This is a genomic window from Massilia sp. ZL223 (assembly GCF_018119395.1).
Taxonomy (GTDB): Bacteria; Pseudomonadota; Gammaproteobacteria; order Burkholderiales; family Burkholderiaceae_D; genus Telluria.
The window spans coordinates 1-40820 of the sequence record NZ_JAGPWD010000047.1; the positions used below are offsets into that span (position 1 = coordinate 1).

Annotated in this window: 41 protein-coding genes; 23 read left to right on the forward strand and 18 right to left on the reverse strand. The window is 66.2% G+C overall.

Translation table 11 applies throughout. The features are described from left to right. Positions 1–158: 158 nt before the first annotated feature. On the reverse strand, positions 159–665 hold the full coding sequence (locus KBW95_RS21915; RefSeq protein WP_211526273.1) for a Dps family protein: 507 nt from the start codon (positions 663–665) through the stop codon (positions 159–161). Between the two features lie 160 nt (positions 666–825). Here KBW95_RS21915 and KBW95_RS24770 point away from each other — a divergent pair, with 160 nt between their 5' ends. Continuing rightward, positions 826–948, forward strand: a complete 123-nt coding sequence (locus KBW95_RS24770; RefSeq protein ID WP_267875491.1) for a hypothetical protein — start codon at positions 826–828, stop codon at positions 946–948. Next, a complete protein-coding gene (locus tag KBW95_RS21920; RefSeq protein WP_211526275.1) occupies positions 945–1730 on the forward strand; it encodes a hypothetical protein in 786 nt (261 codons plus the stop codon). Before KBW95_RS24770 ends, KBW95_RS21920 begins: the two co-directional genes overlap by 4 nt. Here KBW95_RS21920 and KBW95_RS21925 read toward each other — a convergent pair. The 3 genes from KBW95_RS21925 to KBW95_RS21935 are packed head-to-tail and all read right to left on the reverse strand — an operon-like array spanning position 1727 to position 3649. Then, positions 1727–2152 carry a thioesterase family protein gene (locus KBW95_RS21925; RefSeq protein WP_211529340.1) on the reverse strand — a complete coding sequence of 142 codons (426 nt, stop codon included), beginning with the start codon at positions 2150–2152 and terminating at the stop codon, positions 1727–1729. The two genes, KBW95_RS21920 and KBW95_RS21925, sit on opposite strands and share 4 nt — an antisense overlap. A gap of 12 nt (positions 2153–2164) precedes the next feature. After that, positions 2165–3121 carry an Hsp33 family molecular chaperone HslO gene (gene hslO, locus KBW95_RS21930; protein ID WP_211526277.1) on the reverse strand — a complete coding sequence of 319 codons (957 nt, stop codon included), beginning with the start codon at positions 3119–3121 and terminating at the stop codon, positions 2165–2167. Between the two features lie 3 nt (positions 3122–3124). Beyond that, entirely contained in the window at positions 3125–3649 is a 525-nt protein-coding gene (locus KBW95_RS21935; protein ID WP_211518816.1) for a gamma carbonic anhydrase family protein, read from the reverse strand. A 146-nt stretch (positions 3650–3795) separates the two neighbouring features. Between KBW95_RS21935 and KBW95_RS21940 the strand changes: the two genes are divergently transcribed. After that, positions 3796–4734 carry an alpha/beta fold hydrolase gene (locus KBW95_RS21940; protein ID WP_211529341.1) on the forward strand — a complete coding sequence of 313 codons (939 nt, stop codon included), beginning with the start codon at positions 3796–3798 and terminating at the stop codon, positions 4732–4734. Here KBW95_RS21940 and KBW95_RS21945 read toward each other — a convergent pair. After that, positions 4715–5839, reverse strand: coding sequence for a sensor histidine kinase KdpD (locus KBW95_RS21945; protein WP_211529342.1), 1125 nt, complete (start codon positions 5837–5839; stop codon positions 4715–4717). The two genes, KBW95_RS21940 and KBW95_RS21945, sit on opposite strands and share 20 nt — an antisense overlap. Before the next feature lie 248 nt (positions 5840–6087). Between KBW95_RS21945 and KBW95_RS21950 the strand changes: the two genes are divergently transcribed. Both KBW95_RS21950 and KBW95_RS21955 read left to right on the forward strand, forming a co-directional pair. After that, positions 6088–6921: a 3',5'-nucleoside bisphosphate phosphatase gene (locus tag KBW95_RS21950; protein ID WP_211529343.1), complete on the forward strand. Its 834-nt coding sequence runs from the start codon at positions 6088–6090 to the stop codon at positions 6919–6921. Positions 6922–7145: 224 nt separating this feature from the next. After that, positions 7146–7355 (forward strand): cold-shock protein, encoded by a 210-nt coding sequence (locus tag KBW95_RS21955; RefSeq protein ID WP_211526280.1) that lies wholly within the window; start codon positions 7146–7148, stop codon positions 7353–7355. A gap of 78 nt (positions 7356–7433) precedes the next feature. Here the strand turns inward: KBW95_RS21955 and KBW95_RS21960 are convergent, their stop codons facing one another. Together KBW95_RS21960 and KBW95_RS21965 are read right to left on the reverse strand one after the other, a co-directional pair. After that, complete coding sequence (locus KBW95_RS21960; protein ID WP_211529344.1) at positions 7434–8687, reverse strand: sodium:proton antiporter; 1254 nt, start codon at positions 8685–8687, stop codon at positions 7434–7436. A gap of 18 nt (positions 8688–8705) precedes the next feature. Continuing rightward, positions 8706–8996, reverse strand: coding sequence for a hypothetical protein (locus KBW95_RS21965; protein ID WP_211526282.1), 291 nt, complete (start codon positions 8994–8996; stop codon positions 8706–8708). Between the two features lie 172 nt (positions 8997–9168). Here KBW95_RS21965 and KBW95_RS21970 point away from each other — a divergent pair, with 172 nt between their 5' ends. The 9 genes from KBW95_RS21970 (at position 9169) to bamC (ending at position 16983) form a co-directional block, all read left to right on the forward strand. Continuing rightward, entirely contained in the window at positions 9169–9585 is a 417-nt protein-coding gene (locus KBW95_RS21970; RefSeq protein ID WP_211526283.1) for a CopG family transcriptional regulator, read from the forward strand. Positions 9586–9595: 10 nt separating this feature from the next. Continuing rightward, positions 9596–10699: a PHB depolymerase family esterase gene (locus KBW95_RS21975; protein ID WP_229429943.1), complete on the forward strand. Its 1104-nt coding sequence runs from the start codon at positions 9596–9598 to the stop codon at positions 10697–10699. A gap of 88 nt (positions 10700–10787) precedes the next feature. Further along, positions 10788–11663 (forward strand): protease HtpX, encoded by an 876-nt coding sequence (htpX, locus tag KBW95_RS21980; protein WP_211526284.1) that lies wholly within the window; start codon positions 10788–10790, stop codon positions 11661–11663. 27 nt (positions 11664–11690) lie between these two features. After that, a complete protein-coding gene (locus tag KBW95_RS21985; protein ID WP_211526285.1) occupies positions 11691–12314 on the forward strand; it encodes an L-threonylcarbamoyladenylate synthase in 624 nt (207 codons plus the stop codon). Between the two features lie 64 nt (positions 12315–12378). After that, complete coding sequence (locus tag KBW95_RS21990; RefSeq protein WP_211526286.1) at positions 12379–13035, forward strand: site-2 protease family protein; 657 nt, start codon at positions 12379–12381, stop codon at positions 13033–13035. Between the two features lies 1 nt (position 13036). Then, the gene (locus KBW95_RS21995) at positions 13037–14251 is read left to right on the forward strand and encodes a tryptophan--tRNA ligase (RefSeq protein ID WP_211529345.1); all 1215 of its coding nucleotides are present in this window, start codon (positions 13037–13039) and stop codon (positions 14249–14251) included. An 8-nt stretch (positions 14252–14259) separates the two neighbouring features. Continuing rightward, positions 14260–14847: a bifunctional 2-polyprenyl-6-hydroxyphenol methylase/3-demethylubiquinol 3-O-methyltransferase UbiG gene (locus KBW95_RS22000; RefSeq protein WP_229429944.1), complete on the forward strand. Its 588-nt coding sequence runs from the start codon at positions 14260–14262 to the stop codon at positions 14845–14847. A gap of 54 nt (positions 14848–14901) precedes the next feature. Continuing rightward, complete coding sequence (gene dapA / locus KBW95_RS22005) at positions 14902–15786, forward strand: 4-hydroxy-tetrahydrodipicolinate synthase (protein ID WP_211526288.1); 885 nt, start codon at positions 14902–14904, stop codon at positions 15784–15786. A 42-nt stretch (positions 15787–15828) separates the two neighbouring features. Next, a complete protein-coding gene (gene bamC / locus KBW95_RS22010) occupies positions 15829–16983 on the forward strand; it encodes an outer membrane protein assembly factor BamC (protein WP_211526289.1) in 1155 nt (384 codons plus the stop codon). Positions 16984–17247: 264 nt separating this feature from the next. On the opposite strand, the gene KBW95_RS22015 is transcribed toward bamC, so the two are convergent. The 3 genes from KBW95_RS22015 to KBW95_RS22025 all read right to left on the reverse strand — a co-directional run bounded on the left by KBW95_RS22015 (position 17248) and on the right by KBW95_RS22025 (position 19413). Further along, positions 17248–17526 (reverse strand): hypothetical protein, encoded by a 279-nt coding sequence (locus KBW95_RS22015; protein ID WP_373888841.1) that lies wholly within the window; start codon positions 17524–17526, stop codon positions 17248–17250. A 268-nt stretch (positions 17527–17794) separates the two neighbouring features. Continuing rightward, the gene (locus KBW95_RS22020; protein ID WP_211526291.1) at positions 17795–18274 is read right to left on the reverse strand and encodes a hypothetical protein; all 480 of its coding nucleotides are present in this window, start codon (positions 18272–18274) and stop codon (positions 17795–17797) included. A gap of 17 nt (positions 18275–18291) precedes the next feature. After that, positions 18292–19413, reverse strand: coding sequence for a cupin domain-containing protein (locus KBW95_RS22025; RefSeq protein WP_211526292.1), 1122 nt, complete (start codon positions 19411–19413; stop codon positions 18292–18294). Positions 19414–19490: 77 nt separating this feature from the next. Between KBW95_RS22025 and KBW95_RS22030 the strand changes: the two genes are divergently transcribed. After that, positions 19491–20030, forward strand: coding sequence for a peptidylprolyl isomerase (locus KBW95_RS22030; protein WP_211529347.1), 540 nt, complete (start codon positions 19491–19493; stop codon positions 20028–20030). Positions 20031–20149: 119 nt separating this feature from the next. Here the strand turns inward: KBW95_RS22030 and KBW95_RS22035 are convergent, their stop codons facing one another. Then, positions 20150–21097 (reverse strand): hypothetical protein, encoded by a 948-nt coding sequence (locus KBW95_RS22035; RefSeq protein ID WP_211529348.1) that lies wholly within the window; start codon positions 21095–21097, stop codon positions 20150–20152. Next, a complete protein-coding gene (gene mutS, locus KBW95_RS22040) occupies positions 21097–23751 on the reverse strand; it encodes a DNA mismatch repair protein MutS (protein ID WP_211526295.1) in 2655 nt (884 codons plus the stop codon). Before mutS ends, KBW95_RS22035 begins: the two co-directional genes overlap by 1 nt. 245 nt (positions 23752–23996) lie before the next feature. On the opposite strand from mutS, the gene KBW95_RS22045 reads away from it, so the two are divergent. Next, the gene (locus tag KBW95_RS22045) at positions 23997–24638 is read left to right on the forward strand and encodes a PEP-CTERM sorting domain-containing protein (protein WP_211526296.1); all 642 of its coding nucleotides are present in this window, start codon (positions 23997–23999) and stop codon (positions 24636–24638) included. On the opposite strand, the gene KBW95_RS22050 is transcribed toward KBW95_RS22045, so the two are convergent. From KBW95_RS22050 to cphA (KBW95_RS22075), 6 genes are all read right to left on the reverse strand, one after another. Then, positions 24635–25213, reverse strand: a complete 579-nt coding sequence (locus tag KBW95_RS22050) for an OmpA family protein (protein ID WP_211529349.1) — start codon at positions 25211–25213, stop codon at positions 24635–24637. The two genes, KBW95_RS22045 and KBW95_RS22050, sit on opposite strands and share 4 nt — an antisense overlap. Positions 25214–25250: 37 nt before the next feature. Next, positions 25251–25655: a hypothetical protein gene (locus KBW95_RS22055; RefSeq protein ID WP_211529350.1), complete on the reverse strand. Its 405-nt coding sequence runs from the start codon at positions 25653–25655 to the stop codon at positions 25251–25253. A gap of 9 nt (positions 25656–25664) precedes the next feature. After that, positions 25665–25922 carry a hypothetical protein gene (locus KBW95_RS22060; RefSeq protein ID WP_211526299.1) on the reverse strand — a complete coding sequence of 86 codons (258 nt, stop codon included), beginning with the start codon at positions 25920–25922 and terminating at the stop codon, positions 25665–25667. Between the two features lie 60 nt (positions 25923–25982). Next, positions 25983–26765 carry a MaoC family dehydratase gene (locus KBW95_RS22065; protein WP_229429945.1) on the reverse strand — a complete coding sequence of 261 codons (783 nt, stop codon included), beginning with the start codon at positions 26763–26765 and terminating at the stop codon, positions 25983–25985. A gap of 86 nt (positions 26766–26851) precedes the next feature. Beyond that, positions 26852–29434 carry a cyanophycin synthetase gene (gene cphA / locus KBW95_RS22070; protein ID WP_211526301.1) on the reverse strand — a complete coding sequence of 861 codons (2583 nt, stop codon included), beginning with the start codon at positions 29432–29434 and terminating at the stop codon, positions 26852–26854. Between the two features lie 82 nt (positions 29435–29516). Continuing rightward, positions 29517–31694 carry a cyanophycin synthetase gene (gene cphA / locus KBW95_RS22075; RefSeq protein WP_211526302.1) on the reverse strand — a complete coding sequence of 726 codons (2178 nt, stop codon included), beginning with the start codon at positions 31692–31694 and terminating at the stop codon, positions 29517–29519. A gap of 296 nt (positions 31695–31990) precedes the next feature. On the opposite strand from cphA (KBW95_RS22075), the gene KBW95_RS22080 reads away from it, so the two are divergent. The 7 genes from KBW95_RS22080 (at position 31991) to uvrA (ending at position 40705) form a co-directional block, all read left to right on the forward strand. Further along, positions 31991–34270 carry an ABC transporter ATP-binding protein gene (locus KBW95_RS22080; protein WP_211526303.1) on the forward strand — a complete coding sequence of 760 codons (2280 nt, stop codon included), beginning with the start codon at positions 31991–31993 and terminating at the stop codon, positions 34268–34270. After that, positions 34270–34737, forward strand: coding sequence for a DUF1854 domain-containing protein (locus KBW95_RS22085; RefSeq protein ID WP_211526304.1), 468 nt, complete (start codon positions 34270–34272; stop codon positions 34735–34737). Before KBW95_RS22080 ends, KBW95_RS22085 begins: the two co-directional genes overlap by 1 nt. A 165-nt stretch (positions 34738–34902) precedes the next feature. Continuing rightward, positions 34903–35784: an alpha/beta fold hydrolase gene (locus tag KBW95_RS22090; RefSeq protein ID WP_211529352.1), complete on the forward strand. Its 882-nt coding sequence runs from the start codon at positions 34903–34905 to the stop codon at positions 35782–35784. Then, on the forward strand, positions 35777–36199 hold the full coding sequence (locus tag KBW95_RS22095; protein WP_211526306.1) for a MarR family winged helix-turn-helix transcriptional regulator: 423 nt from the start codon (positions 35777–35779) through the stop codon (positions 36197–36199). The genes KBW95_RS22090 and KBW95_RS22095 overlap by 8 nt, the downstream gene beginning before the upstream one ends. 96 nt (positions 36200–36295) lie before the next feature. Continuing rightward, a complete protein-coding gene (locus KBW95_RS22100) occupies positions 36296–36835 on the forward strand; it encodes a pyridoxamine 5'-phosphate oxidase family protein (RefSeq protein WP_211526307.1) in 540 nt (179 codons plus the stop codon). Between the two features lie 6 nt (positions 36836–36841). After that, positions 36842–38086 carry a glycosyltransferase gene (locus KBW95_RS22105; RefSeq protein ID WP_211529353.1) on the forward strand — a complete coding sequence of 415 codons (1245 nt, stop codon included), beginning with the start codon at positions 36842–36844 and terminating at the stop codon, positions 38084–38086. Between the two features lie 78 nt (positions 38087–38164). Beyond that, on the forward strand, positions 38165–40705 hold the full coding sequence (gene uvrA, locus KBW95_RS22110; protein WP_211529354.1) for an excinuclease ABC subunit UvrA: 2541 nt from the start codon (positions 38165–38167) through the stop codon (positions 40703–40705). The last annotated feature ends 115 nt before the right edge of the window (positions 40706–40820 follow it).

Sequence of the window (40820 nt, forward strand, 5' to 3'; positions counted from 1 at the left end):
CGGGGGGGGGGGGGGGTGGGGCCGCCGGGGGGCGGGGGGGGGGGCCCCCCCCCCACCCCCAAAACCCCCCCCCCCCCCCCCCGGGGGGGGGGGGGGGCCGGCCCCCCCCCCCCCCCCCCCGACGCGTCCAGGCCGCTCGTGACGATCCCGATGCCCTGTCAGGGCGAGGACGCATCCCCCTGCATATGCCCCTTGCCGTGCTCCAGGAAGGCGCGCAGCATCCACGCATTCTTTTCATGGATCTCCATGCGGGTGGTCAGCATGTCCGCCGTCGGGTAATCGTCGATCTCGTCCGCGATGCGCACGCTGGCGCGCAGGGTACGGATCAGGATTTCCTGGCCTTCGACCAGCTGGCGGATCATCTCGCGCGGATCCGGCACGCTCGGTTCTTCCGTAATGCTCGACAGCTCCGCATAGCGCTTGTACGTCCCCGGCGCGTAGTGGCCCAGGGCGCGGATGCGCTCGGCGATGTCGTCCAGCGCATTCCACAGCTCGGTGTACTGCTCCTGGAACATCACGTGCAAGGTCTGGAACATGGGGCCGGTCACGTTCCAGTGAAAGTTATGGGTCTTCAGGTAGAGCATGTAACTGTCCGCCAGCACTGTCGACAGCGACTCCACGATCTTCGCGCGGTCGTCGGTGCTGATGCCAATATCGATGTCCATCGTGCTTCCTCCTTGATGTCGAAGAACTAACAGCTTAGCACCGGCGCGGCCATGCTGCCGGACCGCATCCCGGTTCATTCCCGGGCCGTGAAAATTGGTGGATTTATTCCGCCGCGCAGCCGCTACACTTCCGCACTTGTCAATACAACAAAGGAAGTGCATGAAACTGCAGTTGCGTGAGAGGGGGATGAGCTACCTGACGCCGCTCAAGGACAAGGGCTGGGACGACGACAGCCTGGTCGTGTATGAATTCCAGCATGAGAAGGAAGGCGCGACGCCATGATCAATTTGCTGTTGAAGGAAACCGCAGCGAGCAGCCGATTCAAGCGATCGCTTCCCATTTTCATTGCCATTGCCTCACTCATCGGCGCACAGATCGCATGCGCCCAGGAGACCCCGGAGCCCGAACGCGTCATCAACGTCAAGGCGCGCAAGAATCCGGGCGACCTCGACTATCGCTTCTTCTTCAAGGGCCAGCAGGAGGCCTTGTCCTATATGGCGCCGGAACCGCGCCTGCTCGATTTCCTGTTCCGCATCTCCTTCGTGGAATTATCCGAGAACGCGCGCGACAGCTATGTCCCGCCGCCGCATGCGGTGACGGTCGTGAGCGAGTCAGTCGAGGAAGAGGTGCCGGTGCGGCGAGGCGGGTACTTCGTACTGCCCGACCTGCCGAAGGCCTACGAAGAAGACGGCACGATCATGTTCAAGGAGCAGAGCAAGCGGCGCAGCATCAACGTCCTCTACCAGTTGCGCCTGGGACCGGAGCAGCGCCTTTCCTACGCCGATTTCGGCAAGGCGCTCGCGGAATTCAAGGCGATGCAGAAGCGCATCCCGATCTATAAGCTGAAGTTCGTCCACGTCAAGTTCGCCAAGGCCGAGGGCCTCCGGGCCTGCTTCCGCGAGCCGGGCGGGACGGTAACTGTCGATGGCGGGCCCATTGCGGCGACCACAGGCTTGTGCACCGAACTCACATTCGATCCGGCGAGGGCGAGCGGCGGCGAGATCGTCTTCGACGGCCCACTGGATATCGTGCTGGTGGGCGAAGTGGGCAAGGAGGGACGCTAGCCGGCGAGCGTGGCCAGCACTTCCCTGACCGCGGCCGGAATCGGCGCCGAGGTATTGCTGCGCCGGTCGACATACACGTGCACGAAATGGCCGGCCGCCGAGGGCAGGGGCTCGTCGTTGCGGTACAGGCCGATCTCGTAGCGCACGCTGGAATTGCCCAGCTTGGCGACACGCACGCCGACGTGGACCGTGTCGGGGAAGGAAATGGAGCTGAAGTAGGAGCAGCTGGTCTCCACCACGAAGCCGACGATCTCGTCCTTGTGGATGTCGAGCACGCCGCGGTCGATCAGGAAGCGATTGACCGCGGTGTCGAAGAAGCTGTAGTAGTTGACGTTGTTGACATGCCCGTAGCTGTCGTTGTCCATCCAGCGCGTCGGCAGGGCGAGGAAATGGGCGAAGGCGCTGCGGGGCGTGTCACGCATCGTCGAGCTTTCTTAGTGGGTGCTGCCGCTCGGCGGCATCAGGGTCTGCACCGGGCTTTCGGTGCTGAACAGCTGGGCGCAATCCACCTTGTCGAAGGAGTAGTGCTTGCCGCAGAAGTCGCAGTTGATGCCCAGTTCGCCCAGTTCGGACAGCGCGGAATTCACTTCTTCCTCGCCCAGCATCTTGAGCATGTTGCCGACCTTGTCGCGGGTGCAGCTGCAGTGGAACTGCGGGTGCGCCGGATCGAACACGCGGATGGTCTCTTCCCAGAACAGGCGGTTGAGCAGGGTCTGGATATCGGTGCTCAGCATCTCTTCGCGCTTCAGGGTCTGGCCCAGCATCACGGCGCGGTTCCAGGTCTCCAGGTCTTCCTCTTCGGTCGCCTGCTTGGTCTGGCCTTCCACGCCGCTGTGGCGCGGCAGCTTTTGCAGCAGCAGGCCGCGCGCGATCTTGTCGTCGGCGGCCAGCCACAGGCGGGTGTCCATCTGCTCCGAGCGCAGCATGTAGTTCTCGATCACGGTCGCCATGTCGTCGCCGACCAGCGGCACCACGCCCTGGTAGGGCTGCTGGCCCGGCACTTTATCGGCCGGGTCGAGCGTGATCACGAAACGGCCCTTGCCGTGCACGTTGAACAGGTCGCGCAGGCTCGCGGCATCAGGGATCTCGGCTTCCGGCGCCAGCTTGGCCGTGGCGCGGATGCGCAGCTGGGCGTCGCACTCGACCACCAGCAGGCGCACCGGGCCGTCGCCGTGGATCTGCATGATGATGGAACCGTTGAACTTCAGGTTCGCCGACAGCAGGGCGCCAGCCGCGACCATTTCGCCCAGCACCGCGCGCACGGCCTTGGGATAGGCATGGCGCGCCTGGATCTCGCGCCAGGTGTCCGAAATCTCGACCAGCTCGCCGCGCACGGCGGCGTTGTCGAAGATGAATTTTTGCAGGGTGTCCCTGGTGTCTTGAGTCGTCATTTCTTATCCGATTTTCTTGAGCTGCGCCTTGAACAGCTGGCCGCGCGCCACATAGCTGGCGGCGCTGCCCTGCAGGCGCGTTACGTCTTCTTCCGTGAGGGTGCGCACCACCTTGGCGGGCGAACCGAGGATCAGCGAGTGGTCCGGGAACTCCTTGCCTTCGGTAACCAGGGCGCCGGCGCCGACCAGGCAACCCTTGCCGATCTTCGCGCCGTTGAGCACCACGGCCTGGATGCCGATCAGCGAACCGTCGCCCACCGTGCAGCCATGCAGCATGGCCTGGTGGCCGATGGTCACGTTCTTCCCGATCGTGAGCGGGTAGCCCATGTCCGTATGCATCACCGTGCCTTCCTGGACGTTGCTGTTCTCGCCGATGGTGATGCGCTCGTTGTCGCCGCGGATCGTGGCGCCGAACCAGACCGAGGCATTCGCCTCGAGGGTCACCTTGCCGACCAGGGTGGCCGAATCGGCCACGAAGGCCGACGCATCGATCTCGGGGGCATGCTCGCCCAGCTGGTAAATCGCCATGGATGTGCTCGCGGAAGGGTTGATATACCGCTATTTTACCCCCTGCGCTTTCGCATCGTCCGACTGGCGGCAGATGGGGACGGGGCGAGCGAAATCAACCGTTCCTCTATATAATCATGCGAACGACCGTACTATTTTGAAATGACATGAAACCGTCCCGTTCCGAATTCCTCACCGTGCGCGGCCTGCGCACCCACGTCCGCCACTGGGGCAGGGAGGGCGCGCCCAAGCTCTTCATGCTGCATGGCTGGATGGATGTCTCGGCCTCCTTCCAGTTCGTGGTCGATTGCCTGCAGGGCGACTGGCACGTGATCGCGCCGGATTGGCGCGGTTTCGGGCTGACCGAGAATACGCGCTCGGACACCTACTGGTTCCCTGATTACGTGGCCGACCTCGACCGGATCCTCGACCATTACGCGCCCGGTGAAGCCGTGAACCTGCTGGGACACAGCATGGGCGGGAATATCGCGGGCATCTATGCCGGCGTGCGGCCGCAGCGGGTCGGCAAGCTGATCAACCTGGAAGGCTTCGGCCTGCCGGCCACCCGGCCGTCCCAGTATCCAGGGCGCGTGGCGAAGTGGCTGGACGAGCTGCGCGAACCGCCTGAAATGCGCGGCTACGCCAGCCTGGCTGAGGTCGCGGGGCGGCTGCGCAAGACCAATCCGCGTTTGTCGGAGGAGCGCGCGGCCTTCCTGGCCGGGCACTGGTCGGCCCAGGGCACGGATGGGCAGTGGCGCATCCTGGGCGATCCGGCGCACAAGATGCACGGGCCGCTGCTGTACCACGTGGAAGAGATCATGGCCTGCTGGAGCGCGATCACGGCGCCGGTGCTGTGGGTAGAGGCCGAGGACACCGACATGTGGCGCTGGATGGGGCCGAAGGAGCAGGCGAGGGCGGAGATCGACCGGCGCATGGGGCATTTGCGCGAGGTGACGGCGCGCATGGTGCCGGCGGCGGGGCATATGCTGCACCATGACCAGCCGGAGATGCTGGCGGGGATGGTGGAGGACTTCCTGGCGGCCGAAGGCCTTGCACAGGCCGGGTCCGGGCCTCGGCGCGATGGTGTTACTGCCGGGGAATCCTGACGGTAAACGCCGTGCCGTTCACCTCATCGGAGTCCACGACGATATCGCCGCCGTGCGCCACTGCGATCTGTTTCGCAATGAACAGGCCCAAGCCGAGGCTGCTCGCTGGCCTTGCATTGCCTTCCTTCGCGGGAAGCTGGACCAATGATGTGAACAGATGAGGCAAGGCCTCCTTCGGAATGGCGGGCCCCCGGTTCTCCACTCGTAGCAGCACGTCGTCGTTCTGGCCAACGATCTTGATATCGATCGGTTTTCCGGGCGTCCCATATTGCGCGGCATTGTTTGCAAGGTTGGTCAAGAGTTGCTGGAGACGGGCCCGGTCGAAGGTCCCCATCAACTCACCGGTCGCATGCAGGTCGAACCGGGCATCCGGATGCGCGGCCTGGGCGTCTTCGACAGCCCATTGGCACATTTCCAGGAGGTCGCATTCTTTAGGTTCGATGGGAATCCCCTCGCCTAACTGGGTACGTGCAAGTCCCAGCAGGTTGTCGACCATGCCGCTCATCGTGGCTGCGCCGCGTTTGACGCGGACGCCGATCTGCCGGACGCGGTCGTCGAAGGCGCCGGGCCTTGCCAGGTAAGTGCCCGCCGTCGCGGTCGCCGCCAGCGGACCGCGCAGGTCGTGCCCCAGAATGGCCAGGAAGGTGTCCCGCGTCTCGTGGAGTTTATCCGAGTAGGCAACGGCGGCGTCGGCGAGCGATTGATCGATCGCCTCGTTAAAACGCATCATGTCCTCGGCATGCCGGGCTGAAAATACACCGCAGTCTTGCTGCCACAACTTGAGCACGCTCGCTCGCAGGGCGCGGTATTCGGCGATCAGTTGCAGCAGCGTAAAGCCGCTGGCGAAACGGAGCTTGCCGTGAATGACGGAGGCGCTATCGTCCGTCCCCGGCGCGGACGTTCTTCCATGCGATTTTCGCTCCGTCTGTTCCGCGGACTCCTCACGCTGGATGTCCCGTGCAACGAATTCAAGGATTTGCTTCGCGTGATCGCGCAGTTCGAGACTGGACATGTTGTCCGCGACTGCGCCGAAACTCGTGGCGAACGCCTCCCATTCCACCAGGAGCTGCTCCATATGGTCGGTGATGAATGCTGAAATCGTCATGGTGTGCCACCTCGGGGCTGGATGGGCGGAGGGGCAGAGCAGGCGCCCTCATCGAAGCATGCAGCTTACCCTACATTTCCTGCCGATCCGTTTCTGGGGCATGTGGAAGAAGCGGCCGCAGCGGTCGCCACTCGCCCGGGGCCCCATGCGGCAGCCTCGCCGACGCGGATCGAGGCGCGTCGGGCGCCGCAAAGCGCGTACAATGCTTCGTTTCAGAACGCGTTATTGCATATGTGCTTTTCGGGACCATGTTGAAAGTCGACCTCCACTGCCATTCCAACGTCTCCGACGGCGTGCTCGCACCGGCCGCGGTGGCCGCCTACGCCCGCAAGGGCGGCGTGGACGTCTGGGCACTGACCGACCACGACGAGGTCGGCGGCATCAAGGCGGCGCGCACGGCCGCGAACGAGCTGGGCATGCGCTTCGTGGCCGGTGTCGAGATCTCGGTAACGTGGGCCAGCGAGACCGTGCACATCGTCGGCCTGCGCATCGACGAAGACAACCGCGCCCTGATCGACGGCCTGGCCGCCACCCGCAACGGCCGCGAAGCACGTGCCCGCGAAATTTCCGCCCAGCTCGAGCAGGCCGGCATCCCCGGCGCCTACGAGGGCGCGCTCAACTACGTAGGCAATCCGGACCTGATGTCGCGCACCCACTTCGCCCGCTACCTGGTCGAGATCGGCGTTTGCGGTTCGACCTCGGAAGTGTTCCGCCGCTACCTTACCGAAGGCAAGCCGGGCTATGTGCCGCACCGCTGGGCCTCGCTGGAGGATGCGGTGGGCTGGATCCGCGGCGCCGGCGGCATTCCCGTGATCGCCCATCCGGGCCGCTACAAGTTCAGCGAGACGGCGCAAGGCGCGCTGTTCGACGCGTTCCGCCAGCTGGGCGGCAACGCGATCGAGGTCGTGACCGGCAGCCATACGCCCGACCAGTACGCCACCTATGCCGAACTGGCGCGCCGCTACGGCTTCCTGGCTTCGCGCGGCACCGATTTCCACGCCCCCGGCGAGGCGCGCGTCGAATTCGCCGAGCTGCCGCCGCTGCCGGCCGGCCTCACGCCCGTCTGGCACGATTGGTTCTGAACAAGTGTGCGGACGGCAAGTTCTGCACTCAGCAGTAAAAAATCTGCGAAATGATTAGGCGAACCGGGTGCTGTCCTGTATCTTTGATCGGGCACTACATCAAGTCGTCTCGTTGGTCTCTCTCCCGTCTTGCCTTTGGGCAGTCCTGTTTGATTCCCTACTTTGTACCCGCTTGCTTGCATGTGCGTTTCGGCATTTTGCCCAATTCACTCAAGGTTCTTAACATGACTACTCAAACCGGCACCGTCAAATGGTTCAATGACTCCAAGGGCTTCGGCTTCATCACCCCTGACGCAGGCGGCGGCGACCTGTTCGCGCACTTCAAGGACATCCAGTCGGACGGCTTCAAGAGCCTGGCCGAAAACCAGCGCGTCTCTTTCGAGCGCGCCAATAGCCCGAAGGGCGAGAAGGCCAGCAACATTCGCGCGATCTGAGCGCAGCCGGATGCCCGCGGGCATCTGGAATAGACAAGCCCGCCTCGGCGGGCTTTTTTCTTCCATGGACCGCCAGGCTCAGTCCCAATAGCGGTCCAGCAAGGCCTTGACGCTGGCGCCGTGCACCACGATCGACAGGATGATCGTGGCCAGCGTGATCGTGACCAGCTCGCGGGCGAGCGCAGCCGGCACGCCGTGGTTGATGGCATACATCAGGTAATAGATCGAACCGATGCCGCGCACGCCGAACCAGGCGGCGATGGCGGCTTCGCGGGTACCGGTGCCCGAACCGGCCAGGCTCAGCACGACGCTGAGCGGGCGCGCCACGAAAATCAGGAAGACAGCCACCAGCCAGGCCCGCGGCGAGAACAGGTCCGCGGTCATCGCGCCGCCCAGCAACAGCACCAGTCCCAGCTCGGACAGGCGTTCCAGATGCTCCTTGAAGACCAGGCTGCCATGGCTGACCGTGGCCTGCCCGCTGGCGCCGGCGTCGCCATGGACCAGCCCGTGCCCGTCCGGCGGCGCCTCGGTCAGGCGCCATTCGGTCTGGCGCAGGGCCACGCCGGCGAAGAACACCGCCAGGAATCCCCATCCGCCCAGCAGCAGGGCAATGCCGTAGGCCAGGGCGATCAGGCCAAGGCCGAGCAGGTCGTCGAGCAGCTGGTGGCCGGGATGGTGGCGCCGGATGACGTAGCTGCAGCCCGCCATCGCCGCGCCGCACACCAGGCCGGTGCCGACGCCGACCAGGGTGGCGAGCAGGGCGTCTTCCCAGAACCAGTGGGCCAGGTCGGGCCCTTCCAGCCCCAGCAGCAGGCCCAGCACCACGAAAGGAAAGGCGGTGCCGTCGTTCATGCCGGCTTCGCAGGTCAGGGCGAAGCGCAGGGAGTCCTTGTCGCCCGCATGGCGCAGCTGCACGTCGGTGGCAAGGACGGGATCCGTGGGGGCCAGCATGGCGCCCAGCAGGATGGCCGCTCCGGCCGGCAAGCCGAGCACCGCCGCGGCGAACACGGCGCACAGCGCCACGGACAGGCTCATCGCCACCACCGCCAGGCGCAGCGACACCGCCCAGCGCCGCAGGTTGAAGGGTACCGGCAGCTTGACGCCGGCGGAGAACAGCGAGACCAGGATCGCGACTTCGGTCAGGGTCTCGAGCAGGGGCGCTTCGCGCACGGGATCGAAGGAGAATACCCCCAGCACGGCCGGGCCCAGGACGATCCCGATCAGGAGGTAGATACTGGCCGAGGTGAAGGGCAGGCGCGCGATGGTCGAGCCCCACAGGCCTCGCGCTAGCATCAGGCTGCCGACCAGCACGAACCAGTGTGCGATCTCCATGGGCGGAAGGCCGGCGCCTCAATGCAGCACGGGACTGGACAGCCAGTCCAGGCGTCCGAGCCGGGCCAGCAACTCCCGGGTGCCGTTGCCGCCGTTGGCATCGGTATCGAATTCGTGAAGGTAATACACGCTGGATTCGTAAGTGGCGACCAGCACGCACGGACTGTCGAGCAGGTAGGTGCGTCCCTGCAAGTCCAGGATGGCGTTCTCGGCGCTGCGCGGATCGGTGGTCAGGGTGTCGGTCCATGCGAGGATCGCGCCTTCTCCATCGCGCACATAAATGCGGAAGGTGCCGGATTGCCGTTTCATGCTCGCTTTCCGAAGTCGCCGACGAGGAGGAGAACCCATGGTACACCCCATTTCCACGCCGCGCCGGACGGCAGGCGCGCCGTGCCGGGGGCCAGGAAAGAATCCGGTCCCGCCCCTTGAAATACTCCGGCTATACTCCATATGGAGTATAGAAAACGAAAAGGGGATGGTCATGAAGCTCGTAGCATCGCAACACAAGCTGCCCGACAGCGACAAGGTCACGGTCAATGTCGGCCTGGTCGACCTGGCCCAGCTGGACCTGCTGGTCGAGGAAGGCTTTTATTCCAACCGCACCGATTTCGTGCGCACCGCAATTCGCAACCTGCTGCAGGTCCACGCCGAGACGATCCGGCAAACCGTGGTGCGCAAGCGCTACGTGATGGGCATGCACCGCTACTCGCGCCGCGAACTCGAGCAGGTCGCGGCCGGCGGGCAGCAGCTGGACATCCAGGTGCTCGGCCTGGCCGTCATCGAGGACGACGTCGCTCCCGAGCTGGCCCGCACGGCCATTTCATCGGTCCAGGTCCTTGGCGCATTCGTCGCCCCCCCAGCCGTCAGGGAAGCCCTGGCGGACCGCATTCACATTTAGAAGGACAGGCATGAAACCTATCGATCGCTTTATCTCCCAGATGGTGGAGTCGGCCAGGCTCGCGCAGACGCAGGACGCGTCGGCGGCCACGGCATTGATCCAGAAGGCGCTGGCCGAATCCGGCCTGCTGCCGCATGGCGTCCAGGCGCCCCAGGCGCCTTTCGCCAACCCGGGCCAGGCGCCCTTCGTCGATCTCAACCCGGCGCCCCGATGGAGCGCACGGATGGGCCGCCGACACGCGCCGGGCGCACGCCAGGCCAAAGCGGACCCGCGCGCTCCCGGCCGCTTCATCGATGGCAGCTTCAGCTGCGGCGCCGGCACCCGTCACTACAAGCTCTACATCCCGGCGCAGCCCGCGAAGCAGCCGCGCGCCCTGGTCGTGATGCTGCACGGCTGCACCCAGAACCCGGACGATTTCGCGACCGGCACCGCCATGAACGCGCTGGCCGAGGAGCACGGCTGCCTGGTGCTCTATCCGGCGCAGGACAAGGGCGCCAACCACAACGGCTGCTGGAACTGGTTCGAGACCGCGCACCAGGCGCGCGAGCAGGGCGAACCCGCCATCCTGGCCGGCATGACCCGCCAGGTAATGGCCGAGCATGAGGCCGACCCGGCGCGTGTGTTCGTCGCCGGCCTTTCGGCGGGCGGCGCGATGGCGGCCATCCTGGGCGCCGAATATCCGGACCTGTATGCGGCGGTCGGCGTCCATTCCGGCCTGCCCGCCGGCAGCGCCAGGGACATGATGTCCGGGCTGAAGGCGATGCGGGAGCCGGGCAAGGCGAAGAAGCTGCGCAAGGGCGTAGCGGCGATCGTGATCCACGGCGACGCCGACCACCTGGTCAACGCCGGCAACGGCGAAGCGGTGCTGGGCCAGTTCCTGAAGGCCCAGGCGGCGCCGCTGCACAAGCACAGCGAGGCGCACGACCACGCCGGCCGGCGCTGTACCCGCAGCACCTGGCGCGACGAGGGCGGACGCACCGTACTCGAGCACTGGCAGCTGCACGGCGCCGGCCACGCCTGGTCCGGCGGCAACCCGGCCGGGTCGCATACCGATGCCTCGGGACCGTCCGCCTCTGCCGAAATGCTGCGTTTCTTCCTGGCCCAGGGCGCCTGAGTCCCGCTCTGCCGCGGCGCCCTTGAATTTTCCGCATTGCAGCCCAATCTTGGCATCCTGTCATCGATAGCTGTCAGGAGGCCTTCTCATGAAGCGCATTGTCCTCTTCCTTGCCACCAACCTGGCCGTGGTGCTGGTGGTGTCGCTCGTGCTGAACCTGCTCGGCGTGGGCCGGGCCGTCACGGGGCAGGGGATCGATGTCGGCGCGCTGGCGGTGTTCTCGCTGGTGGTCGGCTTTACCGGCTCCTTCATTTCCCTCCTGCTGAGCAAACCCATGGCCAAGTGGTCGACCGGCGCGCGCGTCATCGACCAGCCGGCCAACTCCACCGAGATGTGGCTGGTCGATACCGTGCGCCGCCTGTCGGAGCGCGCCGGCATCGGCATGCCGGAAGTCGCCGTGTACGAGGGCGAGCCGAACGCCTTCGCCACCGGCGCCTTCAAGAATTCCGCCCTGGTGGCAGTCTCCACCGGCCTGCTGCAGGGCATGAACCGCGACGAGGTCGAAGCGGTGCTCGGCCACGAAGTGGCCCACATCGCCAATGGCGACATGGTCACCTTGACCCTGATCCAGGGCGTGGTCAACACCTTCGTCGTGTTCCTGGCGCGCGTGGTCGGCTACTTCGTCGACAAGGTTCTGCTGCGCAGCGAAGGCGACCGTCCGGGCATCGGCTACATGGTCACCGTCTTCGTGTGCGAGATCGCCTTCGGCATCCTGGCCTCGATCATCGTGGCCTGGTTCTCGCGCAAGCGCGAGTTCCGCGCCGACGCCGGCTCGGCCAGGCTGCTGGGCAGCCCGGTGCCGATGCAGCACGCGCTGGCCCGCCTCGGCGGCCTGGCCCCGGGCGCGCTGCCGCAGTCGATGGCCGCTTCCGGCATTTCCGGCAGCGGCGGCGGCTGGGGCGCCCTGTTCTCGACCCACCCGCCGATGGAGCAGCGCATCGCCGCGCTCCAGTCGCTGCGCTGACCCTGATTCAATAAGAACCGCTGCCTGATGAGCCAATACTTCGAGATCCATCACGAGAACCCGCAACCGCGCCTGATCAAGCAGGCAGCGCAGATCGTCGGTGCGGGCGGGATCGTCGCCATTCCCACCGATTCAGCCTATGCGCTGGTCTGCCGCCTGGACGACAAGGCGGCCGTGGAAAAGCTGCGCCGCATCCGCGGCGTCGACGACAAGCACCACCTGACCCTCCTGGTGCGCGACCTGTCCGAGATCGCTCTCTACGCGCGCGTCGACAATGCCCAGTACCGTCTGCTCAAGGCCACCATGCCGGGACCCTATACGGTGATCCTCGAAGCCACGCGCGAACTGCCGCGCCGCCTGTCCCACCCGTCGCGCAAGACCATCGGCCTGCGCGTGCCGGAAAACCGCATCACCCTGGCGCTGCTGGAAGAACTGGGCGAGCCGCTGATCGGCACCACCCTGCAGCTGCCCGGCGACGACCACATGCTGTCCGATCCGGAAGAGGTGCAGGAACGCCTCGGCAAGCAGATCGAGCTGGTGATCGACGGCGGCGCCGGCACCCTGGAACCCACCACCGTGGTCGACCTGACCGGGCCTGCGCCGGAGCTGGTGCGCGAGGGCAGGGGAGACCCGTCCGCGTTCGGCCTCTGAGGCCGCATTCCCCCACCTTTTCGCCTGCCGGCCTGCCCGGCGGGCGCTCTGTTAGAATTCCCTTATGGATCCAGAAATTGTACGCAACATCGCAGTCTACGCACTGCCCGTTCTTTTTGCGATTACCCTGCACGAAGCCGCCCACGCCTATGCCGCCAAGTACTTCGGCGATAACACCGCCTATTCACAGGGGCGCATGAGCCTCAATCCCCTGGTGCACATCGACGTGCTGGGCACCATCGTCATTCCCATCGCGCTCTACCTGACCAGCGGTTTCGTGTTCGGCTACGCCAAGCCGGTGCCGGTGGACTTTTCCCGCCTGCGCAATCCCAAGAAGCAGATGGCCTGGGTGGCGCTCGCCGGTCCCGGCGCGAACTTCCTGATGGCCTTCCTGTGGCTGGTGATGGCGGCGCTGCTGGTCGCCTTCCAGGTGAACGAAGCCTTCCCGCACAAGGTGGCCCAGGCCGGTGTGTTCACCAACCTGCTGATGTTCGCCTTCAACCTGTTCCCGATTCCGCCGCTGGATGGCGGCCGCGTCGTCACCAGCCTGCTGCCGCACCGCCTGGCCTACAAGTTCGCGGCGATCGAGCCGTACGGCTTCTTCATCGTGCTGGCGCTGATCTTCTTCAAGCTGCTGGGCTTCTGGGTGATCCCGGTGATGGCGCTCGGCGAGATCATGCTCAAACTGATCGCTTCGCCCTTGTATTTACTTTTGAGCTGACATGTATCCCGACCGCGTCGTCTCCGGCATGCGCCCGACGGGCGCCCTGCACCTGGGGCACTACCATGGCGCGCTGAAGAACTGGATCACCCTGCAGGCCGAGCATCCCTGCCTGTTCTTCGTCGCCGACTGGCACGCGCTGACCACGCACTACGACGACCCTGGCATCGTCGAGCGCAGCACCTGGGACATGGTGATCGACTGGCTCGCCGCCGGCATCGACCCGTCCCAGGCGACCATCTTCATCCAGTCGAAAGTCCCGGAGCACGCGGAACTGCACCTGCTGCTGTCGATGGCCACGCCGCTCGGCTGGCTCGAACGGGTGCCGACCTACAAGGACCAGATCGAGAACCTGGCCAGGAATCGGGCAAATACGGACCTCGCCACCTACGGCTTCCTCGGCTACCCGCTGCTGCAGGCCGCCGATGTCCTGATCTACCGCGCCAGCATGGTGCCGGTGGGCGAGGACCAGCTGCCGCACGTCGAGATGATGCGCGAGATCGCACGCCGCTTCAATCACATCTACGGCAAGGAAAAGGGCTTCGAAGAGAAGGCCATGGCGGCCGTGAAGAAGCTGGGCAGCAAGCGCGCCAGGCTGTACCTGGAGCTGCGCACCGCCTACCACCAGGAAGGCGAGACCGACGCCCTGGAGCAGGCGAAGGCCATGCTGGACGACGCCGGCAGCCTGTCGAACATCGACCGCGAGCGCCTGTTCGGCTACCTGGAAGGCAGCCGCAGGATCATCCTGGCCGAACCGCAGGCCTTGCTCACCGAGTCGTCGCGCCTGCCGGGACTGGACGGCCGCAAGATGTCCAAGAGCTACGGCAACGCGATCGGGCTGCGCGAGGAGCGCGGCAGCGTGGAAAAGAAGATCCGCACCATGCCGACCGACCCGGCGCGCGTGCGCCGCCTTGATGCGGGCGATCCGAAGCGCTGCCCGGTGTGGCAGCTGCACGAGGCGTATTCGGATGCGCCGACGCGCGAATGGGTGGTGAAGGGCTGCACCAGCGCCGGCATCGGCTGCATCGAGTGCAAGCAGCCGGTCATCGACGGCGTGCTGGCCGAGCAGGAACCGATGCGCGAACGCGCCCAGCCCTACCTGGACGATCCGACGCTGGTGCGCGCGATCGTGGCCGACGGCTGCGACAAGGCGCGCAAACTGGCGCAGGAAACGATGCGCGATGTGCGCGAAGCGATGGGGATTTCCTACACCTGAAGATGAGCATGACAAATTCGCCGATCAACATGATGAACCTGCCGGCGTCGAACTGGGTCCAGCGCTTCGCGCCCTTGGTCCCGGAGGGCGAGGTGCTGGACCTGGCCTGCGGCACCGGCCGCCATACGCGCCTGCTGGCCGCCCTCGGCCACCCGGTGCTGGCCCTGGACCGCAAGCCGGAGGTGCTGGCCACCAGCGCCGGTCCCGGCGTCACCACCATGGAATACGACCTCGAGGACGGTTCGCCCTGGCCCTTCGAGGAGGGGCGCTTCGCCGCCATCGTCGTCACCAATTATCTGTATCGCCCGCTGTTCCCGCACCTGGCCGCGAGCCTCCGCCCGGACGGCATCCTGATCTACGAAACCTTCGCGCAGGGGAACCAGATCTACGGCAAGCCCTCGAATCCGGAATTCCTGCTGGCGCCGGGCGAATTGCTGGCGCTGGCCCAGGCCGGCGGCCTGCAGGTGCTGGCCTACGAGGACGGCCACGTCGACCGGCCTAATGCCGCCCAGGTGCAGCGCCTGTGCGCGGCGGGCCCGGCATTCGGCAAAACCGAAGCCAAGCTCGACCATATTGTGGTCAGGAATGAACCATAGCGGCGGGCGATCCGCTACAATCAGACTTTTATTTACTGGCACGGTCCAAAGATTATGATTAAGGGCAGCATCGTAGCAATCGTCACCCCGATGTTCGAAGACGGCAGTCTTGACCGCGACTCCCTGCGCAAACTGCTCGACTGGCACATCGCGGAAGGCACCGACGCGGTCGTCATCGTCGGCACGACGGGCGAATCGGCCACCGTTTCCCCGGAAGAGCACTGCGAACTGGTGAAGCTGGCGGTCGACCACGTCGCCAAGCGCATTCCCGTGATCGCCGGCACCGGCGGCAATTCGACCGTCGAGGCGATCGCGCTGACGCGCCACGCCAAGGAAGTGGGCGCCGACGCCTCGCTCCAGGTGGTGCCGTACTACAACCGTCCGACGCAAGAAGGCATGTACCGCCACTTCCGCACCATCGCGGAAGCCGTCGACCTGCCGATCATCCTGTACAACGTGCCGGGCCGCACCGTGGCCGACATGAGCAACGAGACCATCGCGCGCCTGGCCCCGATCGACAACATCGTCGGCGTCAAGGACGCCACCGGCAACCTCGCCCGCGGCATCGACCTGCTGCGCATGGTCGACAAGTCCTTCGGCGTCTATTCCGGCGACGACGCGACCGCGATGGCGCTGATGTTCTGCGGCGGCGCCGGCAATATTTCGGTCACCGCCAACGTCGCTCCGCGCGCCATGCACGAACTGTGCGTGGCCGCCATGGCCGGCGACATCGCGCGCGCGATCGAGATCAACAACCGCGTGCTGGACCTGCACGGCAAGCTGTTCATCGAACCGAACCCGGTGCCGGTGAAGTGGGCGCTGGCCGAGATGGGCAAGATGCCGGCCGGGCTGCGCCTGCCGCTCGCGCCGCTGTCCGCGCAGTACCACGACACCGTGCGCGCCGCCCTGGTGGCCGCTGGCGTCCACCAACAGTCCTGAATCCGCAAGGATTCGGGTTCCTAGTACCTGACATCGAACGACATGACTATTCGCAAGAAAACGACCCTGGTTTCCGCTTCCGCCGCCGGCCGTGCGCTGACGCTCACCGCGCTCGCGCTCAGCCTGGCTGCCTGCACCACCGTGTTCGAATCGGACAGGGTGGACTACCGGGGCGCCAAGAAAGCGGCGCCGCTGGACGTGCCGCCGGACCTGACCCAGCTGCAGCGTGACAACCGCTACGCCGTCCCGGACGGCAAGGGTGTCGCCACCGCCTCCAGCTTCCAGCAATCGCGCGGCCAGCAAGGTGCGGCGCCGGTGGCCGGCGCGGCGGAAGCAGTGGGCCCGATCTCGAGCGAGTCCGTGCGCATCGAGCGCGCCGGCGACCAGCGCTGGCTGGTGGTCAAGCAGACTCCGGAACAGCTGTGGCCGCAGCTGCGCCAGTTCTGGGAGGACAACGGCTTCGCCCTCGAGGCCGAATCGGCCGCGACCGGCACCATGGAAACCAATTATGTCGAAGACCGGTCGAAGATCCCCCAGGACTTCCTGCGCAACACGCTGGGCCGGGTGTTCGACAAAGCCTGGTCGACCGGCATGAAAGACAAGTTCCGCACCCGCCTGGAACGCCTGCCTGACGGCTCGACCGAGATCTACGTGAGCCATCGCGGCGTCGAGGAAGTGCTGACCGGCCCGGCGAAGGAAACCACCACCTGGACCGCGCGTCCGAACGACCCGGGCCTGGAAGCGCAGTTCCTGGCGCGCATGGTGGCGCACCTGACCGGCAGCAAGGACGTCAAGACCGCCCAGGCGACCGTCACCAACGCGCCGCTGCAGCCGCAGCACGCCAAGCTGGCGGGCGACAAGGTGGAAGTCGACGAAGGCTTCGACCGCGCATGGCGCCGTGTCGGCCTGGCGCTGGACCGCGTCGGCTTCACCGTCGAGGACCGCGACCGCGTGCAGGGCATCTACTTCGTGCGCTACGTCGATCCGGACGCGTCGAAGACGGAAGGCTTCTTCAAGCGCCTGTTCACCTTCGGCGAGGACGAGAAGGCCAAGGAAGCGCAGCGCTACCGCGTGCTGGTCAAGTCGCAGCAGGGCGCCAGCGTGAGCGAAGTGACGGTGCAGACCAATGACGGCCAGGTGGCGAATTCGCCGACGGCGGCCAAGATCCTGAAGCTGCTGACTGACGAGCTGAAGTGATCTGATCTTCGCCTGCAACTGAAAACCGGCCCTTGTGGGCCGGTTTTTTTATGCGCTGGCGCTATGCGGGCAAACTTGGCCGGAACAATGCCGGTGGCATTGTTCCGGCCTTCGCCGGGACGACGGATCGAGCGCTAGTGGCAAGCCCAAAGGCCGTCGTCCCGGCGCAGGCCGGGATCCAAGTTCAACGCACGCGTGCAATATCTACGGACGAAAAAAAAACCGGCCCGCAGGCCGGTTTCTTCGGAATCAGAAAAATTCTGATTACTGCTTAGCAGCTTCAGCAGCGGTCGAAGCAGCTTGCGAAGCAGCAGCAGCTGCGTCAGCAGCGGTCGAAGCAGCAGCCGAAGCGGCAGCAGCAGCGTCAGCAGCCGGAGCAGCGACGGTAGCGTCAGCAGCCGGAGCAACGGTAGCGTCAGCAGCCGGAGCAGCAGCCGGAGCTTCGGTAGCAGCCGGGGTAGCCGGTGCGGTTTCTTCAGCTTTCTTGCTGCAAGCAGCCAGAGCAACAGCCATCAGGGAAACGATCAGCAGGGATTTTTTCATGATTTTCCTTAATATTTCAAAAGTAGTACTGCTTGTTGCGAATAATAATTACCGGTAATTATTGCTCGGCGGAATTCTCGTGCTTCAAAAATAGCAATACTGCCATATAGGCAACGGAACCTTCCTGACCTGATATTATAGCCAAATTTACTGAATCGCAATAGCGAACACATGCCACAGTGAAAGTATTTTGTGAAGAGTTAAGCTTCATATTGTTACAAGATGCAACCGGCAGCCAAAATGCTGTCATCTAGGCAATTTTTTGTACTTACAGCCCGGTTGTCGTCGGCTGCAAGACGATCCGGGACTCTTCCCAGATCGCCGCGAAACGGTGCTCCGGCACATCGCATGCCTCCGCCGAATGGAAGACCGCCTCGCCGCGCAGGTGGTCGCTGTGAAAGCGCCGCACCACATGTTCCCCGTCCCCGATACAGAAGGAATCGGTCAGGTTGCGCAGGCCGCGCCCGGTCTGGCGGCACTCGCACAGGTGGCCATAGTCGCGCAGCAGGCGCAGGAAGCGCGGGTAATGGCGCTCGATATGGGAAGGATCGTGCAGCGCCAGGCGCAGGATGCCGCCGCCCGCCAGGAAGGCGCGCAGGGCGGCGTCCACGTCCGGCGACCCGAGCGGGAAGACGGCGAAGTCCGGGTCGAACAACTCCAGCCTGGCCTTGGACGCCGCCACGCAGGCGCGGAACTGCGCCTCGCATTCGCGGCGCGTATCGAAGCGGATGGTGAGCGGCTCGGCCATGGCTGGGTTTGCTTCCCTTAGCCCAGTTCGATCCAGCCGTCCTGGTACCAGGTGTACAGCGCTTCCAGCACGTCGTCGGTGGCGCTTTCCAGCTGCGCGCCCGCGAGGCGGCGTTCGTTGGCCAGCGCGTCCAGCACGGCCTTGTCGGCACGGCTGACGGCGAAGGATTCGCCGTTGATGAACACGTGCTTGCCGCGGTAGAGCATCAGGGTCTTGCTGGAGAGCTTCAGGCCGCGCTTGGCCGCCGTTTCCATGAAGCGGCCCACGGTGAGCGGCTTGGCCGGGCCGGTGAAGAACACGTTGTGCTTCGGTTCGGACATGTGCTCGCCCAGGAACACGGTCACGTCTTCTTCGTCCCAGCGCACCTTGTTCAGTTCTTCGGTGATGGTGGCCAGCATCTCGCGCGGGATCTCGGCCGGGTTCTTGGCCGGCTGCAGGCCCGGGTCGGCATAGCGGCCGGGCAGGTCGATCGAGTCGGCCATGAACTGCAGGAAGGCTTCGCCCAGTTCCTGGAAGGAGGGGGAGCGGAAGCCGATCGAATAGGTCATGCATTCGCCCTCGGCCACGCCGTCGTGGGCGTAGTGCGGCGGCAGGTAGAGCATGTCGCCCGGCTCCAGCACGAATTCCTCTTCCGGCTCGAAGTTGGCCAGGATCTTCAGCGGCAGGCCTTCGACCAGGCTCAGGTCCTGCTGGGCGCCGATGCGCCAGCGGCGCTTGCCCTGCGCCTGCAGCAGGAACACGTCATACGAATCGAAGTGGGGACCGACGCCGCCGCCGTCGCTGGCGTAGCTGATCATCAGGTCGTCCAGGCGCGCGTCCGGCACGAAGCGGAACTGGCGCAGCAAGTCGTCGGCGCGCTCGTCGTAGAGATTGGCGCCCTGGACCAGCATGGTCCAGCCCGGTTCAGTGCGGGCCGGCAGTTCCGGCAGCGGACCGTGCTGCATGTCCCATTGGCCATCGCGCTGGGTCACGAGGCGCGATTCGACGTGGTTCTGCTGGGCCAGTTCGGCCAGCTTCTCGAACTTGAGCAGGGGCTTGAATCCAGGAATGGCTTGGCGGATCAGAAGGGGTTTCTTGTGCCAGTAATCGCGCAAGAACTGAGCGGGAGTAATATCCCCAAGAAGCTGTAATTTTTTCATGCGCCATTATAACCACCGGAGCGGGGCGGTATCCTGTTCGAGGGTATAATCCGCACCTTACAACGAAAGGATGTGCGATGAAGATTGCCAAAGATACGGTCGTGACGGTGAACTACAAACTGTCGGACGCGCAAAACAACCTGATCGAAGAAGGTTCGCAGCCGATGGTCTACCTGCACGGTGGCTACGAGAACACCCTGCCGAAGATTGAGGAAGAGCTCGATGGCAAGGAGCCGGGCTATTCGTCGACCATCCAGGTGGAACCGGAAGATGCGTTCGGCGATTACGATCCTGCACTGGTGAAAGTCGAAGACCGCAACCGCCTGCCTGAGCCGATCGAAGTCGGCATGCAGTTCGAAGGCATGGCCGAGGGCGGCGACGAAGAGCCGACCATCTTCACCGTGACCGACATCGCCGATGACAAGGTCGTCCTGGACGGCAACCACCCGCTGGCCGGCATGGCGCTGCGTTTCGACCTGTCGGTGATCGACGTGCGCGCGGCGACCGCCGAGGAAGTGCAGCACGGCCACGTGCATGGTCCGCATGGCCATCACCATAGCCATGAGATGGAAGACAGCGAAGAGGGCGATCAGTTCCGCAGCCAGCCGCTGCAGTGATGCCTGAGTGAGCCGCAGTGCTTGTCCCTTTTGGAGGGGCGGGCTGCGGTTTGCGCTGAACTTGGGTCCCCGCGCAGGCGGGGACCCAAGTTTGTTTGATCAGCCAAGAACGCCAGCGTTCACCGCTTCGCATCCCCCACCTCAAACACCGCTCCCTTCTCCGAAGACACCTTCACCTCCACGGCCTTCTCCCCAACGGAAAGCTGCCCCAGGTTCCCCTTCCAGGTAATCACCGGCCGCTTGCCCTTGAGCGCGCCACTATCCACCAGCAGCACCTTCCCCTTGAACCTGGCCGCCCGCGCCTGGATCTGCTTGCGCATCTCCTCGAATCCGTCCTGCACCGCCGGCTCCCTGCGCAGCAGCCCGCGCAGGCCCTTGGCTTCTTCCTGCTGCAGCGGCTTGACGTCGCCTTCGGCGAACAGTACCAGCGCCTCGGCCTTCTCGTTGCGCGCGATCGCGAACAGGCGGTTCAGCCAGAAACGGTTGGCCACCGTGCGGTCTTCATACTCGCTGTTGCGGCCCGCCGCAGGAAGATAGTGGTTGTTCTCGGCCGGCAGGTTGACCGTCGCGTACAGCACCTTCCCGACCTGCCAGTGCGCATTCTCCGCATAGCTCCGGAAGCGCGGGCTGCTGGACAGGCGCGATACCGGCAGCTTGTCTTCGCCCAGCGATGCGGGCTCGCCATACAGCAGTTCGCGCAGGCGGTTCAGGCGTTCGATGGCATTGGTGCGGCCGGCCGAATTGCGGCAGCCGGTCCAGTCGCTGCCTGCGAGCGAGACGATCACCGGCCGCCGCGCGCCGTCGATCAGGTCGCGCCGCTTCTGGTACAGCCGGTCGCCGCAGTTCTCCTTGTCGCCCTTGATGCCGGTGAGGACCACGAAGGCCAGCGACTTTTCCGACGTCTCCTTCAGCACGCGCTTGAGGCGCGCTTCGCCGTCGTCGTCCGCGCTGTTCCCGACAAACGCGAATTCGTGGCTCGACGCGTCCTTGTTCCTGTCCTTGCCGTGAGCCGGTACCGTTGCCAGCAGCGCGGCCGCAAGGAGGAGGGACGTGCGTACTATCCGCATCAGGCGGCGAGGCGCTTGAGCTCGTAGAGACGTTCGAGCGCTTCGCGTGGGGTGAGCGCATCCGGATCGATGGCGGCCAGCGCATCGCGCAGGCCGTCGTCCGCCGGTGCATACGCCTCCGGCGCCGCTTCTTCGACTTCCTCGGCCGGCGCGGCGAACAGGTCGAGCTGCGGCGTGGTGTCGAGCGCCTGCGCTTCGAGGCGCGCCAGGTGCTTGCGCGCGGCCTTGATCACGGCCGGCGGCACGCCCGCCAGCTGGGCCACCTGCAAGCCGTAGCTTTGCGAGGCCGGGCCCTCTTGCACCGCGTGCAGGAACACGATGCTGTCCTTGTGCTCGACCGCCGACAGGTGCACGTTGACCGCGCTCGGATGGGTCTCGGGCAGCTGGGTCAGCTCGAAGTAGTGGGTCGCGAACAGGGTGAAGCTGCGGCTCGACTCGATCAGGTGGCGCGCGATGGCCCAGGCCAGGGCCAGACCATCAAACGTAGAGGTGCCGCGGCCGACTTCGTCCATCAGCACCAGCGAATGCTCGGTGGCGCCGTTCAGGATGGCCGCCGATTCGGTCATCTCGACCATGAAGGTAGAGCGGCCGTTGGCCAGGTCGTCGCTGGCGCCGATGCGGGTGAAGATGCGGTCGATCGGGCCGATGGTGGCCTGGGTGGCCGGCACATAGCTGCCGATGTAGGCGAGCAGGGTGATCAGGGCCACCTGGCGCATGAAGGTCGATTTACCGCCCATGTTCGGGCCGGTGATCAGGAGCAGGCGGCGGTCGTTCGACAGGCGGCAGTCGTTGGCGATGAAGCGTTCGATCTGGTTTTCCACCACCGGATGGCGGCCCTCGACGATGGTCAGGCAAGGCTCGCTCACCAGCTGCGGCGCGCACCAGTTGTTCTTGAGCGCGTGGCTGGCGAGGGCGACCAGGGTGTCGATCTGCGCCAGGCCGCGCGCGATGGTCTGCAGGCAGCCGATGTGCGGCGCCAGCTCGGCGAGCAGCTGGTCGTACAGCATCTTCTCGCGCGCCAGCGCGCGGTCCTGGGCCGACAAGGCCTTGTCTTCGAAGGCCTTGAGTTCCGGCGTGATGTAGCGTTCGCAGTTCTTCAGGGTCTGGCGGCGGCGGTAGTCGTCCGGCACCTTGTCGGCCTGGCCGTTGGTGACCTCGATGTAGAAGCCGTGCACCTTGTTGTACTCGACGCGCAGGTTGGCGATGCCGGTACGCGCGCGCTCGCGCGTTTCCAGGTCGACCAGGAACTGGCCGGCGTTCTCGGACAGGGCGCGCAGCTCGTCCAGCTCGGCGTCGAAGCCGCGTGCGAACACGCCGCCGTCGCGCACCATCGCGCTTGGCTCTTCCATGATCGCGCGCGTCACCAGGTCCAGGCAGGCTTCCGGCGTGGCGAGGTCGTCGTGGATCTCGTGCAGCAGGCAGGAGTCGCCCGGGATGAAGCAGCGCGCCACCTGCTGGCGCAGCGCCGGCAGCTGCTTCAGGCCGTCGCGCAGGCTGGCCAGGTCGCGCGGGCGCGCCGACAGCAGCGCGATGCGCGTGGTGATGCGTTCGATGTCCGGCACCTGGGCCAGCGTGGCGGACAGGCCGCCGCAGGCGTCCGCCTGGGCCAGCGCCTCGATGGCTTCGTGGCGCGAGCGGGCCACGGCCTGGTCGCGGCGCGCGTGGTGCAGCCAGTGGCGCAGCAGGCGCGAGCCCATCGCGGTGCGGCAGCCGTCCAGCAGCGAGAACAGGGTCGGCGACTCCTGGCCGCGGATGGTCTCGGTCAGCTCCAGGTTGCGGCGCGTGGCGGCATCCAGACCGATGAATTCGTTTTCGAGCTCGCAGGTCAGGCTGCGCACGTGCTGCAGGCCACGGCCCTGGGTCGACTGCGCATAGCGCAGCAGCGCGCCGGCCGCGCCGAAGGCGGCGCCGAGGCCGTCCGCGCCGAAGCCGGTGAGGGTGGCGACGCTCAGCTGCTCGAGCAGGGCCTGGTGGCCCTTGATGACGTCGAAGTGCCACTCCGGCACGCGTTGGGTGTGCGCGATCGGGGACGCCTCGAACAGGTCGGCGCCGTCGGCGCGCAGGATCTCGGCCGGGGCGATGCGCTCCAGCTCGTGCGACAGGCGCAGCTCCACCGCGCGCTGCTCGCCCGAGAATTCCATCAGGCGCAGGGCGCCGCTGGCGAGCGACAGCCAGGCCAGGCCGGCGGTGACGGTCTTGCGCTGGTTGATCAGGTAGAGGGCCAGCAGCGGACGCTCGGCCTTTTCGGGCAGCAGGTCGGAATCGGTCAGGGTGCCTGGCGTGACCACGCGCACCACCTTGCGCTCCACCGGGCCCTTGCTCAGGGCCGGGTCGCCGATCTGCTCGCAGATCGCGCAGGATTCGCCCAGCTTGACCAGCTTGGCCAGGTAGCCGTCCAGCGAGTGGAAGGGCACGCCCGCCATCTTGACCGGATTGCCGCCCGAGGCGCCGCGCGCGGTCAGGGTGATGCCCAGGATGCGGGCCGCTTTCTCGGCGTCGTCGAAGAACAGTTCGTAGAAATCGCCCATGCGGTAGAAGACCAGCATGGTCGGGTAATCGGCCTTGATGCGCAGATATTGCACCATCATGGGAGTGTGTTTTTCGGTCGCGCTGTGCTTGAGGGCGGCGGCGTTGATCTCAGTGGGGGCGTTCATGTCTTCGGAATTCGGTACGGCGGGGCAGGTGCGCAGCCAAGGCTTGCCATTTTACCGCGTTCGACTCGGCCGGATGCTGCAAAAATCGCATCCCGGTTTGTGCGATCACCGGATCGGCGATGTCGAGTTTCCTTACACTTAGTTGGTGCTGCGAAACTAATGTTGAATCAAGTTATTGATTTCGCAGGATTTCGTGGTCGTGGTGCGATTATTGCTTACAAGCAGGGATCGACTAGGGAGAACAAATGAAACGCAACATCATCAAGATCGTCGGCGCGCTGATGCTGGTCTTTGGTGTGGCCAATGCGCAGGCTGGCGTCATCGCCACCGACAACGCCTATGGCGTGTTCGACAACAGCAGCGGCCAGCGCTACCTGGACGTCCAGAGCCATGGCCTCATCGCCGACCTGAACATCCTGGTCTCCTTTGCCAAGTGCGACAACCCGGTGCTGGGACTGGCCGGCGGCCAGTGCATCGGCAAGGGGACGCCTTATGAAAACGAGATCGTCCTGCGCCTGACCAGTCCCGGCGGCATCAAGGTCGATCTGGTGACGCAAGACACCTTCACCCAAGGCAGCACCGGTGCGGGCCAGGTCGCGGTCACCTTCGACGACGAGGGGGCGGTGCGCGGCCCGCAGGTGCAGGCTGGGGTCTTCCGCCCGGTCGGCAAACTGAGCGCGTTCGACAGTCTCGACATGTTCGGCCGCTGGACCCTGAGTATCGGCGACACCAGCCGCCAGGATCCGCTGGAATACTATTATTCGCAACTGATCGTCACGCTCGAAGGCGAGGACCAGCAAGGCGATCCGGCGCAGGTGCCGGAACCAGCCACGCTGGGCCTGCTGGCGCTCGGCCTGGCCGGGCTCGCGATGCTGCGCCGGCGCTAGAGCGCCCCCAAAGGCGCTTCCTTTGCCCCGGATCGCTCCGGCTGCGGCCGCAGCCAGATCTCGACCCGCCGGTCCTTGGCATTGCAGGCCAGCGTTTCCCTGCTCAAGGTCTTGCCTGGACACTCTCCTGGTTTACTCAGGGGAGAGCGGTTCCCGACACCGACATGGCTGACGAGCGCCGGATCAATGGTTTTCACCAATTCGTTGCGCACTTCAAGGGCGCGCGCCGTCGACAGGCGCTGGTTTTCGCCGGGCGCGCCGAAATGATCCGCGTGGCCGATGACCAGGATGGCATTGCGCGCGGGCGCGCCGATGCCGGCGGCAACTTCCCGAATTTTTGCCCGGCCCTCGGCGGTGAGATCGCTTTTGCCGAACTCGAACAAGGTGTCCGCTGGCAGCGTGATGCCGTGCGTCGGCTGGTCCGGCCAGAAAACGATAGGCGGCGCAGGCCTTTCCGGACGCATTGTCTTGACCGCATGGGGAATGATGAGCAGCGCCAGCGCAACCGTAATCATGGGGACGAAGCGGTTGGCCCACGTGCCCAGGCTTTCGAAAATCCTGTCGAGCGACACCATGTTGTCCCCCTGACGATGTGCGTTGATGCGCTACCGGTCAAGTGTCGGAACTGCCCTGGCCGGTTCTGTTCTGGGTTGCCTGGATGCCGAAGTAAAAGCCGATGACCGAAGACAGCAGGGTGGCGACGGGGCCGACGATGACGTCCAATAAGGACTTCAGGTGCTGGAAGCGCCTGTCGATCAGCGCCACGTCGTCGTCGAGGAACAAGGTAGTGAAGGCGAGCCCGATCACCAGGAAGAACAGGGCGATCAGCCAGACGGTAATGATCTCCCGCATGCCGCGCTGGGAGCGGCGGTCATGGTAGGAATCGCGGAAGATGTCGGTATCCGCCTGGACCACCCTGGGGTCCCAGACAACGGTGCCAGCGGGTTCATGGCCGAGATCGCCGATCGGATCGACTCGGTCCACCCTGGGATCCCAGCCGCTGGTCTGATCGGTCATGAGACACGCTCAGCGGCTGGTAGGTACCTTGGCAGGAAGATGCGGGGTTGCAATCTGGACAACAGGATCCCGGTCGGCATTGGCCGAGACCACCGCATAACCCTGGTTGGTTTGCTCGACGGCCCATTTATAGACCGCCAGGGCTTCGCGCGCCACATCGTTGGCGCTCAGCGCTTTGTCGGATGGGCTGCGTCCGTTTATTTGCCGGAGTTTCTCATTGATCGAATCAATGATCGACTGTGGGACTTCAAGTCTGATTTCTGGCATATGGCCTCCTGGAGGAACTGCAGACGGGCTGCATCGACGCATCCAAGATTACTCCACTTTTCATCCGGTCGCAACCGAGACGCGGCCTTCGGCCGCCACGCGGTCCTTGCCGAGCACCGTGAATTCTCCCTCGCCGGGGCCCGCCGTGAGCCTTGCCTGCGCACCCAGCGGCAAGGGGCTGCGGAAGCGGCACCAGACCGACGCCAGCCGGCCTTGTCCGGCGCGTTCCAGGTGGGCGCAGGCTTGCGCCATCGTGTGTGCGCCGTGGATGATCGGTGCGCGCATGCCCATCCGGCGCGCGCTCCACGGCCACAGGTGGATCGGATTCCAGTCGCCCGACAGGGCGGCGTAGCGGCGCCCGGCGTCATCGGCCAGAGTCCAGCTCGCGAGCGGCGTGGCGGCCGGCGCGATGGCTGGGGACGGCTTGCCTTCTCCGCCCTTGCTACCGCGCCTGACCAGGTAATCGCTGCTGCACACGAACGCCAGCCGCTCACCGTCGAAAGCCTGGGTCTCGAGCAGGCAGTGGATGGCGCCGTTCGCCGCAGGAGGCTGCAGCGCCGCCTTCGTCGTGATCGCCAACGGCCGCGCCGGATCGACCGGGCCGTGCATGACCAGCGTATTCTCGACGTGGATCAGCCCCGGAATCCTGAACGGCGTCGGCCGGTCCAGCATCGTCGCCAGCTGGGCGCGCTGCGCGAGCAGGTAGAGGAAGGTGAGGGGTACGGCATCGCCCTCGAACCCGAACGCCGCCTGGTAGCGCCGCACATGGGCCAGGTCGATACCGGGTAAGAGATAAGTGGCCTGGATGTCCGCGCCGGCATGGCGCACAGGACGTTTGAACATCGCGCGCAAGAGCATGCGCGCGCCAAGGGGAGGGAGGAGCGGATGAGTCATCCGGCTAGGATAACCCACCCGCCTTCGTCAGGCCATCAGGCTGCCTGCTGCGATTCCGCGATGCGCTTGGCGATGTGGGCCAGCGCCTCGTCCACCTGGTCGATCAGGATCAGGCACAGGTCGCCCGCTTCGAGGCGCGACAGCGCACGGTCGATGGCGACGAACTCGCCATTGATTTCCTCGACGTGGCTGGTGCGGGTGGCGCCAATCAGGCCCTTGCGCAGCAGCGCGAGCACTTCGCCGTCGGCGCGGCCGCGCTGGCACTGGTCCTGGTACAGCAGCACGTCGTCGAACACCTTGCCCAGGATTTCGGTCTGCTGCGTGATGTCCTGGTCGCGGCGGTCGCCGGCGCCGCTGATCACCACCGAGCGGCGCTTGGCAGGCATGCCCTGCACGGCGGAGCTCAGCGCGGCGATGGCGTCCGGGTTGTGGCCGTAGTCGGCAATCACGGTCGCACCCTTGTAATCGAACACGTTAAAGCGGCCCGGGGCATTGTCGCTCTCGCCCACGAAGGTCTTCAGGCCGCCGCGGATCGATTCCCACTTGATGCCCACCGCCCAGGCAGCGGCCACCGAGGCCATCACGTTCTCGACCTGGAAGCCGACCGTGCCGTTGCGGGTGATCGGCACCTCGTTGAGCGGAATGCGCTCTTCCTGCTTGCCCAGCGCGCAGACCAGGTGGCCGTCGTCGACGAAGACGACGCGGCGGCCCTGGGCGCGGTGCATCGACATCAGCGGGTTGCCGATGTCCTGGGCGAAGAAGGTCACGTCGCCGCGGGTCACTTCGGCCATCGCGGCCACCACCGGGTCGGCGGCGTTCAGCACCGCCATGCCGTTGTCGGCCACGTTCTGCACGATCACGCGCTTGAGCACCGCCAGGTCCTCGAGCGTGGTGATGTAGTTCAGGCCCAGGTGGTCGCCCGCGCCGATGTTGGTCACCACCGCCACCTGGCAGCGGTCGAAGGCCAGGCCTTCGCGCAGCAGGCCGCCGCGGGCGGTCTCGAACACGGCCGCGTCCACGTCCGGATGCAGCAGCACATTGCGCGCGCTGCGCGGGCCGCTGCAGTCGCCGCTGTCGATGCGGCGGCCTTCGATGTAGACGCCGTCGGTGTTGGTCATGCCGGTGCGCAGGCCCGATGCGGTGAGCAGGTGGGCGATCAGGCGCACGGTCGTGGTCTTGCCGTTGGTGCCGGTGACGGCCACCACCGGGATGCGGCCGTCGTCGCCGGGGCCGTACAGGGTGTCCATGATGGCTTCGCCGATCGGGCGGCTCTTGCCGAACGAGGGCGAGAGGTGCATGCGCAGGCCCGGCGCGGCATTGACTTCGACGATGCCGCCGTGGAGTTCCTCGATGGGCTTGAGCACGCTGTCGCACACCAGGTCGACGCCGCAGATGTCCAGGCCGACCATGTGGGCGGCGGCGATGGCGCGCGCCGCGACTTCCGGATGGACGTCGTCGGTGACGTCGGTGGCCGAGCCGCCGGTCGACAGGTTGGCGTTGTTGCGCAGGACCACGCGCTGGCCGACGGCCGGCACGGAGTCCGCGTTCAGGCCTTGCTTCGCCAGGGTGGCCAGGGCGATGTCGTCGAAGCGGATCTTGGTCAGCGAGGTGGCGTGGCCGTCGCCGCGGCGCGGATCCAGGTTCACCTGTTCCACCAGCTGGCGCACGGTCTGCTTGCCGTCGCCTACCACTTGCGGCGGGTCGCGGCGCGCGGCGGCCACCAGCTTGTCGCCGATCACCAGCAGGCGGTAGTCGTGGCCCGGCAGGTAGCGCTCGACCATGATGTCGTCGCGGAATTCCGAGGCCGCGTGGAAGCCGGCGGTCAGCTGTTCCCTGGTGGTGACGTTGACGGTCACGCCCTTGCCCTGGTTGCCGTCCTTCGGCTTGATCACGACCGGCAGGCCGATCTCCTGAGCCGCAATCCAGGCGTCGTCCGGATCGGTCACGGTGCGGCCGTGCGGCACCGGCACGCCGGCGGCGTCGAGCAACTTCTTGGACAGTTCCTTGTCTTGCGCGATCGATTCGGCGATGGCGCCGGTGGCGTCGATCTCGGCGGCCTGGATGCGGCGCTGGCGGCTGCCCCAGCCGAACATCACCAGGCTGCCTTCGGTCAGGCGGCGGAAGGGGATGTTGCGGGCCACCGCGGCCTGCACGATCGAACCGGTCGACGGGCCGAGGCGCACGTCCTCGTCCAGCTCGCGCAGGCGTGCCAGCGCGCCGGCCAGGTCGAAGGGCTGGTCGTCGACGGTGGCCTTGATCAGTTCCTGGGCCAGTTCCAGGGCCAGGCGGCCGACGTCTTCTTCGCTGTACTCGACCACCACCTGGTAGATGCCGCGCTCGAGCGTGGCGGTGGTGCGGCTGAAGGTCACCGGGCAGCCGGCTTCGGCCTGCAGGGCCAGGGCCGCGTGCTCGAGCACCTGGGCCATCGGGACGGTGTCGTCATGGCCCATCGGCTGCAGCTGGCCGATCTGCGGGAAGCGCGTGCGCAGCCGCTTTTCGAACTCGGGCAGGGCGCCGATCGATTCCTCTTCGGGCGAGCACGAAACGATCGCCTCGACCGAAGTGTGGTGGCTCCAGAGGTTGGGGCCACGCAGGGCCCGTACGCGTGATACTTCCATAAACCGTCAGTCCTTTCGCGGGCCGCCCCGGCAGGGCAAAGGCGGACACCAAGGCCCGGCGCCTGCCGGGCCGATTCAAATATTAGTTGTTTGCTTTCTTCGGGGTCGCGTCGAAAGCACGCAGGCCGCCGCAAATCAGGTCCGCGGGCACGTCCAGCGCCCAGGCCGCCGCCACCGCCGCCAGCACGTTTTCCGGATGCTTGACCGTGGACGGCTTCATCTTCGCCAGTTCCAGCAGCGGCGTCTCGTTCTGGCCTTCCGCCAGCACGATGCGGCCGTCGCGTGCGAACACGATGCGCTCGCCCTTGGCGCGGTGCCCGGCCATGACGGCGTTGTGCTCGTCCAGCGCGTAGAAGATCACGCGGCCGTCGCTCAGCTCGGCCAGCGCGGCGACGCGCTCGTTGGCGGCGTTCAGCACGGCCGCGCCTTCCGGCAGGATCACGTCGACCTGGCTGCGGATCACGTTGCGCATCGCGTCTTCGTCGCGGATGTAGAACTCGGCCACGTCGTCCATGCCTTCCATGTCCGTCACCACGCCCACGGTGCAGCGGTCGTAGGGCAGGCCGCCCGACAGGATCGAGCGCGCGTTCGATTCGAACACGGCGGTCTGCACGGTGCGGTTGATCAGGAGGCGCTGGCCGGCTTCGGCGCCGGTGGAGTCGCGGTGCGAGACTTCGCGCGCGTCCAGGTACAGGCCTTCGCCGTTGGCCACGCCCACGTGCTTGCCGGTGATGTGGACCAGGCAGCCGATCAGGCGGGCGATCAGGCTGGTGCCCAGGGTGCCGGTGACGCCCACGACCGGGATGCGGCCGTTCTCGTTCGGTCCGAACAGGTGGTCGACGATGGCCTGGCCGACGTTGCGCGGCTGGCCGCTGGCCGGCTTGATGTGGGCCAGCAGGCCCGGGCTGGAATTGACTTCGATGATGGCGCCGCGCTGCTCGGCAAGCGGACGCGAAATGTCTTCGCACACCAGATCGATGCCGGCGATGTCCAGGCCGACCACGCGCGCGGCCAGGGCCGCGGCGTGCGCGACTTCCGGGTGCACCAGGTCGGTGACGTCGTCGGCGACGTTGCCGTTCAGCTGGATCAGGACCTTCTGGCCCGCTTGCGGCACGGAGTCCGGCGTCAGCCCCTGGCGCTTCAGGTCGAGCAGGATCTCGTCGCTTTCGGCCGGCTTGACCAGGCCGAGCGGATGCTCTTCGCTCTCGCCGCGGCGTGGATCGATGTTGATCTGGGTTTCGCACAGTTGGCTGACACTGAGCTTGCCGTCGCCCGTCACCCACAGCGATTCGCCCTTGGCGGCGGCGACCACCTTGCGGCCGACCACCAGCAGGCGGTGCTCGTTGCCCGGGATGAAGCGCTCGACCAGCACCGATTTGCTGTCGCCTTCGACGGCCGCGATCTCGTAGGCGGCCTTGACGTCGGCCTCGGTCATGAGATTGAGCGACACGCCGCGGCCGTGGTTGCCGTCGATCGGCTTGACGGCGACCGGCAGGCCGATGTCCTGGGCTTCGTCCCAGGCGTCCTCGGGGCTGCGCGCGATCGAGCCTTCCGGCACCGGCACGCCGCAGGAGGACAGCAGGGTCTTGGTCAGGTCCTTGTCGCTGGCGATGCCTTCGCCGATGGCGCTGGTGCGGTCGGTCTCGGCGGTCCAGATGCGGCGCTGCGCGGCGCCGTGGCCGAGCTGCACCAGGTTGCCTTCCGTGAGACGGATCGACGGGATCCTGCGGTCGGTGGCGGCGTCGACGATGTGCGCGGTCGACGGGCCCAGGCAGTAGCGGTCGACCAGGTCGGTCAGCTGCGCCACGGTAGCGGGCAGGTCGAAGGAGGTGTCGTTGATCGCGGCCATCAGGAGGGCATGGCCGGCGTCGAGGGCGGCGCGGCCGACGAGCTCGTCGCGGGTGCGGAAGGCCATCTTGTAGATGCCATGCTCGCCGGTGGAGCGGGTCTTGCCGAAGCCGGTCTTCATGCCGGCCAGGTTCTGCAGCTCGAGCACGATGTGCTCGAGGATGTGGCCGGCCCAGGTGCCGTCGTTCAGGCGTTCGATGAAGCCGCCGCGGTGGCCGACGCCGCAATGGTGCTCGACCAGGCCCGGCAGCCAGGCGGTCAGGCGCTCGGTGAAGCCGGGCAGGGTGTTCGAGGGGGATTCTTCAAGCTCGCCGATGTCGAGCCATGCCTCGATCACCGGGCGGTAAGTCCAGATGTTCGGACCGCGCAGGTAGCTTACGCGGAGAAACTTGATGTCGTTCTTCTTGTTCATTTAACAATATCTATGTCCACGTGTCCGTTTGCTCACCTGGACGATTACCTTATCGTCGACGCCTGCCGCGGGGACTTTTCCGCAACACGCATCATGTATACTGAGGGGAACGGAGCTTACCGTGCCGCATCATTTTCTGCCAGCATCGCCGTTTGTCATCCAAAGGATAGACGAGAACGTTAAGTCGCTCTGTGGAGCGTTTCACGCAGCGGTGCTGTTAGCAGCCCTTTTGTGCTTGCCGAGCCGGCTGCCTTGCTCATCCCTCCAGAACTTTTGCCTGTCACCGGGCGCAATACATGACAACTCAACAACTTGCTAGTCCGTCGTCGCTGGCGGTAGCCGCCAGTTTTTTGCCTGAACACTGGCAAAGTGACGTCGCGAAACAGCTTGCACCAGGGGAAAACGTTTTGAGCAGCGTGGAGGTTGACCTCGACGCGAAATTACGTTTCGTGAAGGGGCTGGTCGTGGTGACCACCCACCGGCTGCTGGCCCGCGCCCCGGGCGAGAGCGCCTGGCGCGACTGGCCGCTGCGCGCCGGCCTGGAACTGCGCCACCACGATCACGCCGGCGTCGGCCACCTGGAACTGGTGGATGCGCACGGCCTTCTGGGCGCCTGGCGCTTCACCCTGGGCCAGAACCTGCAGGCGATCCGCGTGGTGGATCAGTTCAAGGACCAGGTCGAGAGCGTGGCCACCGGCATCGCGGTGGAGCCGCCGGAGCAGCATACTTGTCCGAGTTGCAAGGCCCCGCTGGAGCCAGACCAGGAAGACTGCCCGATCTGCGAAAAGGTGCTGCATACCCCGCCGTCCACCTGGACCCTGTTCCGCCTGTGGCGCTTCGCCAAGCCCTACCAGGGCCAGTTGCTGGCCGGCTTCCTGCTGATGCTCGGTTCGACCGGCGCGCACATGATCCCGCCTTACCTGACCAAGCCGCTGATGGACAACGTGTTGATTCCTTATCAAAACGGCCAGACCATCGACACGTCGCTCGTCTATTTATATATGGGCGGCCTGTTCGGGGCGGCGATGCTGGCCTGGGCGCTAGGCTGGGGCAAGACCTACGTGCTGGCGCTGGCTTCCGAGCGCATCAGCGCCGACCTGCGCTCGACCACCTATGAACACCTGCTGCGGCTGTCGCTCGAATACTTTGGCGGCAAGCGCACCGGCGACCTGATGTCGCGCATCGGCAGCGGTTCGGACCGGATCAGTGTCTTCCTGTCGCTGCACCTGCTCGACTTCCTGTCGGACGTCCTCCTGATCATCATGACCGGCGTGATCCTGTTCAGCATGAATCCCTGGCTGGCGCTGGTCACGCTGGTTCCGCTGCCCTTCATCGCCTGGATGATCCACGTGGTGCGCGACAAGCTGCGCACCGGCTTCGAGAAGATCGACCGGGTCTGGGGCGAGGTCACCAACGTGCTGGCCGATACCATCCCCGGCATCCGGGTGGTGAAGGCCTTCGCCCAGGAAAAGCGCGAAGCCGCCCGCTTCCGTGAAGCCAACAAGCACAACCTGGCCGTCAACGACAAGCTGAACAAGGTCTGGTCGCTGTTTTCGCCGACCGTCTCGCTGCTGACCGAGATCGGCCTGCTGGTGATATGGTGCTTCGGCATCTGGCAGGTCTCGCGCGGCGACATCACGGTGGGCACCCTGACGGCCTTCATCGCCTACAGCGGCCGCTTCTACGTGAAGCTCGATTCCATGAGCCGCATCGTCTCGGTGACGCAAAAATCGGCCTCGGCCGCCAAGCGTATCTTCGACATCCTCGACCACGTGTCGAGCGTGCCGGACCCGGTCAATCCGGTGAAGGTGGACAAGGTGCGCGGCGACATCGAGCTGCGCGAAGTCGGATTCCGCTACGGCAACCGCGCCGTGAACCGCGGCATTTCGCTCAAGATCAAGGCGGGCGAGATGGTGGGCCTGGTCGGCCACAGCGGCTCCGGCAAGAGCACCCTGGTCAACCTGATCTGCCGCTTCTACGACGTGGCCGAAGGCGCGATCCTGCTGGATGGCAAGGACATCCGCTCGTTCGCGGTGGCGGATTACCGCCGCAACATCGGCCTGGTGCTGCAGGAACCTTTCCTGTTCTTCGGCACGATCGCCGAGAACATCGCCTACGGCAAGCCGAGCGCGACCCGCGAGGAAATCATTGCCGCCGCGCGTGCGGCGCATGCCCACGAGTTCATCCTGCGCTTGCCGCAGGGCTATGACTCGATGGTGGGCGAGCGCGGGCAGGGCCTGTCGGGCGGCGAGCGCCAGCGTATTTCGATTGCGCGCGCACTGCTGATCGACCCGCCGATCCTGATCCTGGACGAGGCGACCTCGTCGGTGGACTCGGAAACCGAGAAAGAGATCCAGAAGGCGCTCGACAACCTGGTCCAGGGCCGCACCACGATCGCCATCGCGCACCGCCTGTCGACCCTGCACCGCGCCGACCGCCTGGTCGTGCTCGACCGCGGCGTGGTGGTGGAAGAGGGCAACCACGACGAGCTGATGGCGCGCGAAGGCGCCTACCACCGCCTCTACGAAGCGCAAGCGCGCAACGTGGACCAGGACATGGACGACAAGGACGACTAATGGCGACGAATTTCCAACTGCGGCGCGACAGTTTCGGCAAGCTGGTGATTACCCTGGAAAGCGGCGAAGAGCACGTGGGCGTGATTCCGGTGCGCGCGTTTCCGATCCAGGCGCCGACCAAGGGGATTTCCCTGGTGCGCGACGGGGGCAAGGAAGTGGCGTGGATCGATGACCTGCTCGATGTGCCGGAGCAGATTCGCAACCTGGTGCAGGAAGAGATCGAAGGACGCGAGTTCATTCCAGAGATCCTGCACATCAGGGATGTATCGAGCTTCGCGACGCCGTGCACCTGGTTCGTGAAGACGGATCGCGGGGAGACCGAGTTCGTGCTCAAGGTGGATGAGGATATCCGGCGCGTGGGGGAGGCCTCGCTGCTGGTGGCGGATAGCCATGGGATCAACTTCCTGGTGCGGGATATGTACCGCATCGATAAGCACAGCCGCAAGATTCTCGATCGGTTCCTGTAGTTCTTTACGCTGCTAGCTGTTCACACAAACTTGGGTTCCGGCGAAGGCCGGAACCCAAGTTCGCAGCACTTCCCCCAACTTCGACTCTTCCCTCTAATCGCATCATTGCACGCCCCAACGAACGCATGCTAATTTAGTTAACACGTTAACGATCCGGAGCGCACCATGCAAATTAGCGAAGTGGCCATCCCCGTCGCCCACACCACTCTGGCCGCGACCTGCCGCACCGTCCCCAACGCGCAAGCCACGGTCCTGGTCCATCCCGCCACCGCCGTCACGCAAGGCTTCTACAGCGCCTTCGCCGACTACCTCGCCAGCCGCGGCTTCAACGTGATCACCTACGACTACCGCGGCACAGGAAAATCCCGCCCCGCCAGCCTGCGCGGCATGGAAGTGATGATGTCCGACTGGATCGACCAGGACGTCCCCGCCGTCACGGCCTGGGCCGCCACCCGCTTCTCCGATCTGCCGCTGCTCGCCGTCGGCCACAGCGTCGGCGGCCACGCCCTGGCCCTATCCCCGAGCACCAGCCAGCTGCGCGCCGCCATGCTGATCGCCGCCCACGCCGGCGCGACCCGCACGGTGCGCGGCTGGTTCGAGCGTCAGCGCGTGCGCTTCGTGCTCAGCGTGCTGGCCCCGGTGCTGTGCCGCCTGCTCGGCTACATGCCTGGCAAGCGCATCGGCCTGGGCGAAGACCTGCCGCGCGGCGTGATGCTGCAATGGTCCGGCTGGTGCGCCCAGCCGCGCTACTTCTTCGACGACCCGGCCGTCGGCGCCGCACGCCGCATGGCCATGCAGCGCATCCCAATGAAGGTACTGAGCTTCACCGACGACCCCTGGGCCAACCCGGTCGCGGTCGACATGCTGGTCTCGCCCCTGCCGCAGGCCCGGCTGCAACGTCGCCAGGTGTCGCCGCGCGAGGCGGGCGTGCCTGCCATCGGCCACATGGGCTTCTTCCGCCGCCGCTGCGAAGCCGTGTTGTGGAAGGAGACCGCCGACTGGCTGCTGGCGCACTGCACGCAAAAGGAGAGGGCAGAGCATGCCTGAGCATAAGCCGCCACGCTTCGTCGCCCTGGTCAACCGCGCCCAGCGCGCCATGCAGCGCTGGATCGAAGGCCGCCCGGAAGCCTGGGAAGGCGCCAGCGCCGCCCAGGCCGGGCTGCTGTTCCTGCTCACCGCGCGCGAAGACGCGGCCATCGGCGAGATCGCCCAGGCCCTGGACGTCGCCCCCGCCGCCGTCACCAACCTGTCCAAGCGCATGCAGGCGGCCGGCCTGGTCGAACGCATCGGCGATGCGAACGACGCACGCCTGACCCGGCTGCGGCTGAGCGAGACGGGCAGGGAAGCCAGCCGCCAGGCGACCAGCGCGCTGGCCGAACTGAATGCGCGGCTCGCCGAGGGCTTTACCCAGCAGGAGCTGGCGGTCGTCGCGCGCTGGCTGGAGCAGGCGACCCGCCTCTGAACCAGCTTGATACCGGTTTCTGTACGTGCCCTCACATACAGCACAAGCAATGCCGCGTAGAGTCTTCCTATCGGCCGCAAGGCCATCGGAGGTCTCATGGATTCCATCAACCAACAACAGCCGGAACTGAACCGCCGCGACTTGAGCGGCCCCGGCGCCATCGAGCGCGTCAAGGATATGACCGAGGACGCGGACAGCTGCTTCTTTTGTACTGCCGCCAGTCTGGGCCCGAGCCGGGGTGTGCGCCCGATGAGCGTGCGCGAAACGGACGATAACGGCACGCTCTGGTTCCTCAGCAGCATCGACAGTCACAAGAACCAGGAAATCGCGATCGACCCGAACGTGAAGCTCTACTTCCAGGTCAGCAAGCATGCGGGCTTCCTCGAACTCGACGGCCATGCCGAGATTTCGCAAGACAAGGCCCAGATCAAGCGGCTCTGGAACTTCATGCTGCGCACCTGGTTCACCGAAGGCGAGGACGACCCGCGCATCACCGTCATCAAGGTTACCCCGCGCAGCGGCTACTACTGGGACAACAAGCATGGCAACGCGGTCGCGGGCGCCAAGGTGGCGGTCGGCGCCGTGGTCGGCGTGACGCTGGACGACTCGATCGAGGGCAGGCTGACCTTCGGCTAAGCGTCGATGCACGCTGTCGTCGTCACCATCGGTTCGGCGGGCGACCTGTTTCCCTTCCTGTGGATGGGCAGGGCGCTGCGCGAACGCGGCCACCGGGTCGACTTCCTCGGCCCGGTCCAGCACGAACCCTATGTGACCCGGGCCGGTTTGCCTTTCCACGGCTTGCCGGCCGACCCGGCGGTGCTCGACCATCCGGACTTGTGGCATCCAACCCGCGGTTTCGCGGTCGTCTGGCAGGCCACCCGGCCCGCGATGGCCGAACTGCCGGCCTATATGGAAGCGCTGCCGCCCGGCGAGGACCGCGTGCTGCTCGCCCATCCGCTGGCCTTGCCCGAGGCCGACCTGTGCCGCGCAGCCTGTCCCGGACTGAAGATCGCCGCCGCCTACCTGGCGCCATCCAACCTGCCCACCGTCCATGACCCATTGATGCTGGGACCCTGGCGCGTGCCGCGCTGGGCGCCGCATGTGGCGCGCCGCTGGCTGTGGCGCCGGCTGGCGGCAAGCCTGGTCGATCCTGTCGCGCTGCCGGACGTGAATGCGGCCCGCGCCGCGCGCGGCCTCCCGCCGGTGCACGACCTTGTCAAGCACATCACCGGCGTGCCGGATCTCTCGGTCACGCTGTTCCCGGGGTGGTTCGCGCCGACCCAGCCGGACTGGCCGCAGCCGATGATCAGGACCGGTTTTCCTTTATATGACCCGGCGCCCGATGCGGCGCTGGGCCCCGAGCTGCAGGCTTTCCTCGCATCTGGTCCTCCACCCGTGGCCTTCACGCCCGGCACCGGCAATCGCCAGGCCGGCCGCTACTTCGAGGCCGCGGCGCAGGCAACACGCCGCCTCGGCCTGCGCGCCATCTTCCTGACGCCGCACCGCGAGCAGCTTCCCGCTGAACTGCCCGAACATATCCTGTGGCAGGAGTACGTTCCGCTGAAGGCTTTGTTGCCCCATGTGGCGGCGCTGGCCCACCATGGGGGCATCGGCACCACCGCCGAAGCCTTGCGCGCCGGCACGCCCCAGCTGGTGGTCCCGCTGGCGCACGACCAGTTCGACAACGCGGCCCGCGTGGTCAGTCTTGGCGCGGGCGCGAGCCTGCATGCGTCGCGCGTCACCGCCGAACGCGTGGCGCAAGCCTTACGGCGGGTCGTCGGCAGAGAGGAAGTGGGAGGGCGCTGCCGCGAGATCCGCACGCGCTTCAATGCGCCATCGGGCATCGACCAGCTGTGCGCGAGCCTGGAAGCATTGGCGGTCCCCTAAGGCTACTGTTGGGAATCGCACCGACGCCCTCCCGTCGGCGCGCTCTAATACCTCATCGTCGATGATGCCGGAGGGCACATGCCCAGCAAGAAACAGAACATCGCCGGACGCGAGCCGGCGCCCGAAGGCTACGTGCGCGTACGCGGCGCGCGCGAGCACAACCTGAAGAACGTCAGCCTGGACATCCCGCGCGGCGCGCTGGTGGTGTTCACCGGCGTGTCCGGCTCGGGCAAGTCCTCGCTCGCCTTCGGGACCCTGTACGCGGAAGCGCAGCGGCGCTACCTGGAATCGGTCTCGCCCTATGCGCGCCGCCTGTTCCACCAGATGCCGGTGCCCGAAGTGGAAGAGATCGAAGGCTTGCCGCCCGCCGTCGCCCTCCAGCAGCAGCGCGGCACGCCGACTGCGCGCTCTTCGGTCGGCAGCGTGAGCACCCTGTCGAATTCCCTGCGCATGCTGTACTCGCGCGCCGGCGACTATCCGCCGGGGCAGGAGCTGCTGTATGCGGAATCCTTCTCGCCCAACACGCCGCAGGGCGCCTGCCCGCGCTGCTCGGGCATGGGCCGCATCTACGACGTGACCGAGGATTCGATGGTGCCGGACGACAGCCTCAGCATCCGCGAGCGCGCGGTGGCCGCCTGGCCGCCGGCCTGGCATGGCCAGAACCTGCGCGACATCCTGGTCACCCTGGGCTACGACGTCGACACGCCCTGGCGCGACCTGCCGAGGAAAGACCGCGACTGGATCCTGTACACCGAGGAAACCCCCACGGTGCCGGTCTACGCCGGCCTGACGCCCAAGGAAACCCGCGCCGCCCTGCGGCGCAAGGAAACCCCCAGCTACCAGGGCACCTTCACCGGCGCGCGCCGCTACGTGCTGCAGACTTTCGCCAACACCGAAAGCGCGTCCATGAAGAAGCGCGTGGCGCGCTACATGGTCAGCACCACCTGCCCGGAATGCGAAGGCAAGCGCCTGCGCAAGGAGTCGCTGTCGGTGACCTTCTCCGGCGTGGACATCGCCGAGATCTCGCGCATGCCGCTCGAGCGCCTGGCCACGCTGCTGCGTCCCTACGCCGAAGGCAAGGACAAGGACAAGGGCGAGCTGTACGCCGAGCAGCTGGTCGTGCGCCGCCGCATCGCGGCCGACCTGTTTGCGCGGCTGGAAGTGCTGCTGGCGCTGGGCTTGGGCTACCTGGCGCTGGAGCGCAGCACGCCGACCCTGTCGCCGGGCGAGCTGCAGCGCCTGCGCCTGGCCACCCAGGTGCGCTCCAGCCTGTTCGGCGTGGTCTATGTGCTGGACGAGCCCTCGGCCGGCCTGCACCCGGCCGACGCCGAGGCCCTGCTGGATGCGCTGGACCAGCTGAAAGCGGCAGGCAATTCGCTGTTCGTGGTCGAGCACGCGCTGGACGTGATCCGCAAGGCCGACTGGCTGGTCGACGTCGGCCCGATGGCGGGCGAGCGCGGCGGCCAGATCCTGTACAGCGGCGAGCCGCAAGGACTGCGCGCCGTGGAGAAGTCGCAGACGCGCCGCTACCTGTTCGACGAGGCGCCGCTGCCCAAGCGGGCGCCGCGCACGCCCACCGGCTGGCTCAAGCTCGAAGGCGTGCGCCGGAATAACCTGCACGGCATAGGCGTCGCCTTTCCGCTGGGCGTCCTGACCAGCGTGACGGGCGTGTCCGGCTCCGGCAAGTCCAGCCTGGTCAGCCAGGTGCTGGTCGAACTGGTGGGCGCTGCGCTGGGCCACGCGCCGGCGGAGGAAGAAGAGACCCCGGGCGAACCGGACCTGGAGCGCGACGAGGCGCTGCCGCTGGAAGGCCGCATCGTCAGCGGCATGGAAGGCGTGCGGCGCCTGGTGCGGGTCGACCAGAAGCCGATCGGCCGCACCCCGCGCTCCAACCTGGCCACCTACACCGGCTTGTTCGACCAGGTGCGCAAGCTGTTCGCGGCCACCCCGGACGCGCGCAAGCGGCGCTACGACGCCGGGCGCTTTTCCTTCAACGTGGCCAAGGGCCGCTGCGAGCACTGCGCGGGCGAAGGCTTCGTCATGGTCGAGCTGCTGTTCCTGCCCAGCGTGTACGCGCCTTGCCCGACGTGCGAGGGCAAGCGCTACAACGCCAAGACCCTGGAAGTGAGCTACCGCGGCCGCAATATCGCCGAAGTCCTGGGCATGACGGTCGGGGAGGCGATCGAATTCTTCAAGGACGAGCCCCTGGTCGAACGCTCGCTCGAAGTGCTGGCGGAAGTGGGCCTGGACTACCTGCGCCTGGGCCAGCCGGCCACCGAGCTGTCCGGCGGCGAGGCCCAGCGCATCAAGCTGGCCTCGGAACTGCAGCGCGCTACCCGCGGCAACGCCTTGTACGTGCTGGACGAACCGACCACCGGCCTGCATCCGCTCGATGCCGACCGCCTGATGGTGCAGCTCAACCGCCTGGTCGACGCGGGCAATACCGTGGTCGTGGTCGAGCACACCATGCGGGTGGTGGCCGGCAGCGACTGGGTGATCGACATCGGTCCGGGGGCGGGCGAGGCCGGCGGCAAGCTGGTGGCCTGCGGTCCGCCGGCGGAGGTGGCGCGCAACAAGACCAGCCGGACGGCCCCGTATTTGCGCAAGCATTTGCCGTAGGGTTGGGGGGGGGGGGCCCCCCCCCGGGGGGGGGGGGGGGGGCCAAAAACCCCCCCCCGGGGGGGGGGGGGGGGCGGGCGGGGGGGCGGGGCCGGGGGGGGGGGCGCCCCCCCCC

Excerpts from the sequence above, each read along its gene's own strand:
- KBW95_RS22060 (WP_211526299.1), bottom strand. The coding sequence starts at position 25,922 with ATGCCAGAAATCAGACTTGAAGTCCCACAGTCGATCATTGATTCGATC.
- KBW95_RS21945 (WP_211529342.1), bottom strand. The coding sequence starts at position 5,839 with ATGACGATTTCAGCATTCATCACCGACCATATGGAGCAGCTCCTGGTG.
- dapA (WP_211526288.1), top strand. The coding sequence starts at position 14,902 with ATGATTAAGGGCAGCATCGTAGCAATCGTCACCCCGATGTTCGAAGAC.
- KBW95_RS22065 (WP_229429945.1), bottom strand. The coding sequence starts at position 26,765 with ATGTTCAAACGTCCTGTGCGCCATGCCGGCGCGGACATCCAGGCCACT.
- KBW95_RS22095 (WP_211526306.1), top strand. The coding sequence starts at position 35,777 with ATGCCTGAGCATAAGCCGCCACGCTTCGTCGCCCTGGTCAACCGCGCC.
- KBW95_RS21970 (WP_211526283.1), top strand. The coding sequence starts at position 9,169 with ATGAAGCTCGTAGCATCGCAACACAAGCTGCCCGACAGCGACAAGGTC.
- KBW95_RS21940 (WP_211529341.1), top strand. The coding sequence starts at position 3,796 with ATGAAACCGTCCCGTTCCGAATTCCTCACCGTGCGCGGCCTGCGCACC.
- KBW95_RS21995 (WP_211529345.1), top strand. The coding sequence starts at position 13,037 with ATGTATCCCGACCGCGTCGTCTCCGGCATGCGCCCGACGGGCGCCCTG.
- KBW95_RS21935 (WP_211518816.1), bottom strand. The coding sequence starts at position 3,649 with ATGGCGATTTACCAGCTGGGCGAGCATGCCCCCGAGATCGATGCGTCG.
- cphA (WP_211526301.1), bottom strand. The coding sequence starts at position 29,434 with ATGGAAGTATCACGCGTACGGGCCCTGCGTGGCCCCAACCTCTGGAGC.
- KBW95_RS24770 (WP_267875491.1), top strand. The coding sequence starts at position 826 with ATGAAACTGCAGTTGCGTGAGAGGGGGATGAGCTACCTGACGCCGCTC.
- KBW95_RS22025 (WP_211526292.1), bottom strand. The coding sequence starts at position 19,413 with ATGAAAAAATTACAGCTTCTTGGGGATATTACTCCCGCTCAGTTCTTG.
- KBW95_RS22030 (WP_211529347.1), top strand. The coding sequence starts at position 19,491 with ATGAAGATTGCCAAAGATACGGTCGTGACGGTGAACTACAAACTGTCG.
- KBW95_RS21920 (WP_211526275.1), top strand. The coding sequence starts at position 945 with ATGATCAATTTGCTGTTGAAGGAAACCGCAGCGAGCAGCCGATTCAAG.
- mutS (WP_211526295.1), bottom strand. The coding sequence starts at position 23,751 with ATGAACGCCCCCACTGAGATCAACGCCGCCGCCCTCAAGCACAGCGCG.
- KBW95_RS21965 (WP_211526282.1), bottom strand. The coding sequence starts at position 8,996 with ATGAAACGGCAATCCGGCACCTTCCGCATTTATGTGCGCGATGGAGAA.
- KBW95_RS22000 (WP_229429944.1), top strand. The coding sequence starts at position 14,260 with ATGACAAATTCGCCGATCAACATGATGAACCTGCCGGCGTCGAACTGG.
- bamC (WP_211526289.1), top strand. The coding sequence starts at position 15,829 with ATGACTATTCGCAAGAAAACGACCCTGGTTTCCGCTTCCGCCGCCGGC.
- uvrA (WP_211529354.1), top strand. The coding sequence starts at position 38,165 with ATGCCCAGCAAGAAACAGAACATCGCCGGACGCGAGCCGGCGCCCGAA.
- KBW95_RS21950 (WP_211529343.1), top strand. The coding sequence starts at position 6,088 with ATGTTGAAAGTCGACCTCCACTGCCATTCCAACGTCTCCGACGGCGTG.
- KBW95_RS22035 (WP_211529348.1), bottom strand. The coding sequence starts at position 21,097 with ATGCGGATAGTACGCACGTCCCTCCTCCTTGCGGCCGCGCTGCTGGCA.
- KBW95_RS22090 (WP_211529352.1), top strand. The coding sequence starts at position 34,903 with ATGCAAATTAGCGAAGTGGCCATCCCCGTCGCCCACACCACTCTGGCC.
- KBW95_RS22085 (WP_211526304.1), top strand. The coding sequence starts at position 34,270 with ATGGCGACGAATTTCCAACTGCGGCGCGACAGTTTCGGCAAGCTGGTG.
- KBW95_RS21925 (WP_211529340.1), bottom strand. The coding sequence starts at position 2,152 with ATGCGTGACACGCCCCGCAGCGCCTTCGCCCATTTCCTCGCCCTGCCG.
- KBW95_RS22055 (WP_211529350.1), bottom strand. The coding sequence starts at position 25,655 with ATGACCGATCAGACCAGCGGCTGGGATCCCAGGGTGGACCGAGTCGAT.
- KBW95_RS21960 (WP_211529344.1), bottom strand. The coding sequence starts at position 8,687 with ATGGAGATCGCACACTGGTTCGTGCTGGTCGGCAGCCTGATGCTAGCG.
- hslO (WP_211526277.1), bottom strand. The coding sequence starts at position 3,121 with ATGACGACTCAAGACACCAGGGACACCCTGCAAAAATTCATCTTCGAC.
- KBW95_RS21975 (WP_229429943.1), top strand. The coding sequence starts at position 9,596 with ATGAAACCTATCGATCGCTTTATCTCCCAGATGGTGGAGTCGGCCAGG.
- KBW95_RS22050 (WP_211529349.1), bottom strand. The coding sequence starts at position 25,213 with ATGGTGTCGCTCGACAGGATTTTCGAAAGCCTGGGCACGTGGGCCAAC.
- htpX (WP_211526284.1), top strand. The coding sequence starts at position 10,788 with ATGAAGCGCATTGTCCTCTTCCTTGCCACCAACCTGGCCGTGGTGCTG.
- KBW95_RS22080 (WP_211526303.1), top strand. The coding sequence starts at position 31,991 with ATGACAACTCAACAACTTGCTAGTCCGTCGTCGCTGGCGGTAGCCGCC.
- KBW95_RS22045 (WP_211526296.1), top strand. The coding sequence starts at position 23,997 with ATGAAACGCAACATCATCAAGATCGTCGGCGCGCTGATGCTGGTCTTT.
- KBW95_RS21990 (WP_211526286.1), top strand. The coding sequence starts at position 12,379 with ATGGATCCAGAAATTGTACGCAACATCGCAGTCTACGCACTGCCCGTT.
- KBW95_RS21915 (WP_211526273.1), bottom strand. The coding sequence starts at position 665 with ATGGACATCGATATTGGCATCAGCACCGACGACCGCGCGAAGATCGTG.
- cphA (WP_211526302.1), bottom strand. The coding sequence starts at position 31,694 with ATGAACAAGAAGAACGACATCAAGTTTCTCCGCGTAAGCTACCTGCGC.
- KBW95_RS21955 (WP_211526280.1), top strand. The coding sequence starts at position 7,146 with ATGACTACTCAAACCGGCACCGTCAAATGGTTCAATGACTCCAAGGGC.
- KBW95_RS22105 (WP_211529353.1), top strand. The coding sequence starts at position 36,842 with ATGCACGCTGTCGTCGTCACCATCGGTTCGGCGGGCGACCTGTTTCCC.
- KBW95_RS22020 (WP_211526291.1), bottom strand. The coding sequence starts at position 18,274 with ATGGCCGAGCCGCTCACCATCCGCTTCGATACGCGCCGCGAATGCGAG.
- KBW95_RS22015 (WP_373888841.1), bottom strand. The coding sequence starts at position 17,526 with ATGAAAAAATCCCTGCTGATCGTTTCCCTGATGGCTGTTGCTCTGGCT.
- KBW95_RS22100 (WP_211526307.1), top strand. The coding sequence starts at position 36,296 with ATGGATTCCATCAACCAACAACAGCCGGAACTGAACCGCCGCGACTTG.
- KBW95_RS21985 (WP_211526285.1), top strand. The coding sequence starts at position 11,691 with ATGAGCCAATACTTCGAGATCCATCACGAGAACCCGCAACCGCGCCTG.